General features: G+C 47.8%; 53 protein-coding genes, 5 tRNA genes, 1 rRNA gene and 1 pseudogene (1 of these 60 running past the window's edge). 21 read left to right on the forward strand and 39 right to left on the reverse strand.

Annotation, left to right across the window (positions count from 1 at the left end; translation table 11 throughout):
• A 16S ribosomal RNA gene (locus tag Q0117_RS00695) occupies positions 1-443 on the reverse strand; the annotation flags it as partial.
• 822 nt (positions 444-1,265) lie between these two features.
• Between Q0117_RS00695 and Q0117_RS00700 the strand changes: the two genes are divergently transcribed.
• Together Q0117_RS00700 and Q0117_RS00705 are read left to right on the forward strand one after the other, a co-directional pair.
• Complete coding sequence (locus Q0117_RS00700; RefSeq protein WP_297921181.1) at positions 1,266-1,790, forward strand: DUF4149 domain-containing protein; 525 nt, start codon at positions 1,266-1,268, stop codon at positions 1,788-1,790.
• Complete coding sequence (locus Q0117_RS00705; protein WP_297921184.1) at positions 1,780-2,175, forward strand: YbgC/FadM family acyl-CoA thioesterase; 396 nt, start codon at positions 1,780-1,782, stop codon at positions 2,173-2,175. Before Q0117_RS00700 ends, Q0117_RS00705 begins: the two co-directional genes overlap by 11 nt.
• Before the next feature lie 450 nt (positions 2,176-2,625).
• Here the strand turns inward: Q0117_RS00705 and Q0117_RS00710 are convergent, their stop codons facing one another.
• The 4 genes from Q0117_RS00710 to abc-f are packed head-to-tail and all read right to left on the reverse strand — an operon-like array spanning position 2,626 to position 7,246.
• Positions 2,626-3,291, reverse strand: a complete 666-nt coding sequence (locus tag Q0117_RS00710) for a uracil-DNA glycosylase family protein (protein ID WP_297921187.1) — start codon at positions 3,289-3,291, stop codon at positions 2,626-2,628.
• A 7-nt stretch (positions 3,292-3,298) separates the two neighbouring features.
• Positions 3,299-4,099 carry a peptide chain release factor N(5)-glutamine methyltransferase gene (gene prmC / locus Q0117_RS00715; protein WP_297921190.1) on the reverse strand — a complete coding sequence of 267 codons (801 nt, stop codon included), beginning with the start codon at positions 4,097-4,099 and terminating at the stop codon, positions 3,299-3,301.
• Entirely contained in the window at positions 4,086-5,294 is a 1,209-nt protein-coding gene (locus Q0117_RS00720; RefSeq protein ID WP_297921193.1) for a M48 family metallopeptidase, read from the reverse strand. The genes prmC and Q0117_RS00720 overlap by 14 nt, the downstream gene beginning before the upstream one ends.
• Positions 5,295-5,299: 5 nt before the next feature.
• A complete protein-coding gene (gene abc-f / locus Q0117_RS00725) occupies positions 5,300-7,246 on the reverse strand; it encodes a ribosomal protection-like ABC-F family protein (RefSeq protein ID WP_297921196.1) in 1,947 nt (648 codons plus the stop codon).
• A 79-nt stretch (positions 7,247-7,325) separates the two neighbouring features.
• On the opposite strand from abc-f, the gene Q0117_RS00730 reads away from it, so the two are divergent.
• Positions 7,326-8,060 (forward strand): hypothetical protein, encoded by a 735-nt coding sequence (locus Q0117_RS00730; RefSeq protein ID WP_297921199.1) that lies wholly within the window; start codon positions 7,326-7,328, stop codon positions 8,058-8,060.
• A 1,039-nt stretch (positions 8,061-9,099) separates the two neighbouring features.
• On the opposite strand, the gene Q0117_RS00735 is transcribed toward Q0117_RS00730, so the two are convergent.
• A complete protein-coding gene (locus tag Q0117_RS00735) occupies positions 9,100-10,086 on the reverse strand; it encodes an amidohydrolase family protein (protein ID WP_297921202.1) in 987 nt (328 codons plus the stop codon).
• A gap of 218 nt (positions 10,087-10,304) precedes the next feature.
• On the opposite strand from Q0117_RS00735, the gene Q0117_RS00740 reads away from it, so the two are divergent.
• The 3 genes from Q0117_RS00740 (at position 10,305) to Q0117_RS00750 (ending at position 13,664) form a co-directional block, all read left to right on the forward strand.
• Positions 10,305-10,745: a GNAT family N-acetyltransferase gene (locus tag Q0117_RS00740; RefSeq protein WP_297921205.1), complete on the forward strand. Its 441-nt coding sequence runs from the start codon at positions 10,305-10,307 to the stop codon at positions 10,743-10,745.
• 304 nt (positions 10,746-11,049) lie between these two features.
• The gene (locus Q0117_RS00745; RefSeq protein WP_297921208.1) at positions 11,050-12,372 is read left to right on the forward strand and encodes an MATE family efflux transporter; all 1,323 of its coding nucleotides are present in this window, start codon (positions 11,050-11,052) and stop codon (positions 12,370-12,372) included.
• The gene (locus Q0117_RS00750; RefSeq protein ID WP_297921211.1) at positions 12,333-13,664 is read left to right on the forward strand and encodes a M48 family metallopeptidase; all 1,332 of its coding nucleotides are present in this window, start codon (positions 12,333-12,335) and stop codon (positions 13,662-13,664) included. Before Q0117_RS00745 ends, Q0117_RS00750 begins: the two co-directional genes overlap by 40 nt.
• A 45-nt stretch (positions 13,665-13,709) precedes the next feature.
• Here the strand turns inward: Q0117_RS00750 and Q0117_RS00755 are convergent, their stop codons facing one another.
• The 4 genes from Q0117_RS00755 to dnaJ all read right to left on the reverse strand — a co-directional run bounded on the left by Q0117_RS00755 (position 13,710) and on the right by dnaJ (position 17,577).
• Positions 13,710-14,096, reverse strand: coding sequence for a hypothetical protein (locus tag Q0117_RS00755; protein WP_297921214.1), 387 nt, complete (start codon positions 14,094-14,096; stop codon positions 13,710-13,712).
• Positions 14,097-14,362: 266 nt separating this feature from the next.
• Positions 14,363-14,803, reverse strand: coding sequence for a hypothetical protein (locus Q0117_RS00760; protein WP_297921216.1), 441 nt, complete (start codon positions 14,801-14,803; stop codon positions 14,363-14,365).
• Positions 14,804-15,017: 214 nt separating this feature from the next.
• Positions 15,018-16,262, reverse strand: coding sequence for a hypothetical protein (locus Q0117_RS00765; RefSeq protein ID WP_297921219.1), 1,245 nt, complete (start codon positions 16,260-16,262; stop codon positions 15,018-15,020).
• 223 nt (positions 16,263-16,485) lie between these two features.
• Entirely contained in the window at positions 16,486-17,577 is a 1,092-nt protein-coding gene (gene dnaJ / locus Q0117_RS00770) for a molecular chaperone DnaJ (protein WP_297921222.1), read from the reverse strand.
• Positions 17,578-17,706: 129 nt separating this feature from the next.
• Between dnaJ and Q0117_RS00775 the strand changes: the two genes are divergently transcribed.
• The 11 genes from Q0117_RS00775 to Q0117_RS00820 all read left to right on the forward strand — a co-directional run bounded on the left by Q0117_RS00775 (position 17,707) and on the right by Q0117_RS00820 (position 27,874).
• Positions 17,707-18,378: a response regulator transcription factor gene (locus Q0117_RS00775; protein ID WP_005870149.1), complete on the forward strand. Its 672-nt coding sequence runs from the start codon at positions 17,707-17,709 to the stop codon at positions 18,376-18,378.
• A complete protein-coding gene (locus tag Q0117_RS00780; RefSeq protein WP_297921225.1) occupies positions 18,375-19,616 on the forward strand; it encodes an ArsS family sensor histidine kinase in 1,242 nt (413 codons plus the stop codon). Before Q0117_RS00775 ends, Q0117_RS00780 begins: the two co-directional genes overlap by 4 nt.
• Positions 19,613-20,182, forward strand: coding sequence for a recombination mediator RecR (gene recR, locus Q0117_RS00785; protein ID WP_297921228.1), 570 nt, complete (start codon positions 19,613-19,615; stop codon positions 20,180-20,182). Before Q0117_RS00780 ends, recR begins: the two co-directional genes overlap by 4 nt.
• Positions 20,183-20,676: 494 nt before the next feature.
• Positions 20,677-21,984, forward strand: a complete 1,308-nt coding sequence (gene murC, locus Q0117_RS00790; RefSeq protein ID WP_297921232.1) for a UDP-N-acetylmuramate--L-alanine ligase — start codon at positions 20,677-20,679, stop codon at positions 21,982-21,984.
• Between the two features lie 61 nt (positions 21,985-22,045).
• Positions 22,046-22,837, forward strand: coding sequence for a hypothetical protein (locus Q0117_RS00795; protein ID WP_297921235.1), 792 nt, complete (start codon positions 22,046-22,048; stop codon positions 22,835-22,837).
• Positions 22,827-25,034: an endonuclease MutS2 gene (locus Q0117_RS00800; RefSeq protein WP_297921238.1), complete on the forward strand. Its 2,208-nt coding sequence runs from the start codon at positions 22,827-22,829 to the stop codon at positions 25,032-25,034. The genes Q0117_RS00795 and Q0117_RS00800 overlap by 11 nt, the downstream gene beginning before the upstream one ends.
• Before the next feature lie 719 nt (positions 25,035-25,753).
• A complete protein-coding gene (locus Q0117_RS00805; RefSeq protein WP_297921241.1) occupies positions 25,754-26,476 on the forward strand; it encodes a CorA family divalent cation transporter in 723 nt (240 codons plus the stop codon).
• Between the two features lie 99 nt (positions 26,477-26,575).
• Entirely contained in the window at positions 26,576-26,689 is a 114-nt protein-coding gene (locus Q0117_RS10595; RefSeq protein WP_366807613.1) for a twin-arginine translocation signal domain-containing protein, read from the forward strand.
• Between the two features lie 59 nt (positions 26,690-26,748).
• On the forward strand, positions 26,749-26,907 hold the full coding sequence (locus Q0117_RS10600) for a hypothetical protein (RefSeq protein WP_366807615.1): 159 nt from the start codon (positions 26,749-26,751) through the stop codon (positions 26,905-26,907).
• A 45-nt stretch (positions 26,908-26,952) separates the two neighbouring features.
• Positions 26,953-27,264, forward strand: a complete 312-nt coding sequence (locus tag Q0117_RS00815; protein WP_297921246.1) for a hypothetical protein — start codon at positions 26,953-26,955, stop codon at positions 27,262-27,264.
• Between the two features lie 322 nt (positions 27,265-27,586).
• Positions 27,587-27,874: an MGMT family protein gene (locus Q0117_RS00820; RefSeq protein WP_297921249.1), complete on the forward strand. Its 288-nt coding sequence runs from the start codon at positions 27,587-27,589 to the stop codon at positions 27,872-27,874.
• Positions 27,875-28,579: 705 nt separating this feature from the next.
• On the opposite strand, the gene Q0117_RS00825 is transcribed toward Q0117_RS00820, so the two are convergent.
• Positions 28,580-28,837, reverse strand: coding sequence for an MGMT family protein (locus Q0117_RS00825; protein ID WP_297921252.1), 258 nt, complete (start codon positions 28,835-28,837; stop codon positions 28,580-28,582).
• A gap of 309 nt (positions 28,838-29,146) precedes the next feature.
• Here Q0117_RS00825 and pepE point away from each other — a divergent pair, with 309 nt between their 5' ends.
• Positions 29,147-29,980, forward strand: coding sequence for a dipeptidase PepE (pepE, locus tag Q0117_RS00830; RefSeq protein WP_297921255.1), 834 nt, complete (start codon positions 29,147-29,149; stop codon positions 29,978-29,980).
• Between the two features lie 839 nt (positions 29,981-30,819).
• Positions 30,820-30,963, forward strand: coding sequence for a hypothetical protein (locus Q0117_RS00835; RefSeq protein ID WP_297921257.1), 144 nt, complete (start codon positions 30,820-30,822; stop codon positions 30,961-30,963).
• Positions 30,964-31,049: 86 nt separating this feature from the next.
• On the opposite strand, the gene Q0117_RS00840 is transcribed toward Q0117_RS00835, so the two are convergent.
• From Q0117_RS00840 to Q0117_RS10605, 3 genes and pseudogenes are all read right to left on the reverse strand, one after another.
• The gene (locus Q0117_RS00840; protein ID WP_297921260.1) at positions 31,050-31,655 is read right to left on the reverse strand and encodes a nitroreductase family protein; all 606 of its coding nucleotides are present in this window, start codon (positions 31,653-31,655) and stop codon (positions 31,050-31,052) included.
• Between the two features lie 70 nt (positions 31,656-31,725).
• Positions 31,726-31,986, reverse strand: coding sequence for a hypothetical protein (locus Q0117_RS00845; protein WP_297921263.1), 261 nt, complete (start codon positions 31,984-31,986; stop codon positions 31,726-31,728).
• Positions 31,965-32,188: pseudogene (locus Q0117_RS10605) on the reverse strand (hypothetical protein). Before Q0117_RS10605 ends, Q0117_RS00845 begins: the two are co-directional and overlap by 22 nt.
• 458 nt (positions 32,189-32,646) lie before the next feature.
• On the opposite strand from Q0117_RS10605, the gene Q0117_RS00850 reads away from it, so the two are divergent.
• Positions 32,647-33,390 carry a DUF4272 domain-containing protein gene (locus Q0117_RS00850; protein ID WP_297921266.1) on the forward strand — a complete coding sequence of 248 codons (744 nt, stop codon included), beginning with the start codon at positions 32,647-32,649 and terminating at the stop codon, positions 33,388-33,390.
• A gap of 570 nt (positions 33,391-33,960) precedes the next feature.
• Here the strand turns inward: Q0117_RS00850 and tpx are convergent.
• The 20 genes from tpx to Q0117_RS00950 form a co-directional block, all read right to left on the reverse strand.
• A complete protein-coding gene (gene tpx / locus Q0117_RS00855) occupies positions 33,961-34,491 on the reverse strand; it encodes a thiol peroxidase (RefSeq protein WP_297921269.1) in 531 nt (176 codons plus the stop codon).
• A gap of 612 nt (positions 34,492-35,103) precedes the next feature.
• Complete coding sequence (gene fusA, locus Q0117_RS00860; RefSeq protein WP_297881524.1) at positions 35,104-37,179, reverse strand: elongation factor G; 2,076 nt, start codon at positions 37,177-37,179, stop codon at positions 35,104-35,106.
• A gap of 9 nt (positions 37,180-37,188) precedes the next feature.
• A complete protein-coding gene (rpsG, locus tag Q0117_RS00865; protein ID WP_177386837.1) occupies positions 37,189-37,659 on the reverse strand; it encodes a 30S ribosomal protein S7 in 471 nt (156 codons plus the stop codon).
• A 69-nt stretch (positions 37,660-37,728) separates the two neighbouring features.
• Positions 37,729-38,103: a 30S ribosomal protein S12 gene (gene rpsL, locus Q0117_RS00870; RefSeq protein ID WP_005872613.1), complete on the reverse strand. Its 375-nt coding sequence runs from the start codon at positions 38,101-38,103 to the stop codon at positions 37,729-37,731.
• A gap of 83 nt (positions 38,104-38,186) precedes the next feature.
• Positions 38,187-38,576, reverse strand: a complete 390-nt coding sequence (locus Q0117_RS00875) for a DoxX family protein (RefSeq protein WP_297921274.1) — start codon at positions 38,574-38,576, stop codon at positions 38,187-38,189.
• A 46-nt stretch (positions 38,577-38,622) separates the two neighbouring features.
• Positions 38,623-43,137 (reverse strand): DNA-directed RNA polymerase subunit beta', encoded by a 4,515-nt coding sequence (gene rpoC, locus Q0117_RS00880; RefSeq protein ID WP_297921276.1) that lies wholly within the window; start codon positions 43,135-43,137, stop codon positions 38,623-38,625.
• Positions 43,134-47,270: a DNA-directed RNA polymerase subunit beta gene (rpoB, locus tag Q0117_RS00885; RefSeq protein ID WP_297921278.1), complete on the reverse strand. Its 4,137-nt coding sequence runs from the start codon at positions 47,268-47,270 to the stop codon at positions 43,134-43,136. Before rpoB ends, rpoC begins: the two co-directional genes overlap by 4 nt.
• Positions 47,271-47,360: 90 nt before the next feature.
• Complete coding sequence (rplL, locus tag Q0117_RS00890; RefSeq protein WP_177386842.1) at positions 47,361-47,741, reverse strand: 50S ribosomal protein L7/L12; 381 nt, start codon at positions 47,739-47,741, stop codon at positions 47,361-47,363.
• Positions 47,742-47,761: 20 nt separating this feature from the next.
• Positions 47,762-48,241 (reverse strand): 50S ribosomal protein L10, encoded by a 480-nt coding sequence (gene rplJ, locus Q0117_RS00895; protein WP_295152864.1) that lies wholly within the window; start codon positions 48,239-48,241, stop codon positions 47,762-47,764.
• A 113-nt stretch (positions 48,242-48,354) separates the two neighbouring features.
• Positions 48,355-49,056 carry a 50S ribosomal protein L1 gene (rplA, locus tag Q0117_RS00900; protein ID WP_297921281.1) on the reverse strand — a complete coding sequence of 234 codons (702 nt, stop codon included), beginning with the start codon at positions 49,054-49,056 and terminating at the stop codon, positions 48,355-48,357.
• A gap of 56 nt (positions 49,057-49,112) precedes the next feature.
• A complete protein-coding gene (gene rplK / locus Q0117_RS00905) occupies positions 49,113-49,538 on the reverse strand; it encodes a 50S ribosomal protein L11 (RefSeq protein WP_005872629.1) in 426 nt (141 codons plus the stop codon).
• A 20-nt stretch (positions 49,539-49,558) separates the two neighbouring features.
• The gene (gene nusG, locus Q0117_RS00910) at positions 49,559-50,089 is read right to left on the reverse strand and encodes a transcription termination/antitermination protein NusG (RefSeq protein WP_297921286.1); all 531 of its coding nucleotides are present in this window, start codon (positions 50,087-50,089) and stop codon (positions 49,559-49,561) included.
• A gap of 14 nt (positions 50,090-50,103) precedes the next feature.
• Positions 50,104-50,277, reverse strand: a complete 174-nt coding sequence (secE, locus tag Q0117_RS00915; RefSeq protein WP_005872632.1) for a preprotein translocase subunit SecE — start codon at positions 50,275-50,277, stop codon at positions 50,104-50,106.
• 12 nt (positions 50,278-50,289) lie between these two features.
• A tRNA-Trp gene (locus tag Q0117_RS00920) sits at positions 50,290-50,365 on the reverse strand.
• A 7-nt stretch (positions 50,366-50,372) separates the two neighbouring features.
• Positions 50,373-50,546: a 50S ribosomal protein L33 gene (rpmG, locus tag Q0117_RS00925; protein WP_005872634.1), complete on the reverse strand. Its 174-nt coding sequence runs from the start codon at positions 50,544-50,546 to the stop codon at positions 50,373-50,375.
• 55 nt (positions 50,547-50,601) lie between these two features.
• Complete coding sequence (gene tuf / locus Q0117_RS00930; protein WP_040304280.1) at positions 50,602-51,801, reverse strand: elongation factor Tu; 1,200 nt, start codon at positions 51,799-51,801, stop codon at positions 50,602-50,604.
• Positions 51,802-51,857: 56 nt separating this feature from the next.
• A tRNA-Thr gene (locus Q0117_RS00935) sits at positions 51,858-51,932 on the reverse strand.
• A gap of 113 nt (positions 51,933-52,045) precedes the next feature.
• Positions 52,046-52,122: transfer RNA gene (locus Q0117_RS00940), tRNA-Gly, on the reverse strand.
• 12 nt (positions 52,123-52,134) lie between these two features.
• Positions 52,135-52,219: transfer RNA gene (locus Q0117_RS00945), tRNA-Tyr, on the reverse strand.
• A gap of 36 nt (positions 52,220-52,255) precedes the next feature.
• Positions 52,256-52,331 (reverse strand) — tRNA-Thr (locus Q0117_RS00950).
• Positions 52,332-52,457: 126 nt separating this feature from the next.
• Here Q0117_RS00950 and Q0117_RS00955 point away from each other — a divergent pair.
• Entirely contained in the window at positions 52,458-52,670 is a 213-nt protein-coding gene (locus Q0117_RS00955; protein ID WP_297882846.1) for a hypothetical protein, read from the forward strand.
• A 615-nt stretch (positions 52,671-53,285) separates the two neighbouring features.
• Here Q0117_RS00955 and Q0117_RS00960 read toward each other — a convergent pair.
• From Q0117_RS00960 to hemB, 5 genes are all read right to left on the reverse strand, one after another.
• On the reverse strand, positions 53,286-54,590 hold the full coding sequence (locus Q0117_RS00960) for a (Fe-S)-binding protein (protein ID WP_297921290.1): 1,305 nt from the start codon (positions 54,588-54,590) through the stop codon (positions 53,286-53,288).
• A gap of 11 nt (positions 54,591-54,601) precedes the next feature.
• On the reverse strand, positions 54,602-55,966 hold the full coding sequence (gene hemN, locus Q0117_RS00965) for an oxygen-independent coproporphyrinogen III oxidase (protein ID WP_297921293.1): 1,365 nt from the start codon (positions 55,964-55,966) through the stop codon (positions 54,602-54,604).
• On the reverse strand, positions 55,959-56,441 hold the full coding sequence (locus Q0117_RS00970) for a DUF2603 domain-containing protein (protein WP_297921296.1): 483 nt from the start codon (positions 56,439-56,441) through the stop codon (positions 55,959-55,961). Before Q0117_RS00970 ends, hemN begins: the two co-directional genes overlap by 8 nt.
• A 15-nt stretch (positions 56,442-56,456) precedes the next feature.
• Positions 56,457-57,380: an ornithine carbamoyltransferase gene (argF, locus tag Q0117_RS00975; protein WP_297921298.1), complete on the reverse strand. Its 924-nt coding sequence runs from the start codon at positions 57,378-57,380 to the stop codon at positions 56,457-56,459.
• A 156-nt stretch (positions 57,381-57,536) separates the two neighbouring features.
• Positions 57,537-57,671 carry the 3' portion of a porphobilinogen synthase gene (gene hemB / locus Q0117_RS00980; protein ID WP_297921300.1) on the reverse strand. It continues 843 nt past the right edge of the window, so 135 of the gene's 978 nt are visible here — the last part of the coding sequence; its start codon lies beyond the right edge, outside the window — the gene reads right to left on this strand; its stop codon occupies positions 57,537-57,539.

A 57,671-nucleotide genomic window follows, 5' to 3' on the forward strand; every position in this document is an offset into this window, starting at 1 on the left:
CTAACAAAAGGAGTTTACGCTCCGAAAAGTGTCATCCTCCACGCGGCGTTGCTGCGTCAGGGTTTCCCCCATTGCGCAATATTCCCTACTGCTGCCTCCCGTAGGAGTTTGGACCGTGTCTCAGTTCCAATGTGACTGATCATCCTCTCAGACCAGTTACGCGTCATAGCCTCGGTAGGCCGTTACCCCACCGACTAGCTGATACGATATAGTCTCATCCCTTGCCGAAATTCTTTCCCGATTTATCTTATGGTAAAAAGGAGTATGGAGTATTAGCAGTCATTTCTAACTGTTGTCCTCCAGCAAGGGGCAGATTAGCTATATATTACTCACCCGTGCGCCACTAAATTTAAAAGAGCAAGCTCTTTTAAATTCCGTTCGACTTGCATGTATTAGGCACGCCGCCAGCGTTCACTCTGAGCCAGGATCAAACTCTCCATATTTATTTGATTTCGCAGACTAGCGAAGCTAGTCTTTGCGACCAAAGAGCTACGCCCTTTGGAAACCTCTAAAGCACACCGCTTCTATCGGAAGCGGCGTATATTATGCAAATAAAACCTATTATCCGCATAATTAAATTTTAAAACTAACGAAACTTTCGTTAGTTCAGATTCAAATAATTGAATCAAGCTTTAGAGAGTTGATATGAAGTTTTTAATCTAAAAACTTTATGTTTTTGTAACATTGTTTTTATGGATAGGTTTAGTTTAAAGCTAGATGCTAATTAGATATTCGTTACGGACGTAAAGAATTCTCTAAATTTCGATCCGGCGATCTAAATCTTAATCCATAGGCTCAATCGATCACTTGTTTAGATTTCAAAGATTGACTAAAGATATTTGTTTTTAACAGTTAAAATTTTAAAAAACACGTTCGCTAAAAGGCTAAAACTACTAGGACTTAAGAGTTAAGGAAGCAGGTTCGGCTCGGTGCGAAACAGAATTGTGATTATACAAGAGTGATGCTTAAAGGGGGCTGAATACGCAAGAGAAATTTAAAAAACGATTTGGAAAATTTTAAATTTTATAATGAAATTTTATCCTTAACGCGCCTGGCACAAATTTCATCTCTAGCCTCCGTAAAAATTTTATAAATTTCGCAAACGACCGTATCCAAAGATTTAAAAATTTAATCATACCGCGATATGCCGTAATATCACGACCCCTTGCACCCATTCGCCCAAAAACCCGCCTACAAAACGCTTAAGCGCACGATTATAAGATTTCGCTATAATCACGTCCGATTTAAAATTTAAAAGGACCTTTATGCGCGCAATTTTTTCTATCTATATCTTCATCATCGCAGCCCTTATCGGCATTGAGCTCTCGCTCGGCGCACTCGTCGCACCCGTGGTGTTTTTCCCGCAGCAGATTATCGGAGAGGGCGTGCTATCGCACTTCCAAAGCGGCAAGCTAATGAGCGAGATCTTCGTAAAATACGGCGGCATCCTCATCGCAGTCTCGATCATCTGCCTCGTTTTTGAGATGATAAATTTCAACAACAACAAATCGCAATCCTTTCGCTTGCGCCTTTCGACCCTGATGCTGACGCTTGTAAATATCATACTTGCCCTACTTTTCGTGCTTTACTTTACTGACTACGTCATAAATGCCCAAAAGATCGGCGCAGAAGCGACGATGACGCAGGGATTTGCCCAAATCCACGCGGCTAGCGAGTGGTGCATGAAACTCATCATCGTGTTTCAAACGGTGCTGTTTTTCGCAAAAATCCTCCCCGCCCTGGCCGCAAGAGATGGTGCAGCGGCGAAAGACACGCGGGATGAAGATTAGAATTTACTACGAAGATACCGATGCGCAGGGCATCGTGTATCACGCCAACTACATAAAATTTTGCGAGCGGGCGCGCAGCGAGGCGCTTATGCAGGCCGGGGTGGACTTCGCGCGCGCGGACGCACACTTCGTAGTTAGCGAGCTTTGCGCTAAATTCCTCCGCCCTGCGCGCCTCGGCGATACGCTTGAAATTCACACTAGCCTAGCCGCGCTCAAAAACGCCAGCGCCCTTTTGCGGCAAGAAATTTACAAGATCAAAGATATTAAAAACGCAGATTTCAGCGAGCTTTTATACGCGCAGGACGTAAAAATCGCCTTCGTAAAAGACGGCAAGCCGATCAAATTTAGCGCCGAAATTTTAGAATTTTTCAAATCTTTAAGATAAATTTATTTCGCGGGTTCAAATTTGCCTAGTCGTGTGCGGCACAAACATAGCGCAGACCGGCTTTCGGCGTAAAATCCAAGAATGTGCAGAGTTCTTAGGCGGTAATAAATTTTGCGGGTTAGATAAAATTTTACGACATAGAATTTCACTCGACACTGAGGTTTAAATTTAGCGCTACGTCGCGACATAAATCGCCTACGCACCTAGAGATAGCCAGATAGAAAACAAAATTAAAATATCAGAATTTTGCAATGGCGTTAAATTTTGCTCTACTCCGCCGCTTTATGAAATTTCTCGCCATTAAATTTCAACCCGCGCAGATCGAGTCTGTGTTTTGCCTCGATAAAATCCCGCTAGTCCGTGAAATTTAAGCAGGTTAAATTCGCCCCGTCTGCTTGCCCGCCGCAATGAAAATCGCGACGCCCGCGCAAAACGAGCGCCAAATGCGCCTCACAGCAGCTCTTTTATCTTTTGCAGATCCTCTTTGAAAAGCTCCGCTTTGCTCGGATTTTGCGCGATGAATGTGGGATCGAAGCTTGGTACGAAGCTGATGCCGCCCTCGTTAAAGACCGAGCCGTGCAGAACGTCCATGCCCGCTAGATCGCCGTTTCGCAGCACGATTTTACAGCAGAGCTCCCCTAGGCAAAGCACGACTTTGGGCTTTAAAATTTTGATCTCGTCGGCAAGATAGGGCGCGCATTTTAAAATTACTTCCGAGCTTATGCGCCTATTTTGCGGCACTGCGCACCTTATCAGAAAGCTAAAATAGATTTGCTCGGGCGCGCAAATTTGATCTAGCGCCGCTGATACTTCAGCCTCCAAACCGCCGCCAAAACCTTCGTTAGCGCCCGGTGCGAGAGCTACGATCATAAGTTTTACGTTCGCAGGGGTTTTAGAATTTTTAAAATTTTTGATAGTTTTGAAATTTTTAAAATTTTGCTCGCCGCTTCCCGCGCGCGTTTTGGCAAGTTCACAGAGATTGCACTCGGCGGTAGCGGATTGCAGCGCGTCCAGCGCCTTGAAAAATCGCGCGCCGCCGCTTAAAATTTCGGCGCCTACGTAGCGGTAGCCGAACGCTTTGTAATAAAGCAGCCTGCGTAGTTGCGAGCTTTGCACGGCGTGCCTACGATCTGTTTAAATTTCGCGCGACGAATCCGCGATCAAACTGCGCCAAATCTTTGTAAAATTCCGCCTTAAAGCCCTGTTCGCGCAAAAACGCCGCTAAGCTCTGCTTTTGATCGTAGCCCATCTCGCAGGCTAGAAATTTTGCGCGCCGTGCGGCGATCAGCACGATGCGTTTTAAAATTTCATCCCCCCTCTCGCCGCCAAACAGCGCCTGTTTCGGCTCTTGTAGCACGCGCGCGTCCAATGCGTAGGAGTTTGCGATGTATGGAGGATTTGAGACGATGAGATCAAACTCGCCCGCGATCTCATCCGCGTAGGCGCAGTGTACGAACTCGACGTCCGCGCCCAAATTTGTGGCATTTGCGCGCGCTACTTGCAGAGCATCCGCGCTGATGTCGCTAGCCGCGATGCGGCAAGCGGGAAGTAGCTTTTTTAAGCATATAGCGATTATACCGCTGCCCGTGCCGATCTCGCAAATGCGCGGCTCACCCAAGCTCTGCGCCAAAGTAAGCGCCTTTTTTACTAAAATTTCGGTCTCGCAGCGCGGTATCAGCACCCGCTCATCGACGTAAAATTTAAAGCCCATAAACTCGCAGCTTTGCGTGATGTATTCAAGCGGACGACCGTCTTTAAATTCAACGATCTTAGCGCGAAACTCCGCTTCGTGCGCGAGCTCTTCCGAGCATTTTAGCACGAGCTGCTCATCGCTAAGTCGCTCGCAAAGCTTTAAAATTTCGCGTGCGACGTATTTTGAGCCGCACTGCTGCAGGCCCCATCTTAGCGCCTCAGCGATCCTCATCAAGCTCTCTTATGCGCTCATACAGGCTCGGGTGCGAATGATACACCGTGGCGTAAATTTTATGAGCGAGCGGAAATGCCTTGTTTTCGCTGCCCAGCTTCTTTAGCGCGCCGATCATGCTCTCTTTATCCTGCATGCTCGCGCCATGCCGGTCTGCGCTAAATTCGTGCATGCGGCTAAGCTTGGAGATTATGGGCTCAAAAAACGCATGCAAGATCGGCGCAAACAAAATCATAAAAACCAGCGTCGCGCCGCCATCTGCGTTAAGTCCTAGCGCGCTAAATACGCCCCCGGGGAGGTTTCCAAATACCGCGAACGTCGCGCCTAAAAGCACAAAGCTAAGCGCTAAATTTTTCAAAATATCGCCGTGTTTGAAATGCCCGAGCTCGTGCCCTAAAACGGCTAAAATTTCATCCTCGCTCAGCTTTTCTATGAGCGTATCGAAAAGCACGACCTTTTTCGTCGCGCCGAAGCCGCCGAAGTAGGCGTTTAGCCGTTTATCGCGCTTGCTCGCATCGATCGTAAAAACGCCGCTACTTTTAAAGCCGCAGCGCTGCAAAAGCCCCTCTATGCGCTCTTTCAGCTCGCCATGCTCTAGCGGCTGCATCTTATTAAACAGCGGCGCGATAACGGTCGGATAGATTAAATTTATCAGTAAAACTATGCCGAAGCTTAGCAGAAAGCCCCAAACCCACCAGTGCGCGCCCAGGCTATTTACGCAAAAAACGAGCGCAGAGGCTACCGCAAAGCCGAAAACCAGCGTGAGTATGAGCGATTTTAGCGCGTCTTTTACGAAAACGGCGGGCGTTATCGTGGAAAAGCCTAGGCGGCGATCTTTGACGAAGGTTTTATAAATTTCAAGCGGAAGCGATATCGCGCCGCCGATGATTAAAAACGCCGTTACGAAGCAGCTTCCCGCCAAAATCCCGTCGCCAGCTAGATCATATATCGCGCGCTGTAACGCGCCCGCGCCCGCAAGTATCCAAATAAGCGCCACCGCAAAAGAAAAGCAGTGCGAAAATATATTAAATTTTAAATTTACCGCGCCGACCTCGCCCGCCTTGCGATAATCCTCCTCGCTAAGCACCACTGCAGGCTCTTTTAGCTTGGCGCGGATGAAGCTTAGCTCAAGCAGATCGAGCGAAATTTTATAAATCGTGTAAAGCGCGTATAAAAAGATCAAAAACCAAACCATCGCGCCTACTTTAGGCTCTCGGCGAGCGAGAGTACTTCGTAATATTCATTTTCCATACTGTTTAACGTTCCTCTTTTTTCTTCAAGTTCTTCAAAAAGCCCCTGCATACCGAGCTTTTGATAAATTTCAGGCGTCGAAAGCGCGTGATTTAGCTCCTTTATGCGCGCCTCGATAGCCTCGATTTTAGCGGGATATTCCTCTAAAATTTTATTCTGCTTATAGCTAAGCTTCGCGGCGCTCGTTTTTTCCTTTTTGTTTTCGCGGCCGCCTTCGTCTGTGCTCGCGCCCGCATCGGTCTCGATCTGGTCAATCTCCGCCATCTCGTCTTCAAACTCCAGATACTGCGAATAGGGCATTTGAATTTGATCGATGACGCCGTTTTTTTCGAAAACCCAAAGCTTATTCGTAATCTTATCGATGAAATAGCGATCGTGGCTTACGATGATTACCGCACCTTCGAAGCTTAGCAGGTAGTCTTCCAAAATATTGATCGTCGCGATATCAAGATCGTTCGTCGGCTCGTCCAAAATCAAGCAATCGTACTGCTCGGTAAAGAGCTTGGCAAGCGCCAGGCGGTTCTTTTCGCCGCCGCTAAGCACGCCCACGGGCTTATCCAAAAACTCCTTCGGAAACAAGAAATTTTTCAAATACCCGTATACGTGCATGTAGCTGCCGCGGACGTTGATGTGATCGCCGCCGTTTGGACAGAAAATTTCGACTATGCTTTTATCGTCCGTGATGCCGCTGCGGGTCTGATCGAAGTAGCCGATCTTGATCTCGCCGCGTTTGATCTCACCCGCATCGATCTTGCTGCGACCGAGTAGAATTTTAAGCAAAGTGCTTTTGCCCGCGCCGTTAGCGCCTACGATGCCGATGCGCTCGCCCTGCAAAACCCGCGCCGAAAAGCCCTTGAAAAGCACTTTGCCGTTTAAAATTTTACCGATATTCGTGCATTCAAAAAGCATCTTTTTGCGATTGTCGCCGCCCGTGCCGTTAAAGCTCCTACTCGCGCGCTCCAGCTCGAGTCGCACGCGACGGATCGCGCCCGGGTTTTTCTTCGCATCCTGCCTCATCTGCATGATACGTGCCTTGCGCCCTTCGTTGCGCTTTAGGCGCGCCTTTACGCCGCGGTGCAGCCACTCCTCCTCGGCGCGCAGCTGTTTAAGCAGCGTCTCGTGAGACTTCTCGAGCGAAGCAAGCATCTCCTGCTTGCGCCTCAGATAATTCTCGTATCCGCCGTCGAAATTTGAAATTTTGCCCTCTTCGATCTCGATACTGCGCGTCGCCAAGCGGTCGATGAAATAGCGATCGTGGCTGATAAAAACAATCGTCTGCTTCGAGCTAAGCAGCATCTCCTCTAGAAATTTCACCATATAGACGTCGAGGTGATTCGTGGGCTCGTCCAGCAGCAGCACGTCGGGCTTTTTAAGCACCAGCGCGCCCAGCGCCACGCGACGAATTTCGCCGCCGCTAAGCGTGCAGACCGAGCGGTTTTCGTAAATTTTAAGCCCGAAATTTTGCAGCACCTGCTCGATCTTATTGTCGATCTGCCAGCCGTCCTTGGCCTCGATAAATTTAATCAGCTCGTCCTGGCGCGCCAAAAGCTCCTTGTTTTCGGGCTGTGCGGCGATTTTGCTCGAGATCGCGTCGTATTCGCTAAGGGCGGCGTAAATTTCGGCTAGCTCCCGTCGCAGCGCGTCTTTGACCGAGAGATTTTCGTCAAATTTAGGCGTTTGAGCGAGCATCTGGATGTTTAGCCCGTTTTGAGTGATCACGCGTCCCTCGTCAATCTCGCACAGACCTGCAATTATCTTCATCAGCGTGGACTTGCCGCCGCCGTTTTTGCCGATCACGGCGACGCGCTCGTTAGCGTCCAGTGCGAAATTTACGCCGTCTAAAACGACGTGAGAGCCGAATTTTTTCGTAACATCGATAAGCTCGATCAAAGCCAATTTTAAGTTCCTCTAGTGTTAAATTCGGTGATTTTACACAAAATTCTATTAAATTTTAATAACTTTTAAAGGTTCAGCGATGCAAAGTTTGGAATTTAACGACCTGCGCGTAGAAATTTTCGCCCCGCACGCGCCGTCTTTTGCGGCTGCGCCCTCCTTTACAAAAGAAGCCGCGTCCGCACCGATCATCTACCTGCACGCCTTGGAGTTTAGCGCGGCCAGTGTGGGCGAAATTTACGAACTCGTCTCGCGACGAAGCGGCGCAGATTTCGTGCTTGCGGCGATCTATCTAAACGAGGCGCAGTGGGGCGATAAGCTTAGCCCGTGGGCGGCAAAATCGCCGTTTAAAGGGGTGCACGATTTCTCAGGCGGCGGCGCGGCGCATTTGAAAAAATTTACGGACGAGCTGATCCTGCGTATCGAACGGCACGTATTCGGCGCGGGCGAACCTGCGTGGCGAGCGTGCGCAGGATACTCGCTGGCAGGGCTTTTTAGCGCGTATGCGGCGTTTGCTAGCGATAAATTTCAAAAGATCGCCTGCGTCTCGGCGTCGTTTTGGTTTAGCGGCTTTGACGCCTTCGTCACCGCACACTCGCCGCAACAGGGGTTGGCGCACGTCTACGCGTCCTTGGGCGAGGCCGAGATGGACCCGAAAAATCCGCGCGGAGCACTCTGTGGCGAGACGGCGCGAAATTTCATCGCAAAATGCCGCGGCGCGGGCGCAAAAGCGGAGTTTGAGCAAAATCCGGGCGGGCACATGCAAGATGAGATCGCAAGAATTTCAAAGGCGCTTTTAAAGCTGGTAAACTTCTAAAATTCGGGTAAATTTTAAAATTTAGCGGGGCGGGCAATTAAACGGCAGGCGCGACAAATAGGCGCTGCGAGAGATTGAAACAAACGAGCCGAGAAGCGGCACGAAGCGTAAATTTAAAGCGAGCCGCCGCTAGAATTTCTCGCCAGCGGTTTTTTTGTGCGATGAAATGAAATTTAAAACAAACCCGCGTTAAATTTTATAGCGCAAGCGGTGTGGCAAAAATAGTGCAGCGCAATTCGGCGTGAATAGGACAGCGCGTCGTCATACTATACTCGCGTAAAGCGGTAGTTCCGCCATAAGTACACTAACAACACGGAGCGTCGTTGGTATTTTAGCAGCTTTGAGCGTAAATCATGCGACGCGGCGCCGATGCGGCACAGGCGGCGTGGTGCAATGCAGATTTCAGGCGGGATGTCGCTAAATTTTTGCAGATTGCGCTAGTGGTTTAAAATTTCAAGCGAGCCGTCATTATAAAATTTAAAGCAAATTATGTCGCAGCTAGGATTTAGCGCGCCTGCAAGCTAAATTTAAACTCTATCATACGCGCCTTGTAGTCGCACTCGATAGAATTTAGCGTGCCTACAAGCTAATTTTAACAGCAGCGCGAGCCGTGTATGATCTCACCGTTTCATTTAGCGTACCTGCGAACTAAATTAAACTGCTGAAATTTCAAAATTTGCGCTGCGCCAAAGAGTGCTTTGATACTACGATACGTGCTGCTCGGTTTAAATTTTAAAATTTAGCGTCGGGCGGGCGCACTTGGCCGATACCTGCCGAATTTGCGGCGGCGTAATATGCGGAATTTCGCGAATTACCGTTTGTAAAATTCATCCTGCGAAATTTCGCGGCGCATGCTTCATTATCAGCTCTCTACTGAGCGCTTTGCCCGACGCATGTTTCGCCTTTTCTCTCGCTATACAGACAGCGCCGACCGCTCCATTACTCGCGCTCACTATGTCATTTGCTACATTTGCTCGGAACCAACTGCGAAAAGCTGCAAATGCACCGAATTCTAACCGCACGCCCTAAATTTCACCATCTATGCAAAGGGCAGAATTTTTTTGTAGTTGCTCCACAGCTCGCTATCCTCGCCGAAATACGCTAGCAGTCCGCGCGCGTTGCGATCGAAAGGGTTGGACTCTTTATGCAGCGCGATACGCTGCGACAGGCGCAGATCGTAGGTGTTGTATATCGCAGAATACGGCACCGGAAAGTCCGAAGCGTAAAGTAGGCGCGAGTGCACGTCCGTTTGGCTCGCTAGATGCGGCAGAGCCTTAGCGCGCACCGGCGTCATCAGCGCGGAAACGTCGGCGTAGAGGTTTTTGTGCGTGCGCAGAAGCGCCAGAAGCGCGAAATAATCGTGTCCGAAATTTCGCGGACGGCGCGAGAGCGCACGAAAAATATGCGAATACTCGTAGTTAATCGCCATGTGCGCGCACACCGTCGTAACGCCCAGCTCAAGCGGTGCGTAGATCATCTCCAGCGCTTCGCAGCGGCGAGTGCTGGGCACCGAGCTTTCGTTGCCGACGTGGATCACCAGCGGCAAGCCGAGCTTGGCGAGCTTTTCAAAATACGGCACGTAGCGAGGCAGCCTCGTATCCAGATCCCAATAATTTTGTAAAAATTTCGCCCCCTTAAATCCGAGCTCGAAGCAGCGATCGATCTCATCTAGCGCGTCCGCTCGCTTCGGATTGATGCTAAAAAACGGCACGATGAGACCTGGGTTTTTTTGATAAATTTCAAACACGCTGTCGTTATCCGCACAGACGGTCTTATCGCGATGGATTAGCTCGCCCGCGTCGCTAAATTTAGCATCCACGCCGAAAAGCACCGCCTTTTTAACGTATTTCGAAGCCCTAAGCCCGCCGAGCAGAGCGTCCACATAGGCTTCGTATGGCTCTTTGATCGCGCGCGATACGTCAATACCGAAGCGCCTGCCGAAAAGGCACAGCGCGAGCCTGTCATAAGGGCGGTCGAAGTGCACCTCCTTGCTTAGCAGATGGACGTGAAAATCAAGCGTTTGCATCGGGGATCCTTGGGAAAATTTTGCCGAGTTTATATCAAATTGCGGTAAATGGTTAGAATTTTAAATTCGAGCTTAAATTTACGCTCCGCGCCCTGCCTCGCCTTTAAATTTTAAAATTTAAACCTCGCCACAAGAGCCGCTAATTGATATTTAATGCCGTTTTAAAGCTACGGCGATATACTTGCGATTTGAAAAGCTATTTCAATTAAGGAGCGAAGATGGAGTTTGAAATTTTAGAAAATTCCGCCAATTTTAAGCCTAGCGATCTAGATGAGATAATGGTATCGATCGGCTGGGATACGGAGCAAAATGCAGCCTCCGTGCCGCCGCACGAGACATACAGGGTGTGGCGCACCTATGATTACGTGGCGATCGCCAAAACGCAGGGCAAGACCGTGGGGGTGCTGGAGGCATTTTGCGACCGCGACAACTTCGCTACGAGCTATCTTTACTGCGTGATAGTTCATAAGGATTACCAAAGGCGCGGTATCGGCACGGCGCTCGTAAATGCCTTTAATAAGCGCTTTGCGCACACCACCACCTTTGTCGTTACTCCTCTGCACAAAGCTGAGGGCGCCGGAGAATTCCTACAAAAGTGCGGCTTTAAGGACGCGTCGGAGCACTTCACGGTTCATATGAGGAAGCGAAATTCGATCTAGCGGAAAGCGAAATTTACTCCAACCGGCATAAATTTAATAAAATTTCACGCGACTTTTAAATTTTAAATCGCGTGGAATTCTGAGCCGTTTCCTTACTTCTTTACTACAGATCGCCGCGCGAGATATGCGGCTACGTATGCTCTTGCTCCTCCGCGTCAAATCACCGTATATTCGCGCGCAGCGCCGTAAATTCTAATTTTACGCATGCCGCGCAGCGCGTGAAAACAACTCCGCTCGCCCCCTCCTGCGCAAAAGCAAACCTAAAAGAATTTTCGGCTACAATTTCCCCCAATAAAGGCAAAATATGAAAGAAATCTCGCTACTAAGGCTCTCGCTAGCAATCTACGTCGATATGTTTTTGCGCCTAGTGACCACGTTTATCAACACCTACATGATCTCGCGCGTGGACGTCTCGCTAGTAGGCGCGCTGGGCGCGGGCAACGAGATATTTTTGCTCTTCGTCACCGTTTTCGGTTTCCTCGCCGTGGGCTGCTCGGTTCTCGTAGCGCAGGCGCTGGGGGCAAGAAACAAAGTCCTAGCCATGCGCGCGATCCACACGAGCATCGCATTTAACGCGCTCGTGGGGCTTTGTAGCGGCGTTTTCGTCTTTAGCTGCGCGCCGTTTTTGCTCCGCGCGCTGCAAGTGCCCGCCGAGCTTTTGAGCGAAAGCGCGATCTATCTTAAGGTCATCAGCATCGTATTTGCGATAGACGCCGTAGCGATCGTGCTTAGCGCCATCGTGCGCGTTTACGGATACGCAAATTTCATCATCGCGGTCTCCGTGGTGATGAATTTAGTAACGCTCTCAGGCAACTACGTCGTGCTCTTTCGGCCGTTCGGACTGCCGTATTACGGGCTTGAGGGCATCGGCGTGAGCACGATCGCGGGGCGCATGATCGGCGTATGTTTATTCTTCCTCATCATCACGAAGGTGCTAAAGATAAAATTTTACCTCACGATGTTTTTAAAGATCCAGTTCGCCACGCTGCGTAAAATTCTATCCGTAGGGCTTCCTAGCGCGGGCGAAAACATGCTGTGGATCGTGCAGTATCTGGTCGCATTCGCCTTCGTCGCGAGTATGGGCGAGGCGAGCCTTACCGTGCAGACGATCTATTTTCAAATTTCATCATTCATCTTCTTCGGCGGAAGCGCGATCAGTATGGCAAACGAAGTGATCGTAGGTCGCCTCGTAGGCGCCGCCAAGCCGCAGGAAGCATATAGGCACACATTTACCGCGCTGCGCTTTGGGCTTGGGGCTACGGCACTTTTCGTCGCGATCGTGTTTTTAGCGCGCGAGCAGATTATGGAGATATTGAGCCTAAACGAGGCGCACAAGCAGGTAATGCGGCCGCTTTTTTACCTCACGCTGGGGCTTGAGTTCGGACGGACGCTTAATATCGTGTTCGTAAATGCCCTGCGCGCAAGCGGCGACGCGAGGTTTCCCTTTGTGATGGGCGTGATCTTTATGTGGGGCGTCTCAATCCCCGTGGGCTGGCTTTTGGGCATTCATCTGGGATATGGAATTTTGGGCGTTTGGATCGGGTTTTTCTGCGACGAGTGGCTGCGCGGCAGCGCGAATACGGCGCGATGGATAAGCAAAAAATGGCAGAGCAAAAAGTTAGTCTAAATTTGCTAGGCTTGCCGATTGGCCTGCGTTTTAAGCGGATGAAATACGCGCGCATCCGCATTAGCAAGGACTGCGAAATCAGCGTAAGCGTGCCGCGCTCCTATACCACGGCGCAGGCAGAAAACTTCATCCTAAAGCACGAAAGCTGGATCCGCCAAACGCTTGCGCGGCTGCGAAGTAAGCTACTAGCGAGCGATCAGGTTAGAATTTTAGGCAAAATTTACAAGCTGAAATTTAGCCGCGAGGCTGAGCTCGGCGCAGACTGCGGCGCGAATGAAAGTTTAGGCGATAGCGGCGCACAAGGCTGCGTGAATTGGGCGAATGGCGATGCGAATAGTCACGCGGGCGGCGTAATACAAAGCGGCGCAGGCATAGGCGGTAGCGGCGTCAATGGCGGCGATGTGAGCGGTAGCGCAAACAATTCCATGGGCGGCATGAATGACGGTGCGGACGGCGGTGCGGGAAGTGAAATTTTAAAATTTCACTCGGGCGAGTGCGCCTCACAAAATGGCGCGGCAAGCGAGGATTTGAAATTTGACCTACCGGACGATGCGGCGCAGGGGCTAGCGCAACAGAGCGAAATGCGACAAAGCGGCGAATTTATAAATACGGCGTCACAAAGTGTCCGCGAGCAATCCTGCGGCGAAATTTTAAAATTTCACTCAAACGGGCGCGCTCCGCAAAGCGATGACGCAGGTAAATTTAACTCCACCGCAAGGGACGAAATTTTAAAATTTAAACCCGTTGCAAGCGGAGAAATTTCAAATTTTAGCTCTGTCGTGGGCGAAGAAATTCCGTTTATGAGCGAAAAAATTTCAAAAGCCGCGAGCGAAAACGTGCCGCAAAATGTAGCACAAAGCACGCAAGCGGCAGATATCGAGCCGGATTTTACGATCAAAAATTTTATCAAAAGCTCTAAATTTAAAGATAAGATTCTCATGTCACGAGACGTGATCTTTTGCGAGAGTGAGGGCGAGTTTGCGGCGTTTAAAAAGGCCTTTGCGCTTGAGCTTTACCTACGCTATATCGCGAAGCTTTCCCCACGGATAGGCCGCAAGATCGCGCGGGTGCGGGTGCGCAAAATGCAGACGCGCTGGGGTAGCTGTAACCACGCCAAGGGCTATCTCAACTTCTCGCTAAGCCTGATAGAGCGGGATCCGCGCTTCGTCGAATACGTCGTGCTGCATGAGCTCGCGCACCTCATCCATGCAAATCACGGAGCGGATTTTTACGCGCTCATCGCGCAGATCATGCCTGATTTTAGGGCACGTATCAAGCTAGGCAAGGGATAAAGACCGCCTCAAAGAGCTTTCGCAATAGCAATATTTTGCCTATTTTTATATCCCTGCTTTTGCACTATCGTCATAATGAACTTCTTTTAGTTTAAAAATCTCTATTATTCTTTCGATCTCATTTTTTTGTATTAACGATGTATTGATGTCAAAGATAAGTCCCTCTATCCATAATTTCTTGAAGCCAAAATTTATTATAAGCGGAGCATTTTCTTTAAAAAATAGTCCAGACGAAAATTGCAAATATATTAATTTTAGTTCATCATATTTAAATACTCTCGTAAAATAATTAGATATTACAAATCCATTTTCATAAAATATAATTTTTCGAAACGTCTGCTCTGTAAATAGCATTATGAGCATTAAAAATATAATAAATGAGATAGAAATACCAATAATATCACCCCTATACCAACCGGTATACACTAGCAATATAATACCGCATACGATAAATACGGTCTTAAGTGCCCAAAAATTTTACTTCTTTCCACTCTATAAATTTCTTTGCCTAGCCATTCTGGATTTTTCATGGGGTGCCTTTAAATTTGATCTGTTATTTTACTTCCGTAAATCTTAAAATGAAATTTTTTAGCTCAAGCGAATTTTAATTACCGTGTCATACACGCTTATCTATACCTAGATAAAATTTTTCACGCCTTAAATCGGCGAAATTTCGCAAATTTTCGCGGATCCAAACGCTAATCTAAAGCCGCAAATTCCACGTATTTCTCCATCGCAACCAGCAGGAGCCAGCGCGCAGTAGGGCTGAAAAAATAGTGGTGTTCGGGGACTTGCTCCATTATAAATTTTAAAAAATTGTAAAAATATTCGGGCGCAAATTTAACCTCGGCGCTCGTTAGACTATCGCCCAGATAGCAGATTTCGCCGCCTAAAATCCTCTTTTTTGCCGCGGGATTTGCGTCTATGAAGCTTCTGGCACCGGCAAAGCTCAGGCAGTCCGCGGTCGCATAATCTTTCAATCCCCGCAAGACGGGCTTGGAGCCGACGAAGGTGAAATTTTCCTCTATAAATTTCACTCCACCCTCGCTCACCTGCCAGCAATCGCCCAAGCTCGATAAAAACGCAAACATCTCATCATCCGCGGATTTGAAATTTGTAGGCTCGTTTTTGCGATCCATCTTTGTCCTTTTTAAATTCATAGTTGCTTTTATTTTGAAATTTTTACGATAAAGAACAGAAAATATGTTTGATTTAATCTTTTTAAAATCATTATATTAAATTAGGCTAATCAAGGTTTCCCGAGCTCTTTTTATTTCAAGCGAAATCCTTTACCGCCCTTTAAAATTCAACCAATTCAAATAATCGTTCTTTCTTTATTTTTTTGAACTTTATTTATTTGTTATCATCAGTGAACTGCTCTTTGACAAGATCTTTGATATCGCTTTTAATACTTTTAGTATCAACTATTGAATCCTCACCCAGCTTCTGAAATTTTTCTTTATCTGCCTTCGTATATTCCTGTTCATCATCATATTTTTTTGTGATCAACCGAATCATCTTGCGACGCAAAAACTTCTCATCTCTAACATTTGACCTCTCTTTGATCCACCCAATTAGTAATACCATCAACATTATAAAACCAATATAACCTAGAATTGGATACATAATCGATACTAATTTTTTAAAGCCCATAAAGGATAATATATACCCTACAACTACGGTGCCAATCATAATTGGATAAAAACGTTTTGATTGATTAGATGAGAAACGTTTTGCTAAGGCATAGAATAAACTGAAAGCAGTATTAAAGATCAAGCCGAAGATAACAAGTGCATACACAAATGCAAATGCAGGGTGAATCTGTTTGGCAATAGCCAACATAGGAATATCAACAGTCGTTGCAAGTTTTACATTTGCATATAAGATACAGGTTGTAACTGTGATGATAATACCGATTATAAATCCACCCAAAGTACCACCTTTTTCTGCTACACCAATCCTCATAATGGATCCCCCTAATACAAAAGCCATTGATACACCTGTCATAACGCAGAGCGAAAAATAATTCAGAACAGAAAACCAGATATTTGGCATTGGAGTAGAGATTGTATTTGCAATTGTTTCTAATTCTTTAAAATCAAAACGTTGACTTGCAAAGGTATATACTGCCATAATCATAATCATGATAAAAATAATAGGCGTAAATATTCCGATCACATTCGTGATTTTTTCAAAATTAAGAAAGCTAACAAGGATTATCAATACGGCACATAGGAGTGCTCCTGACCAGAATGGCATGCCAAATTGCTGATTAAGATTTGATCCAGCCCCGGCAATCATGACAAAACCTACCACAAAACAGCAAATAATTAAAGAAATATCAAGAATTTTATTAGTGATAGATCCAGCAATTTGTGAAAGAACTTCAAAGTGATCATTGGATCTAAAATAACTACCGAATGTAATAATGATTTTACCAAAGACGGCATTGAGGATACCAAGAATAACGGCTCCAAGAATACCCCATTTGCCAAAACTGACGAAATATTGCATCAGATCCTGACCGGACGATAATCCAGCACCGACAATAACCCCAACATATGCTAACGCTACATTTAAAATTTGTTTTAACATCATCCTACCTCTTAATTATAAAAATTTTAATTTGCTTTACTAATATTAATAATCTTTAAATTTAAATAATATTAAATGCTAATTAAATTTTATCCAAATAATGACACGAAATTTACACCGAAATTACATCCAAACTCTTAGCGAGATTCCAAGCGAAAATCCCGTACTTTGGTGAATAAAACCGCAAGACCGCCGCTCAAAACAGATCGAGGCAGATCAAGGCAGATTACTTGAAAAAATTCTTGATTTTATCGAGTATCCCCTCGTCGTCTCCGCCGTTGCTGCCGAAGCTTTCTTGAAGCTCGCGCAAAAGCGCCTCTTGCTTCTCGTTCAATTTTTTAGGCGTCTGGACGTTTACCTGCACGATCAGATCGCCGTTTTTCTTGGTGCGGATATTCGGCGCGCCCTCGCCGTAGATCGTGAAGCGCTGCTTGTCCTTCGTGCCTACTTTGAGCTTCAACTCCGCCTTGCCGCGCGGCGTCGGCACCTCTATGCTCTCGCCCAAGATCGCCTGCGTGAAAAACACCGGCACTTCGATATACAGGTCGTCTCCGTCGCGCAGGAAGTGGCTATCCTCCTTCACGCGCACTATCACGTACAGATCCCCGATTTCGCCGGTTTTAGAAACGTTGCCCTTGCCGCTTAGGCGCACGCGCTGCCCGTCGTCGATGCCTGCAGGAATGTCAAATTTAAGGCTCACGTCCTCCTCGGTAAAGCCCTTGCCGCCGCAATCCTTGCACCTGTCTTTTACGATTTCGCCCGTGCCGCCGCATTCGGAGCAGCTTTGGATGAAGCTCATATATCCGCGCCTTACAGCGACGCGCCCGGTACCGCCGCAAGCGGAGCAGGTGTGTCTTTTTTTATCCTTCGAGCCGGTGGCGTCGCAGGTGGAGCACGGCTTTTTGATCTTGTATTTTATCTCCTTGTGAACGCCCTCTAAAGCCTCTTTAAACTCCAGCGTTACGGCCAGCTCGGTATCTATGCCGTATGGATCGCTAGGGCGTGAACGACCGCCTCCGCCAAATGCCTGCTCAAAAAAATCGCCGAAAATCGAGCTAAAATCAAATCCTCCGCCGCTCGCGCCGCTATATGCGCCGCTGATGCCCTCTTTGCCGTAGCGATCATACATCCTGCGCTTTTGATCGTCGCTTAAAATTTGATACGCTTCGTTGATCTTTTTAAATTTCTCCTCCGATTCCTTATCGCCTTGGTTGCGGTCGGGGTGGAATTCCAAAGCGAGCTTTCGAAACGCCTTTTTTATCGTCTCGGCGTCGGCATCGCGCGCCACGCCTAAAATTTCATAATAATCTTCTTCCACGAAATTCTCCTTGAACTATACAAAAGGGGCAATTTTATCTAAATTTAATAAAACGCAAGTTAAGACTTAACTATTTTTATGTATAATGCAATATTTAAAATTTCAAATCAACGATGCAAAGGATAAAAAATGATAAATGTATTGATGATAGAAGACGACAGCGAGTTCGCACAGCTTCTAACCGAATATCTGGCTAAATTTAACATCCAAGTTACAAACTTCGAAGACCCGTATCTGGGCATTAGCGCAGGGATCAAAAACTACGATCTACTGATTTTGGATCTTACGCTTCCCGGGATGGACGGGCTTGAAGTCTGCAAAGAGATCCGCGAGAAATACGACATTCCGATCATCATCAGCTCAGCTAGAAGCGACGTGAGCGATCGCGTCGTAGGTCTTCAGATCGGAGCGGACGATTATCTACCGAAGCCTTATGATCCAAAAGAGATGCACGCGCGCATCATGAGCCTCATCCGCCGCTATAAAAAAGCCAGCGAAAAGGAAGAAACCGCCACGGATAGCGTATTTCGTATCGACGACAAGCGCCATGAAATTTACTTCGGCGAGGAGTCGCTCGTGCTAACGCCTGCGGAGTATGAAATTTTAGAATACCTAATCAAGCAGCATAGTTTTTCGGTATCTCGCGAGCAGCTCGTATACCATTGCAAGAGCCTAAAAGATAAGGACTCAAAGAGCTTAGACGTCATCATCGGGCGCCTACGCACCAAAATCGGCGATAGTTCCAAAGCGCCTAAGCATATCTTTTCGGTTCGCGGTATCGGCTACAAGCTCATCGGATGAAACACTCCTTAATCACGAAGATCACCGTATTTTTCGTAATCGCGCTTATTCTGGTATGCACGCTTTTTATCACTTTCGGGCGCATCCAGATGAGCAAAGCCCTGGGGGCGATGCAGGCAAACCAGATAAACGCGGTAAATTATCTACTCGAGCTTTACAAGCGCAATACCCCGCCTAGCGACATCGAGCAGTATTTTTCAAATTTCGGGCTCGAGCTCGTCAAAGACAAAAACGTTATCCAAAATATCGGCACTAGCGGGAAGAAATTTTTCGTTCAAGACACCTCGATCGGGGAATTTAGCTCGGTCGAGTACAACAACTCGCTCTTTTTAAATATCAAAAACAACTCCTTCATCGTCGTTTTTGAAAGTATCGGCACGAAAAATTTAAACGATCCGCTCTGGGTCGGGTTTTTCCTCACCGTCGCGGTTTTAGTTTCGCTTTATCTGTCGATCATGAAGAGCTTCACGCCGCTAAAAAAACTAAGCAAAAATATCAAAAAATTCGCCCAAGGCAATTTGGACGTAAATTTAGCCGCTACTCACAGCGAGGACGAGATCGGGCAGGTCGCGCAGGAATTTAACAACGCGATCGCCAAAATTCAAGAGCTGATCCGATCGCGCCAGCTGTTTTTGCGCACTATCATGCACGAGCTCAAAACCCCGATCGGTAAGGGCAGGCTCATTACGGAGATGCTCGAGGACGAGACGCAAAAGGTACGGCTCGTAAACGTTTTTGAGCGGCTTGAAATTTTAATCAACGAGTTTGCTAAAATCGAGCAACTCCTCTCAAAAAGCTACTCGCTCAACTATCAAGACTACCATTTCAGCCTGATTTTAGAGCAGGTAAGAGATATGTCGATGCTCGATAACTGGGACGAGCTCATCAGCGAAAACATCGAGTGTGACGCGGTGATAAACGTGGATTTCGGGCTATTCGCGCTGGCGATTAAAAATTTGATCGACAACGCCCTAAAATATTCCGCCGATAAAAAGATCGCGATCATCTGCGACGAAAATAAGATCAGCGTCGCCAACCGCGGCGCGGCGCTTGCAAAATCATTCGAGCACTACAAGCAGGCCTTTATCAGAAATAAAGACGAGAAAGCCACCGGCATGGGGCTCGGGCTTTACATCATCGATAAAATTTGCGAGCTGCATAAATTCCGCTTCGAGTACAATTACAGCGACGGTACGCACTACTTCTCGATCGTCTTTTCGCCGAAGGGCGCTATATGAGCGGCACAGGCAGGTTTGAAGAGCTCGTCGCAAGCTTTGAAAAGCTCCCTGGCGTGGGCAAAAAGTCCGCCCTGCGCTTTGCGTACTACGTAAGCGTGCAAAACTCCTTTTTGGGGCTAAATTTAGCGCACAATATCGAAGAGGCGGTGCGCGGACTGCACAGATGCCGCATCTGCGGAGCGGTATGTGAGGGCGAGATCTGCGAATACTGCGCCGATGAGGAGCGCGAGAGCGATAAAATTTGCATCGTCGAAAACCCCAAAGATATCTTTATTTTAGAGAGCAATAAAATTTACAACGGTCGCTACTTCGTGCTAGACGCCGCTGACGAAGATAAAATCGCGGCGCTACGCGAGATGGTGAGCCGAAACGGCGCGAGCGAGCTGATTTTCGCGCTGACGCCGGGCATCAACTCCGACGGCATAATGCTTTACGTCGAAGACAAGCTCGTGGATCTGGGTTTGAAATTTACTAAGCTTGCCCAAGGCGTGCCTACGGGCGTGAGCCTAGATAACGTCGATATGCTCTCGCTGATAAAGGCGATCAACGGGCGCACTGACATTTAAAATTTCGACGAAATTTTAAATTTATGCGGGTAAATTTATCAGCTAAATTTAAAGCGCAAAGCGGCGAATAGGCTTTACCGCGGAGCCCAAACGGCGAAATTTGAGGCGCTAAATTTAAATAATCGACGTGCGACGAAATTTACGCGGCTTCAGGGCGCGATACGATGCGGTAGGCACAGCGGCGCCTCGCTCGCCACAAGGCTTTAACGGCGAGTTTTAGCCGTAAAATTTAAGCGCGCCGTTTCGAAGCGAAGTTTTGAGCGAGGAATTTCAAGCGCTCAAATTTTAAAAAGCGAAATTTTAAAGGCAAATTTAGATCGCTAAATTTTAAAAGCGGATTTGGAAGTAGCGAGATGGGGTTGCACGACGCGGCGAGCTCGTAAAATTTAAAGGTGGATTTCAAGGCGCGTGGAATGGCTTAAATTTTTAAATTTCGCCCACGCGGGATTTAAAAATTTAAACGTAATTATCTATTATATTATTTAAGGACAAAGGTGAAAAAGGTTCATTTTATCGGCATCGGCGGCATAGGAATATCGGCATTAGCGAGATTTTTACACGAGAAAAATTTTATCATTTCGGGTTCAGATATCAAAGAGAGTGAGACGACCTACAAGCTAAGAGCGGACGGCATGGAGATCATCACGCCGCACGACGCTTCGGCGATCAAGGATCAGGAGATCGTCATCTATTCCGCCGCGATCAAAGAGGACAACGTCGAGCTGCAAGCCGCGCGCAAAAAGGGGATCGTCTGCCTCTCGCGCAAGGAGGCCTTGCCCTTCGTGCTAAAAGACAAGCGCGTCTTCGCAGTCGCCGGCGCACACGGCAAAAGCACCACGAGCGCGATAACCTCGGCGCTGATAAACGGCTCGGTCATCATCGGCGCGATCTCCAAGCAGTTTGGCTCGAATATGAAATACGAAAACAGCGAAAACATTATCTTTGAAGCCGATGAGAGCGATTCGAGCTTTTTAAATTCCAACCCCTACGTCGCGATCGTAACGAACGCCGAGCCCGAGCATATGGATCATTACGACAACGATTTGGATAAATTTCACGCGGCGTATCGCGGCTTTTTGGAGCGCGCCAAGATCCGCGTGATAAACGCCGAGGATGAGTTTTTAAGCTCCATTAAGCTCGGCTGTATCAAGCTCTTTCCTTCGCGCGACATAACGGATCTGAAGGTGCTGCTGCGCGATCATCAGCCGTTTATGAGCTTTAATCTTAAAGAGCTCGGGCGCTTCGAGGTTTACGGGCTAGGAAGGCACATCGCCATAGACGCGTCGCTAGCGATCCTTGCTGCCGCGTGCGAGACGGGGCTAGAACAGATCCGCAAAAATTTACTGAATTACAAAGGGATTAAAAAGCGCTTCGACATCCTATGCGCCACCCCAAACTTCGTGCTGATCGATGATTACGGCCACCACCCCACCGAGATCAGAGCCACGCTGCAAAGCGCGCGCGAATACGCTAGCTTGCTAGGTCTTAGCAAGATTACAGTGATCTTTCAGCCGCACCGCTTCAGCAGGCTTAAGGCGAATTTAAACGCCTTTAAAGAGTGCTTTGCGGGCGTAGAAGAGCTCGTGGTGCTGCCCGTTTACGCCGCGGGCGAGCCGAGCAACGGTATCGATCTGAAAGAGGAATTTAAGGGACTGGGCGCGCTATTTACCGAGCGGGTCTTTAGAAACGGCGAGAAGATAGAATTTAGCGATATTTTCGGCGTCCGCCACATCATAAACGACGGGCTCGTGATTGGCTTCGGCGCAGGCGACATCACCTATCAGCTGCGCGGAGAATTTTAGGCTTGAAAACTCTCGTCCGATTTACGAGCCAAACTCCGCTGCGGGCGGGCAAGGATAAAATTTGAGATTTTTAGTGTTTATTTTCGCATTTTTATTTATCGCGGCGATCTTTTTCGTGCGGGACGAAATTTTAAGCAAAAGGGCTAAAATCATCGCCACGGCGCTGATCGTGCTGCTGTGCGCGGGGGCGTATTTTTACGAAAGCGCGAGCGAGCGATCCGCCAAGCTTGAGGAGGAGATGGTGTTTAAATTTAACGCGGGCGCCAGATTAAGATGTGGCGGCGCGATAAATTCCGCCGCCGAAGCTCGCGGCGCGGCAAATTCCTTCTCCGAAAAACACAGCGCGGATGCGAAAAATTTGGGTTCACAAGACGACGAAGCAAATTTAAACGCACAGGGTGAGGCCGCTTCCGCCGCGCAAAGCTCCGCGGTGCAAACGAACGAGCAGGCTTCCGCTGAGCAAAACTATTCCGCGCAAACTAGCGACGCTGTTTCGAGCGGGCAAAATTCCGCACAAAGCCCTATTTCGCAAAATTCTACGCAGCAAGGCGATACGCAGAGTCTCACGCCGCAAAATTCCGCGAGCCAAGAAGGTATGCGAAGCTCCGCCTCACAAAATTCAGCGCAACGAGGCAACACGCAAATCTCCGATCCCCAAGCCTCCGCACAGAATTCTAAAAATACGCAAAATTCCGCGCCGCAGAGCTTAAATTTGCAAAGCTCCGCGCAGATCGTAACGCGAGAGAGCTTCACCCACTCCTTTTCGCTGGGCGCTTTCATCGCCAAAAAAAGCGTAGGCGCGGAATTTAAAGGCAAAACCTACAAGATCAAAGAGTGCGTTTATGATCAGTGACGAACTCTTTACGCGCCTCGATCTGGGCGAGTATCTAGAGAAATTTAAAAGCTTTTTGGCGCGCGAAAAGCCGCTGTTTTTAAGCGGCGATAGCAAGCTAAATTTTGAAAAAATTTCAGAACTTACGAAATTTGATCTCGCGCAGTGCGAGAGCGTCGCGAACCTAGACGACGCGCTGATGCGCATCTCAAAACACGGCGTGCTTCATATCAGCGAAATTTACGAGTTTAGCAAAATCGTCCGATATTTTCTGTATCTCAAAAAGCAGCCCTTCGAAGGCAAACTCGCCGCTTGGCTTGCAAAGATTGAGATCCCGCAGCCCATCGCGCAATTAAAGGATTATTTCGACGACCAGGGCGGCTTTCGCGACGCGATAGACGAGCGCTTCGGCGCGCTGAACGAGGCGTTTAAGATAAAAAAGGACGAGATCGAGCAGACGCTAAAAAGGCTGATCTATTCCAAAGCCCTTTCGCCCTATCTCGCCGACACGCAGATCCACTACATAAGCGACACCGAGGCTCTGCTGGTGCGCGGCGGCTTTAATCACGTGCTAAAAGGCAGCGTCGTAGCGCGCTCAAGCGGAGGCTATTTTTACGTGCTTCCAGACGCGATCGCGGCTCTAAAGTCCGCTCAAAGCGCGATTTTGGACAAAAAAGAGCAGATCGTTTTCGAGCACTGCAAGCAGATCAGCGCGGTTTTTAATAAGAATTTAGCCTTTCTGAAATTTATAAACGCCGCTTTCGATGCGATCGACGCGCTGATTGCGCGCGCCGCGATGGCAAGAGCGAGCGATTATGAGTTCGTCCTGCCCGAGTCCTCGCGCGATATCGTCCTAGACAGCTTCGCCCACCCCGCGCTTAAAAATCCAAAGCGCGTGAGCGTGGAATTTAGCGGCAAAATTCTGCTCATCACCGGCGTGAATGCGGGCGGAAAATCGATGCTTTTAAAAAGCATTCTAAGCGCGGCGCTGCTAGCTAAGTACCTTCTTCCGATGCCTATTCGCGCAAGCCTCAGCCGCATCGGCACCTTTAAAGAGTTCGAGCTCATAATGGAGGATCCGCAAAACTCCAAAAACGACATCTCGACCTTTGCGGGCAGGATGGTTGCCTTTAGCAAGCTGTTCGGGCGCAAAGAAATTCTAATCGGCGTCGATGAGATCGAGCTGGGTACCGATTTTGAGGAGGCTGCGAGCCTATACGGCGCGATGATCGAGCAGCTGATAAGCGGCGACGTGAAGATGATCATCACCACGCATCACAAGCGCCTGGCGATGCTGCTTGCAAAGGATCCGCGCGTAGAGCTGCTGGCGGCACTTTACGACGAGAAAAACAGCGCGCCGAAGTATGAGTTTTTAAAGGGCACGATCGGCAAATCCTACGCCTTTGAAACCGCGCTGCGCTACGGCATAGCGCAAAATTTGATCGCCGCGGCGCGCAAAAACTACGGCGAGAGCAAAGAGAACCTAAACGAAGCGATCTCAAAAGCGATAAATTTAGAGCTTGAGCTAAAACAAAAGCTGGCGCAGACGCAACAAAAAGAGGAGAAATTAGACGCGCTAAGCGAGGCGCTAAAAGATCAGCGCGAGCGCGCGCAAAGCGAGCTGAAGGCGGAACTTTCAAGGCTGCAAAACGAATACTACCGCGCCATTTCGGAGGCCAAACGCAGCGTGAGCCTAAGCGACGTGCGCGAAAAGCAGCGCGCCATAAACCGCGCAAACGAGTTCGCACGGGCCGTGCAGCAGCCTGAACTTAGCGCGCCCGAGCCGCAAAGCTTTAAAGTGGGCGATCGCGTAAAATACGGCAAGATCAAGGGCGAAATTTTATCGCTTAGCAAAACCCAAGCGCTGATGCTAAGCGACGACATCAGGCTGCGCGTGCCGCTTAGCGAGCTAAAGCGCAGCGGTGCGGTACCCGCGCCCGTAAAAAATATCAGCATCAAGGTGCAAAAGCCCACCTCCGCGTCGCTCGTGCTCGATCTGCACGGCCTACGCGCCGAGGAAGCGATCAGCAGGCTTGATAAATTCATCAGCCAAAGCCTCGTGATGGGCTTTGATGAGATCATCGTCAAGCACGGCATCGGCACGGGCAAGCTCGCGTTCACGGTCAAGGAGTTTTTAAAATCGCACCCTAGCGTCAAGGGCTTTCGCGACGGCACGCCCGCAGAAGGGGGCTTCGGCTCAAAGGTTGTCTCACTTTAGGCTTAGGCTCAAAGGCCTTTTCGCTTTAGACGCCAGCGCGAACTATGCGGAATTCGCCCCATTTCATCTATGCCTTCGCCGAGGTTTTGCAAGAGCATGGGTGTTTTTAACGTATAATTTCGCCGCAGAATTTGCAACTTGGCTTTTCGCTGAAATTTCATGCGGCGTAGCCGCAATAGAAAATACAGCGCGGACACAGTCCGCACCGCTTAAAGCGTCGTAGGGGGATGGGTGGGGTTTGTGGGCGAGCAGAGCAATGCGGTGCTGCGGGGCAGCGCCGTCTCTGCGAGAAGTGTGGCCTCGCAATTCAAGCCTCCTTCCCGCCCCAAGAAAATAGAAATCACGGCGTGAATTTCGCGAGCTGTGAATTTAGGAATGAAATTTTATTTTGTAAATTTTTACAAAATTTTATGATATAGCCTAGCGCTTGGGTACATTATGTGCGATATTCGTAAGGGGGCGGCGCTCAGAGTTGCGAGGCGCGCCCGCCCCCTTACCAACCCCCACCCGCGCGACGCTAGCGGTGCGGACTACGTCCGCGTTAAATTTAAATTGCGACTGCGTCGCATAAAATCTCACCAATGATAAAATTCTTTCGTGCTTAAAATTTTAAAATTCCAAGCGCAAAAGAATTTTAAAATTCCAAATACGATAAAATTTAAGTGGCAGCGAAATTTTGAAATTTCGTAAATTTAAAACGATTGAATAAGGAGGCCTCATTGAACCCGATTACCGAAAAGCGCAGCGTTTCGGGCTATTACTACGCCGAGGATCGCGAGTATGTGTACTTCGTGACGGACGCGCCGCGCGAGCAAAACTACCGCTTTATTTTTGATGCGGGCGCGATCTATTCGCAAGATGACGCGGACGGCGAGGTGCGGCTTAGCAGCGAGGAGGAGTTTTTCGCGGTCGTAAAAAAGATCCTCGCGCAGTATCGCGATAAAATTTTAGAGCACTCCGCAGAGCTTGAAAATTACGAAAAAATCTACACGCGCCGCGGCGATTTTTCAAAATTTATGAAAAGGCACTCTGTCCTAAAATACGAAATCCGCAAATTTCAAAACAAAATTTCGCATTTTTACGAAGCGCTGCTCATCTGCGCAAACGAGCAAGCAGCCCTTAAAAAGCGGCTGAAAAACTACGCCTACGAAGCGGGCGTTTTCAAGGGCGTAATGAGCGAATACGCCGTGAGGATCGAGGATATCTATCAGTTCATCCAGGGTCTCAAAAATGACAAAATTAGCCGCAACATCTACATTCTCACGATCATCTCGTCGCTACTTTTGCCACTAAATTTCATCACGAGCTTTTTCGGGATGAACACGACGGGACTGTTTTTAAGCGGCTCGGCGCACGGCACGCTCATCGTAACACTTGCGATGTGCGTGATTTTCGTAGCGATGCTCGGCTTTTTTATGTTTTACGTCAAAAAGCGAAACTAAAGCGGAGGGGTTAAATTTTGAACAAAAACGAGCTAAAAAATATCCTAGGCGGATACTTCGGAAGGGAGATTGCGGGCGATTTTAGAGTGCTGAAAGAGCATGAGATCGCGCGCTGCAACGACGCGGCGAAATTTCCTTTTGAGGGCGACAGCAGGCTGCTGCGCGAGTTTTGTATCTTTGCAGAGGGCGGCACCGGCGATCTTTGGCTACTAAGCTCTGGCGGCGAGATCGCGTTTTACGACCATGATTTGGAGTTTTTGTCCGAGGCAAATTTGAAAAAATTCGATCTCAATCTTGCAGGCTGGCTAAAGATCGCGGAGCTTTTTTGCAAATTTGAAGCCGTTAGCGACCCGAGTAGCGCGCAAAAGGCGGAGTTTAAGCAAAGCGTAGCTAAAATCTGCCCGCAAATTTTAGAAATTTGGGAAATTTAGGCGCTATTTGCGGCGCCTAAATTTAATCGCAAAACAGGAGCAACGATGAAATTTATCGCATATTACGACTCGCCGCTTGGTAAAATCACGCTCGCAGGCGATGGGGCGGGGCTTTGCGGACTGTGGTTCGAGGGCGAGAAATACTACGCGCACGCTCTTGCGGCGAGCGGCGCGGACGGCAAATTCTGCACGCGCGATATTGCGGCAAAAACAGATGCCGCCGCGAGAGAGGATTGCTGCGAGAAAGGTCGTGCGCTAGAGGCGAAAAGCGGGGCGGAAAAAAGCGAGGTAGCGCCGATCTGCTCGCAAAAGAGCAGCGCGCCGCGAGCGAAACACAGCGCGATTTTGCGGCGCTGAAAAAGAGCAATATTACGGCAAAAGCGGCGAACAGCGCGGACGGCAAATTCTGCGCACACACACTTATAGCAAGTGAAAAATTCTTCACGCGCGGTTTTGCAGTTAAAGACACGGGCAAAAAACCTCGCGCCACCAATCTTTCGGTGCAAGGCGCGAGCGGAAAATTCTGCACGAACGAGCAAAACGAGCAAAGCGGATACTTCGAGGAAAAAACCTAGCCGTTTTCGATCAAACTAAGCGCTGGCTCGATCTGTATTTTAGCGGACACGAGCCGGGTTTTACGCCCGCTCTAAATCCCGCGGACTCGGCGTTTAGGCGCGCCGTGTGGGAAATTTTGCTTAAAATTCCATATGGCAAAACCACGACCTACGGGCAGATCGCGCGCGAAATCGCCGCAGCACGCGGGCTAGCGAAGATGTCCGCGCAAGCCGTGGGCGGCGTCGTAGGGCACAACGAAATCTCGATCATCATCCCCTGCCACCGCGTCGTAGGCATGCACGGCAGCCTCACGGGCTATGCGGGTGGCATCGATAGGAAAATAAAGCTACTGCAGCCAGGGGGCGTCGATATGCGAGGGCTTTTCACACCCCCAAATAGCACCGCGCCGTAAAAATGCAATTTAAGCGGCTAATAGCGCGCCAAAGGCCCAAAAATAGCTAGTCGGATAGCAAAGCCGCGCAAGATGGGGCTTGCCGCCAAAAGGACGATAAGCGTTGCGAGCCGTATCGCTAAATGAGCCTAGCTACGCCGCTGAAACGGCGCCCCGTGCGAAACTCAAATCGGCGCACCGCAAAATGTCCCGCACCGATGCGCTCAAAGAGCGGATTGAGTAAATTTTAAAATTTCGCCGCTTTTTCTCCGCCTCCCGCAGAAGCCGCATCGATTTAAAATTTTAACGCACCGAGGACGAACAGATCGACCGCCAGTTCGGCTGCTGCAAAATTTACGATAGCCAAAATCTACAAGCGGCGCCGAAACGAGCGCGAAAGCCTGCAGTGAAAAAACTAATAGGCGGCGTCGCATCTGCTTCGTAAAACTACGGCGGGTTGATTGCCGAGGAGCCCGCTTAAATTAGCGTTTTAAACCGCCGCGCAAAAAAGATGAATTTTATCTTTTCACGTATGATGATTTGCGCCGCATCTACAAGCAAATAAAGCTCGCAGGCTCTTAGCGATCGGTAGCGCCGCTGCTACGCCGTTTAAACCTGCGCGGATCTAAAAATTTTATAAATTAAAATTCCATGTCGCGGACAATTTAAAATTTCGCGCTTCAAACGATCCGCAAATTCCGTGCTTCAGGCTGCGGCGATTAGATCTTAGCACTCCCAGCGGTGCTTTTTCATATTGACGCGCTCGCCTCTAAATTCCACGCCTTCGGCCTCTAGCAATTCGCGCTGAGCCGTGAAGCTCGCCGCCAAGGCGCCTGCGTGATTTACTACGCGGTGGCACGGATAGTCGCCGTAGAGCTCTGCTTGCGAGAGTACGCGCCCCACGAGCCGCGAGTGAGCGGGCAGCCCGATCAGGCGCGCGATCTGTCCGTAGCTAGCGACCCTGCCCGCGGGGATCTCCTCCACAAGGGTAAAATTTCATAGATCAAATTTTGCGTCAAAACCATGGCGCGATTATACTCTTTCGCGTTTAAGCTTAGGCGAAAATTCGCTAAATTTAACCTCGTGCCGGCGCCCTGAATTTTATTAAATTTAGCCGCGCTTTTAAATTTTACGACGCGGCACCTCGCCTAATTTCGAAATTTAGTAGTTTTAAAATTTTACCTTGCCGAGGCCTGCGCGCAAGCGAAATTTAAACCGAATATTCAGTCTCCCTTTATATGTAAAGGAATATAATTTCAAAATAGATATCAACTTTGATTTAAAGGAGAAAAGATGCAAAATCAAAGACGAGACCTACTAAAGGTAGCCGCTTTGGCGGCGGGCGCTGCGATGCTCAGCACGAGCGAACTAGCTGCGAGCGAAAAGGCATTTAAGCTCTCTAAGCGCGATCATAGCAAGCAAAGAGCGCTGCTGCTCTCAAGCTCGGGCTACAAGGACACGAAGTATCTATCGCACGCGGTGGCGTGGATCGGTAAATTTGCGCAGGAAAACAATCTCTCGGGCAAAAAGATCGTTTTCATCCCTTACGCGAGCCTACGCAGAAGCTACGACGAATATGAAAAGCGCGTCAAAGAGGCGCTTGCGAGCTTAAACTTAAACATCGTCGGCGTCCATCACGCTAAAAACGCCGCGAAGGAAGTTGCGAGCGCGGATTGCATATTCGTAGGTGGCGGCAACACCTTCAAGCTCGTGCACGATATGTACGAAAACGAGCTCATCGCCCTAATCAGCAAAATGGTCGAGGACGGCACGCCGTATATCGGCTGGAGCGCCGGCTCAAACGTCGCGGGCGCTACGATGATGACGACGAACGATATGCCGATCATCGAGCCCGAGTCGTTTAATACCTTCAACATCTTCCCGCACCAGATCAATCCGCACTTCATCTCGGGCAAGCCTGCGGGGCACAACGGCGAGAGCAGAGAGGAGCGGCTGGAGGAATTTTTGATCGCTAATCAAAAATCGACAGTTTATGCGATGCCGGAGGGTACGGCGTTTTGGCTTGAGGGCGAGAAGGCGACCGTGCTCGGGCCTGCTGCGGTGCTAAAGATGAACTACAACAAAAAGGTCGAATTAATCGAGCCGAGAAGCTCGTTTAAGTATTGATCGCACCCGCTTAAATTTAGCCGAGAGGTGCGCCAGGCGGCACCGCTCGTTTGAATGCGTAAATCGGCTAAATTTTAATTGCGGCGCTCGGTTAAATTCGGGCGCCGCTTTTAAATTTACGCGGCAAAGCGCACTTTTCTTATGTGAACGCATGGTCAAAAGATAAACATCGATTTAAAGCGGCGCGCGATCGCCGAAGCCATAAAGAGTAAAATTTAAAACGCAAATAAAATGCCCCGCGTCCGCCTTCTTATGCCGCTTTTACCCCATACATCGCGGATATCCTTGCCGGCTGCGGCGGGACGGTATATTTGCAAAAAAGAGCGCCTATGGCGCCGCCAAAACAGGTTCGAATCACCTCCGAAACTTAACCGACCTGAGGCAAAGCTTAAAATTTTTATCTCGCTGGAATCACCGCAAGAGTCCGAATTGCCTGCAAAGATATTTCACGACGATATGTATCGAAGCATCATAGAAGGCACGGGCGAGCAGAGACGCAAGAAGCTATAGAGATGATCGCGCTGCGACTCGTCGCAAAAAATCTGAGCGCGGCTACTTGGGGAAATTTTCTCCGGAAATAAATTCAAAAACGACGAAGCGATCGGTCGCGGGCTTAGCTGCGGCGCTTCTTTTTACAAAGATTATTTTTACGCGAAGCGCTGCGCGGACGGTAAAATTTTAAAATTTGATCCAAACGACGACAAACTGCCGAATATTACGACGCTGTAAACGAGCGGCATCGCTAGCGCGAGCAAAGGCGGCGCTTACGCAAAAAAAGCGCTGCTTGAATCACGCGCGCTTTTAGAATTTAATTGTTTTCCCGTTTAAACGGCTTGATTATGCAAGAAAAGGCGGCATCGCTCGCGCAAGGCCTTCATGCAAGCAAAAGGTCGCTCCGCCACATCGTAAGCCGCACGATCTCAAAGCTGCTTTCGCCACCGCTAGTTTGCGCCGCTTCGCAGACGGCTCGCAAAGGGCTATAAATTTAAAACGCCTGCAAATTTAAGCGTTTAGCCACTATGAACGTATCCACTCAGACGCCACATTAGGCTTCGTTGCAGGCGCAAATTTAAACGGCAGGGCACAAGCAAATTAAAATATAGCTAACCTTATAATGATCGCAGCTAGGCTTACGCTCCTCGCATTTAGCGTCGCTTTTACCGATCGCAAGCGAGCAAAGCGGCGAGTATCCCTCGGGGATGCCCGCACGAGCTGCGAGAATAGGCTCGTCAAAAAGCGTAACGACGACTGTATTTATCGGGCACGAGGCAAGCTCAAGCGAGGTTGCGCGAAGCTGCATATTTTGCATCACAGAACCCATCGCCCAGTAAATCCCGCGGTGTAGGTTTTCAAGCTTGGCGCCTTCGCATTCCTTCGGCAGTTCCGTCGCGAGTTTACCCGAAAGCAAGATAAGAACGGGCGCGCCGTAAAGCGTAGTTTTGGTTTTCATCCCCATATTTTCAAGCATTTTGCCGAATTTCTTAACGGCCGCCGCATCAAGCTCGCGCAAAAGATCTTTGTCCGTAATAACGCTTATGTGAGCGTCCTTCGTGGTAAAAAGAGCGGGCGCCAGATACGCTGCCACCAAAATCGCCTGGATCTCCTCTTTTGACGGGACTTCGGCGTTAAATTCGCGCACGCTTCGACGCTTTTTCATAGCTTCGAGTAGTTGCATTTTCTCTCCTTAAATTTGATTTTATATTTCAGGCTCGCCGCGCTTTACTCAAGCGTCCGCAAGCAGCCGTTTAGCCTAGTATCTTTTTCACGCACGCTTTTATCTGTTCAAAGCTAGCCGTCGGCTCAAATCTCGCTACGACTTCGCCGTTTCTATCCACTACAAATTTCGTAAAATTCCATTTCACGCCGTCGCCTTCTAGAATTTCGGGGAAGTTACTTTTTGGCGATTCTTCAAGTTTTGCGCTTAACGGATGGGCGGCATCAAAGCCTTTAAATCCCTGTTTTGAAGTTAGAAATTTAAACAGCTCTATCGCACTCTCGCCGCGCACGTCGCCTTTTTTTTAAATAGCTCAAACGTTACGCCAAAATTTAGCTTGCAATTTTGCTCTATCGTCTCGTCGTCATCGGGCTCCTGATGAGCGAAATTATCACTAGGAAAGCCCAACAACAAAGCCCCTTGTCTTTAAACTCCTGATTTAGCGCCTCAAGCTCCTCGTATTGGTTCGTAAAGCCGCATTTACTGGCCCGTATCTGCGATTAGCAACACCTTGCCGCGGTACTTCGCCCATAGACTTTTGCTCGCCTCTGCCTGTAGTTACGTTATGTCGTAGATTCGTATTTTTTCTCCTTTGTGGCACTTTTCGCCTTAAAATTTTGGATGGATTTTAGCGAGCGAATGTGTTCTTAGTGTGTTCTTTTGCGATTTTAAAAATTTATCTGCCGTCCCATTCGCCACTCCTACATAAATTTGCCGAATTTTACCATAATTCGTCCGCCTACTTGCGGCGCGAACGATCCTTTTTAATTCGCTCATTACGGATACGGGCGAGCTTGCACGGCGCCGTATAAATTAGCAAGATGAGGCGCGGAATTTCCGTCCGATTTCCAAAGTTCGGGTTTGAGCTTAAATTTAAAAATCCGCATCGTCGCCGTAAGCTGAAATTTTGCGCGATTGTTTTAAAATACGTTTAAAATTTTAAGGAGAGCTCATGGCGTTTTCAGATTTTTTCAAAAAAGGCGGCAAAAATAGCGCAAACGCCGCAAAGATCGGCAAGACCGCGCAGGAGCGCAAGGATATAAGCATCGAAATTTTAAAATCGCAGGGCGTGCCGCACATTGACCATCTGCCGCTGCGATACGAGACGGACGAGGTTTCCCCGCGCGAAAAGGACGAGGTCATCGCCCGCGCGATCTGTTCTTACGCCGCGATAATGTGCGCCTGCTCGATCAGAGACGAGGGCAAGCTCGCGGATGAGGGTAAGCGGGGCGCGCAGGGCTTTCTAGATAACCGCTACGGCTGCATATACAAGCTCACGCGCATGGAGCGCCGCGTCGTGCAGGGCGAGGCGAGCCGCGACGAGGCCGTAAATATGGGCTGGAAATACGAGTCGCTGTGGGCGCTGATGTGGGCCATGGGGCTCGTGGAGGAGCTTAGTTTTCCGAGCAAGATCTGCGACTGCGCCTTTGTGATGGACACCTTTAGCGGCGGTGATTTTTCGGCGCGCGTGAAGCTGCGCGATACGGATGAAATCCTGCAGGCGCTTGATCTCATCTATCGCTACCACTGGGCGTGCGTCAATGCCCGCGTGCACGGCTCAGACTGCGCGGGGCTCGACGAAGAGGTCGTGATGGAGAGGCGCGGCGGGTTAGAGTGGCTGTGCTGCAAGGGGGCGGAGAACGATAATCTGACGGACGAATATAACGCATGGGATTATCCTGATCTGAACACTTAGCGACCCCTCTTTTCCTACTTATACTTCTTTAAAATTTGATTTTCAAGCTCGGCAGGCTATCTTGCCTAGCCTACGCTTAAAAATCAAATTTCGCCTCGTTTAAGCGAAAAAATACTGCGCCTTATATTTGCGCGTTATCCCGTAAGCGTCTTTAAATGAGTTTGAAATTTTAAGCCTGCGATAGGCTATCTGCCTTATCTTGACTTAAAATTTCTGCACAACATTTAAATCCATCTCGCAATACTGCCGCCTGTATTTTTGCGCTAAAATTTAGCCTCGATCGCGCGCTGTTTTTTCTAAATCCAAAATATTTGCCGACGGATCAAAAAGCATACCGAATGTGAAAAATTTATGAATTGATTGGGGATAGAATTTTAAAATTCTGTTGCAAACTACACAAAGCGGATCACGAACGCAGATCCGCCGAAATTTCAGACGCGGTCTGCTAAATTTCAGGATGCCGTGGAATTTTAGAATTTAAAGTTGCGGGCGAGCGAGGCGCCCGTCCGCGTGTTTTAAGCCCGCCAAATTTAAGCGGGCAACGTCTGCACCGCAGACCTAGAAATTGCATCAGCCATGCGTCGCAGCGCTTCCGCTCGCAAACGCCGCCGCATTGAGCGCCGCGTCGTAATCTGGCTCATCTACGATGTCGTCCGTGATCTGCTTATAGGTGATCTTGCCCGCGGTATCCACGACGAAAACCGCGCGGCACATTAGCCCCGCAAGCGCGCCGTCCGCGATCAGCACGCCGTATACGCGCGCAAACTCCTTATCGCGAAAGTCGCTTAGGGCGCGCAAATTTTTGATCCCCTCGGTCGAACAAAATCTGCCCGCAGCAAATGGCAGATCCATCGAGATCACGAAAACCTCGGTATTTTTTATGCTCGCCGCGCGCTCGTTAAATTTGCGCGTCTCGGTCGCGCACACGTCCGTATCCAGGGACGGCACGGCGATGATGACCTGTGCCTTGCCCGTGCCGCCGCCGACTTTGACCTCGCTAAGATCGGCCGCGACTAGGCTGAGCTCGGGCGCCTTATCTCCAAGCTTAAGCTTGCTGCTCAAAAGACCGACGCTTACGCCTTGTAATTTAGTTTGTTGCATGATTTTCCTTTGTTTTGAAATATTTAAAACGGGCGCATTATAAGCCCGCGAAAACAAACGCCTGCTAAATCCGAAAATAGGCAAGTTCGTGCGTCGGCTCGGCCTATATGAGCGGCGCGTAGATCGGTCTGCAAAGATGAAATTTTACGGCGCGAAGTAATGCAGTAAAAACACTCTACTACTAAAATATCGTGACTTAACATAGCGCTCTTTGGATTACAATCCGAGCATAAGGCTGCACCGAAGGTAAAATTTCGCCCCGTTTGCGCGATCTCGCCTACGGCGATTTTGTCCGTGAATTAAAAATCAAAGCGCTATAACGACATGAGTGCTTTCTCTGCGAAAGAAAGAAATCTCTAGTAAAACGATAGGCGCGACGTCTTGGACATACTTTAAGTTACGGCTTTAGATTTTTAAATTTAATTAAAATTTTTTGATCTAAATTTACAATCTACAGAAATGAAAATTTATGGATTGAAATTTTATTTGAAGCTAGAGTATGAGCTAAAATTTTGGCTCATGAAGTAGGTTAAATTTAAACGCCATTTTAAAATTTAAAGAAGCGCCGGGGTTGGCAATAAAGTTATCGCCGCGCCCTAGCGCTCGTTAAGCTTAGCCGTTGCGCTTTTTGATGATCTCTTCGCCTACGTTTTTAGGAACCTCGTCGTAGTGATCAAATTCCATCGAATAGGTCGCACGACCCTGCGTCTGAGAGCGCAGATCGGTCGAGTAACCGAACATCTCCGAAAGCGGGCAAAATGCGTCGATGATCTTATTGCCGCCGCGTTCGCTCATATTATTGACCTGTCCGCGGCGCTTGTTTAGATCGCCGATGACGTCGCCCATATACTCCTCAGGGGTTTCTACCTCGACCTTCATCATAGGCTCCAAGATCACGGCACCCGCTTTTCTAGCGCCCTCTTTAAAGCCCATAGAAGCGGCAAGTTTGAATGCCATTTCGGAGCTATCGACTTCGTGGTAGCTTCCGTCATAGACCGTTACGCGCACATCCTCGACCGGATATCCCGCCAAAACGCCGTTTTGCATCGCCTCTTGGCAGCCCTTATCGACTGCGGGGATGTATTCTTTCGGAATCGCGCCGCCTTTGATATCGTTTACGAACTCATATCCGGTGCCAGGCTCCAAAGGCTCTAGGCGCAAAAATACGTGACCGTATTGACCGCGACCGCCCGACTGCTTGGCATATTTGTATTCCTGCTCGACCTTTTTGCGGATAGTCTCGCGATATGCGACCTGCGGCTGTCCGACCTCGGCCTCGACTTTAAATTCTCTAAGCATTCTATCTACGATGATCTCGAGGTGCAATTCGCCCATTCCCGAAATGATAGTTTGTCCGCTCTCCTCGTCGGTCGCAACCCTAAAGCTTGGATCTTCTTGCGCCAATTTTTGAAGCGCGATACCCATTTTCTCTTGATCGGCTTTGGTTTTAGGCTCTACAGCTACACTTATAACGGGATCAGGAAATTCCATACGTTCTAAAATTACTTTATCTTTTTCGCTAGCTAGAGTATCGCCGGTAAGGGTATCTTTAAGACCCACGACAGCACCGATCTCGCCCGCATAAAGCTCCTTGATCTCTTCGCGTTTATTTGAGTGCATCCTTAGCAAGCGTCCGATGCGCTCTTTTTTGCCTTTGCCAGTATTTACGACGTAGCTGCCACTTTCCAAAACACCGCGATAAACGCGTACAAAGGTAAGCTGACCTACAAAAGGATCGGTCATAATCTTAAATCCAAGGCCCGCGAACTCGCCCTCGTCGGTAGAGCTTACATGAACCTCGCTGCCATCCTCATACTGCCCCTTAATCGCAGGCACTTCATCAGGCGCAGGTAGATAATCTACGACCGCATCTAGCAAAGGCTGCACGCCCTTATTTTTAAATGCGGTACCGCATAGCATAGGAAAGAAGCTTAGGCTTAAGCAGCCTTTCTTGATGCCCTTTTTAATCTCTTCTACGCTTAGCTCTTCGCCGTTAAAATACTTCTCCATCAAAGCTTCATCAGTCTCTGCTACCGCCTCAATCATCTTGTCGCGATATTCCTGTGCTTTTTCTCGTAGCTCGGCAGGAATTTCAACGATCTCCGGAGCAGAAGGACCCTTGCTGTCATCCCAAACGAGCGCTTTCATAGTGACTAAATCGATAACGCCTTTAAAATCGTCCTCAGCGCCGATCGGAATTTGAATAGGAACTGGATGAGCCTTGAGCCTATCTTTTACCTGCTGTTCGACATTATAGAAATTTGCACCGACGCGGTCCATTTTATTTACGAAAATAATGCGCGGAACATGGTATTTATTCGCTTGACGCCAAACGGTCTCGCTTTGAGGCTGAACGCCACCTACAGAGCAAAATACTGCTACCGCACCATCTAAAACGCGCATCGAGCGCTCGACTTCGATAGTAAAATCAACGTGACCCGGAGTGTCAATCAAATTTATCTGATGATTATTCCAAAAGCATGTGGTAGCGGCAGATGTAATCGTGATGCCGCGCTCGCGCTCCTGCTCCATCCAGTCCATCGTAGCGGCGCCCTCGTGAACCTCGCCAATCTTATGACTCATGCCGGTAAAAAATAGAATTCTTTCGCTCGTAGTGGTCTTTCCGGCATCGATGTGGGCGGCAATACCGATATTTCTAACCATATGCAAAGGGGTTTTTCTTGCCATGATGCCCTCCTACCAACGATAATGCGCGAAAGCTTTGTTGGCCTCCGCCATCTTGTAGGTATCTTCTTTCTTCTTAAACGAAGAACCTTTAGAATTTGCGGCGTCCATAAGCTCGTAAGCCAGGCGCTCTATCATCGTGCGCTCGCTTCTTTTTCTCGCAAAAGATATGATCCAGCGGATAGCCAAAGCCTGCTGTCGAGCCGGCCTGACCTCGATCGGAACCTGATAAGTTGCGCCGCCTACACGACGAGATTTTACCTCCATCAAAGGCTTAACGTTATCAATGGCATCGTTAAAAATTTCTATACCTTTCTTCTCTCCGCCTTTATTGTCGATGAAATTTAAGGCGCCGTACATGATCTCGGTAGCGACGCTCTTTTTGCCGTCAAACATAAGCGAATTAATAAATTTTGTGATTACTTTGCTGTCATAAATCGGATCGGGCATAACTTCCCTAACGGGAGCTTTTCTTCTTCTCATTTTATTCCTTCAAATTTTAAAATTTTACTCAAACTCGGCAAAATCTAGTGCCGGTCTGTTTAGGCCAAACTATTTTTTAGGTCGTTTAGCACCGTATTTTGATCTTGCAACGGTTCGTTTCGCAACGCCTGCAGTATCAAGCGCACCGCGGACGATGTGGTATTTAACGCCCGGTAGGTCCTTTACACGACCGCCGCGAACTAGCACGATGGAGTGCTCTTGTAGATTATGACCTTCACCGCCGATATAGCTGATGACTTCAAATCCGCTAGTAAGCCTTACTTTGGCAACTTTACGAAGCGCAGAGTTTGGCTTTTTAGGGGTCGTGGTATAGACCTTAGTACAAACTCCTCTTCGTTGAGGGCAATTCTTTAGCGCCGGAGACTTCGATTTCTCGGTAATCTTCTTGCGCTCTTTTCTGACCAATTGATTTATGGTTGGCACATCTTTCCTTTCACAAAAATTTATTCAAAAAGATTTGGATTATACTTTGTTTAAACTTACAGAAACGTAAATTTAACTAAATTTTAATCTCTAATCAGTACAAACTCTCCGCCGCCGCAGATCACTAGGCAGATCGCAGCAGAAAGATACAGATATACGATTTCCAGCTCAAATCCGCCCACGCCGGTAAGCGCACTCAACGGAGTATGTAGAACATATATTATCATGAGCGCGTTTGCGATCACAAGCAGAGCGCCTATGCGGCAAAATACGCCTATGATTATCATCGCAGGCGCCAGCACCTCGCCTACATATGCGCCGTAAGCCACCAGATCCGGAATTCCTCTGGCTACCAACATCGATTTTACGCCGTCTATGCCGTGAGTGAGCTTAAAAATTCCGTGCATTAAAAGACAAACTCCAAGCCCCAACCTGATAAACAACAGACCGAAATTTATGTTGATCATATTCATGTCTCATCCTTTAAATTTAGGTAAATTTAGGGCTTTTTGCCCTAAATTATTTTTTAAGTTTAACTTCCTTGTCTTTATACAGACCCGTTCCAACCGGGATTATGCGACCCAAAATTACGTTTTCTTTCAAGTCCTCTAATCGGTCAAATTTACCCGCGATACTAGCCTCGGTTAGAACCTTCGTAGTCTCTTGGAAGGACGCCGCCGAAATGACGCTATCGCTTCCTACGGCCGCACGAGTTACACCCAGCAGTACGGACTCTGCGATCGCAGGCTCGCCGCCCATCTTTACGATCCGCTCATTTTCCTCTTTAAATCTGCGGCGGCTGATCAGATCGCCGACGATAAGCTGAGTATCGCCGCTATCGACGATTCTGACTTGGCGGAGCATCTGAGATACGATGATCTCGATATGCTTGTCGCTAATAACGACGCCTTGAGAGCGATAAACCTGTTGAATTTCGCTGATCAGATAATAATGCAGCGCCTTTTCGCCTAAAATTCTAAGCACGTCATGCGAGCTGATAACTCCGTCGGTAAGCTTCTCGCCTGCGTGGACGAACTCGCCGTTTCGCACTTGGATCTGGCGACTCTTATCGATTAGATACTCGGCGCTCGTTCCATCCTCACCCTCGATTACGATGCGCTCTTTTGCGCGCAGTGCTTTATCGAAACGGACGGTTCCGTCGATGTCTGCGATGATCGCGGTATTTTTCGGGCGGCGAGCCTCAAATAGCTCCGATACGCGCGGCAAACCGCCGGTGATATCTTTTGATTTTGCAGCAGCTTTCGGCGTTCTAGCCAAAATATCCGCAATCGCTACCTGATCGCCCTTATTCGTAAAAATCGCAGTCTTCGGTCCTAGGTTGTATTTGATAGGCTCGCCCTTGCTAGGAGTTACGATAATAGCCGGCTTGACGCCTTGCGGAAGGTACTCGTTGATAACCAAACGGCTTTGGCCGGTAGTCTCGTCATATTGCTCCGTAGCGGTATATCCAGGCTCGATATCCTCAAAGCCGATCTTACCCTCGCACTCTGCAGCCACAGGGATAGAATACGGATCCCACTCGGCGATAATTAATCTGTCGTCTTTTTTAGGCTTGGCGATAAGATCTTCACTTTTTACGACGCTATTATCATCATAGGTAATGACAGATTCGCGCGGTATGTAGTGGCGGATCGCCTCTCTGCCGTTTTTATCGGAGATGACTACATACATGCCCTTCTCGCTTACAACGTGACCTTTTTTGATATCTCTTAGCCTCTCTAAATAATCACCTTTGAGGATGAAATACTTAAGCGTACCATTTGCTCCCGCTTTGATCTTTTGGGTTACCGGCTCGCCGTCTTTGACGCGAAGTTCGCTTGCAAACGGAATTCGAGTAGGGATATTCCAGTCTTCTTTTATAACCTCTACTAAACTATCATTTTCTCCAACGGTTTCGCCGTCTTTAAATACGATGTAGAATTTCCCCTCAACTTTACCGCTTACGCCCGCAAGCTCGGTAGGCTTGGCTAGATCGTGGCGTCGGATGGTATATTTAAATTCTTCTTTCTTGCCTTTTAGCGTAATATTCACATCATCATGAGTTATATCGATGCTTACCTTGCCGGTAATTGGAGCTTTGATCTTTGGCTCAACCAAAAGCACCGCGGCGTTTCTGCGGTTCATTACGATATTTTTGCCGCCGTTTTCGTAGGTCTTTACGTTGTAATATCTGATAAAGCCCTCCTTATCGGCGATTACTTGACGATCTTGCTGCTCGGTAGATGCAGTACCGCCGGCATGGAAGGTTCGTAGCGTAAGCTGCGTGCCCGGTTCGCCGATGGATTGCGCCGATATGATACCGACCGCTTCACCCGGTTTTACCAGCTTGCCCTCTCCCAAATTTACGCCGTAGCACTTCGCGCAAACCCCTTTTTCAGCCTTGCACGTAATAGGCGTACGGATGCTTACGGATTTGATGCCGGCATCGACTATGGTGCGTACCTCATTAACGCCTAGAAGCGTGCCTTCAGTAAATAAAATTTCATTCGATACTGGATCAATCACATCCGAGCTTAGCACCCTACCCATAATCCTATCGGCTAGGCTTTCTATTTGCGTTCCGTTCTCTACAATCTCGGTAACCTCGATACCCTCGTGCGTGCCGCAGTCGTGCATCGTAACTCTGACGTTTTGTGCGACGTCGATCAGCTTTCGCGTTAGATATCCCGCATTTGCAGTCTTGAGTGCAGTATCGGCAAGACCCTTACGCGCGCCGTGGGTCGAGATGAAGTACTCGTTTACATTCAGACCTTCTCTAAAATTTGAAGTGATCGGCGTCTCGATGATCGAACCGTCTGGCTTACTCATCAGACCTCTCATGCCCGCTAGCTGCTTGATCTGCTCCGCGCTACCGCGTGCACCGCTATCGGCCATCATATAGATCGAGTTAAAGCCGTCCTTATCCTTCTCCATCATCTTCATCATCTCATCGGCTAGCTTCTTACTAGTGCTGGTCCAGATGTCGATCGTTTTATTATAGCGCTCGCCGTCAGTTAGCAAGCCCGCGCCGTATTGGTTCTGAACCTCTCTGACCTGCTTTTTAGCCTCTTCTACAAGACCTGCTTTAGACTTCGGCACGATGATATCCGAAACGGAGATCGAAACGCCCGCTTTAGTCGCGGATTCAAAGCCTAAATTTTTAAGATTATCCAAAAATTCCGCGCTTATCTCAAGGCCGCCGTTTTTATAGACGTAATCGACAAGCTCGGCGATATCCTTTTTCTTCATAATCTTATTCCAAAGATGATCCGGAATAAAGCTAGGCAGGATCGATTTGATGATCAAGCGGCCCGCGGTCGTAAAGATAATGCGGCGATCGATCATCGTTTTGATTTTAGCGTGGATATCCAGAGCGTTTGCCTCCACGGCGAGCATTACCTCATCGACGTTTGCAAAAATTTTATTCGTTCCCTTAGCGCCCGGCTTTTCGAGGCTTAGATAATAAATTCCCAAAACCATATCCTGGCTAGGCACCGCGACGGGCTTTCCGCTCGCAGGAAGCAAGATATTCATCGAGCTTAGCATTAAAATTTTGCACTCCGCGATCGCCTCTTGGCTAAGCGGCACGTGCACCGCCATCTGATCGCCGTCGAAGTCTGCATTGAACGCGGCGCAAACTAGCGGATGCAGCCTGATAGCCTTGCCCTCGACGAGCACGGGATGAAACGCCTGAATAGACATCTTATGAAGCGTCGGCGCGCGGTTTAGCATAACCGGGTGATCCTTTACGACCTCCTCCAAGCACTCCCAAACTTCATTGATCCTATTTTCAATCATCTTTTTAGCCTGCTTGACGGTCGTAGCATAGCCCTTCTCTTGCAGGCGTGCGATTAGATGCGGCTTGAATAACTCAAGCGCCATAGTTTTAGGCAGACCGCACTGATCCATGCGTAAATTTGGACCTACGACGATGACGGAGCGACCCGAAAAATCCACACGCTTTCCGAGTAAATTTTGACGGAAGCGACCTTGTTTACCCTTAATGATCTCGCTTAGAGATTTAAGCGGTCGCTTATTGGCGCCCTTTACGGCGTTAGCGCGACGTCCATTGTCAAAAAGTGCGTCCACCGCTTCTTGAAGCATTCGTTTTTCATTACGAATGATGATCTCGGGTGCATCGAGCTCCATCAGCCTTTTGAGTCTAGAATTTCGATTGATGACGCGGCGGTATAGATCGTTTACGTCCGAAACTGCAAATTTACCGCCCTCAAGGCTAACGAGCGGGCGTAGATCGGCAGGCAGCACGGGCAGATTTGTAATCATCATCCACTCGGGCTTATTACCGGAATTTAAAAAGCTCTCGACGACTTTTAGACGCTTGACGATAGTTTTTTTCTTCGCTTCGGAGTTTGTGTTATCCATCTCCTCTTTCAAAGAATTTAAAATTTCAACTAAATCAAGCTCAGCTAGCATATCGCGGATTACCTGACCACCCATTTTGGCGACGAAGCCTGTCTGCGAAAAGCGCTCTTTTAAGCTCTGATACTGCTCCTCATTTAAAACGTCGTATTTTTCGACCTTTTTAGAATTTTCGTTGTCGTAAAATGCCTCGCCTGCACTTTCTACGATGTAAGCCTCATAATAAAGCACGCGCTCAAGATCTTTCATCTTGATATTTAGAAGCGTACCGATGCGGCTAGGCAAGGAATTTACGTACCAAATATGTGCTACCGGCGTTACCAGCTCAATATGCCCCATTCTAGTACGGCGAACCTTCGAGCTCGTGATCTCGACGCCGCACTTTTCGCACTTCCAGCCCTTATAACGCATCTTTTTATATTTACCGCAGATGCACTCATAATCTCTTACGGGGCCGAAAATTTTAGCGCAAAAAAGTCCGTCGCGCTCCGGCTTAAGCGTGCGGTAATTGATGGTTTCGGGCTTTTTGACCTCGCCGTGGCTCCAAGCCTTGATCTGCTCGGGACTAGCAAGCCTGATTGCAAACGCGTCGAAGTCGTGGACTCTGGCGTCCTCTTTTATTTCTATTCTTTCTAAATTTGAATTATCGCTCATTTATTCTCTCCATTCTCGTAAATTTCAACGTCTAGAGCAAGCGATTTAAGCTCGTTTGTTAAAACAAAAAATGTCTCAGGAATTCCTGTAGACGGAACGTTTTCGCCTTTTGTCAGCGCCTTATACGCAGCCAAGCGTCCGTCGACGTCGTCGGATTTGATCGTTAGCATTTCGCGGAGCGTATATGCCGCGCCGTATGCCTCCAGAGCCCAAACTTCCATCTCGCCGAATCTTTGACCGCCGAATAGCGCCTTGCCGCCGACCGGCTGCTGCGTAACTAGGCTGTAAGGACCGGTGCTTCTTGCGTGAACCTTTTCGTCGACTAGGTGGTGCAGCTTGAGATAATACATGCAGCCCACGTTTACGCGCTCTTTGATCTTTTCGCCGGTGCGACCATCGTAAAGCTCGGTCTTACCGTCCTGATCGATACCCGCCATTTCAAATAGCTTTTTGAAATCCTCCGGCACGATGCCTTCAAATATCGGAGCGGAAAATCTCACCCCTTTCGCCCAGTCTCTAGCGTATTTCAAAAGATCTTCGTCGCTGATCTTCTCAAGCGTTTTTTTAGCCTGCATTAGCTTGGAAACGCCCGCGATCTCAATCATTTTGGCGCGAAGGGTTTTTATCCATTCGCCCGTTTTCTCCTCTAAAATTTTAGCGATCTGCTCGCCTAAGCGCCAGCCCACAAGACCTAAGTGGCTCTCCATTATCTGGCCGATATTCATACGGCTTGGAACGCCGAGAGGATTTAGCACGATATCCACGCGCTGTCCGCTAGGCAGATACGGCATATCGACCTCAGGGACGATATTTGAGACGATACCCTTGTTTCCGTGGCGACCCGCCATCTTATCGCCCACTTTTAGCTTGCGCTTAGTTGCTATATAGACCTTTACGAGCTTAACGACGCCGCTTGGCAAGATATCGTCTTTTTCTAAAATTTCGATCTTTTCGTCATGCTCCTCTTTGAGCTTGCGCTTCTCGTTTTGGAAGTGATTTTTTAGCTCTTCGTATTCCTTCTGAACAGCTTTAGAATAAGCCTTAACGAAGGAATTTAACGTAAAGCGGTTGGAGCTTTCAAGCTCCTCTTTTTTAACCTTATCGCCCTTTTTATAATCTTTTTTATTTAGGCTTTGATCGCTTTGCAAAGCGCTTTTAGAAAGAAGCGCCACTACCTTTAGCATCTCTTCGCGATCAAGCATCAAAAGCCTATCGTGATGCTCCCTTTCGAGCTCGGTTTTTTCATCCTCATAGGCTTTGTTCGTGCGTGGATCCTTCTCGTAGCCCTTTTTGGTAAAAATTTTAACGTCGATTACCACGCCTTCCATAGAGGCGGTCGCGTAGAGAGATTTATTTACCACATGTCCCGCCTTCTCGCCAAAAATTGCGCGCAAAAGCCTCTCTTCAGGCGTCGGTTTAACCTCGCCCTTCGGAGTTACCTTGCCTACTAGGATCATGCCAGGTTTGACGTGAGTACCGATCTTTACGATACCGCTATCATCGAGGTGGGTAAGCTCCTCCTCTTTGATATTAGGGATGTCGCGCGTGATCTCCTCCACGCCGTCTTTAAGCTCTCTAGCCTCGATCTCCTTTTCATAAACATGCACGCTGGTGTATTCGTCGGCACGAATCATCTTTTCGCTCATGACTACGGCGTCTTCGTAATTGTAGCCGTGCCACGGCATGAAAGCTATAAGGGCGTTTTTGCCGATCGCAAGTTCGCCGCCATCCATGCTAGGGCCGTCGGCTATGATTTGACCCGCCTTTATCACGTCGCCTTTGCGCACGATAGGACGCTGTGAAAAGGTAGTGTTTTGGTTAGTGCGTAAATTTTTCTCCATCGAGTAGTGATCGATAAACGGCCCCTTCTCGTCCTCGCCTAAAATAAAGATATTTTTATTATCGACCTTTTCTACGACGCCGTCGCGACCGGCCTTGATCGCTTCCCACGAATCGCGTGCGATGATCGCCTCCATACCCGTTCCGACGATAGGGGCGGTAGAGTGCAGAAGTGGTACGGCTTGGCGCTGCATGTTCGAGCCCATAAGCGCGCGATTAGCGTCGTCGTGCTCTAAAAACGGGATCAACGACGCCGCTACGCCCGCGACCATACCGGAGCAAAGGTCTATCAAAGAAATATCCTCGCGCTTGGCCATAATATTTTCGCCGTCTTTTCTGACCTCTAAAAGCTCCTCTACGATATTACCCTCCTCGTCCAATTTAGCGGACGCAGGAGCGATTACGAGCCCCTCTTCCTGCGTAGCGGTAAGATAGACGATCTCGTCGGTAACCTTACCGTTTACGACCTTTTTATACGGAGCCTCGACAAAGCCAAGATCATTTACCTTCGCATAGGTCGCTAGGGTATTGATCAGACCGATGTTTTGACCCTCAGGGGTCTCGATAGGGCAAATTCTACCGTAGTGCGTAGGATGGACGTCACGCACCTCAAAGCCTGCGCGTTCTTTAACTAGTCCGCCTTCGCCCAGCGCAGATAGACGACGCTTATGCGTAACCTCGCTAAGCGGGTTGGTCTGATCCATAAACTGGCTTAGCTGGCCGCCGGTGAAAAATTCCATAAGCGTAGTGGTGATGGTTTTAGGGTTTACGAAATCATACGGCATAAGCTCGTCTAAATTTCCGCTAATGCCGGTAAATTTATCTTTGATCGCCTTTTGAACCTTGATAAATCCAAGGTGCATCTCGTTCGCCAAAAGCTCGCCGATCGAGCGGATGCGGCGATTGCCGAGATTGTCGCGATCATCGATGAAGCCGTCGCCGTTTTTAACTCTAATTAAATATTTCGCCGTCTTGATAATATCCTCGCTGGTTAGCACGGTTACGTACTCCGGCGCCTCGATGCCTAGTTTATGGTTCATCTTCATACGGCCGACTTTAGTTAGATCGTAGCGCTCCGGATTAAAAAACAGATCGTTTACGAAGCTCTTTGCCGCTTCTTTTACCACCGGCTCGCCCGGGCGCATAACCTTGTAAATTCTAATCGCGGCCAGATCATTCTCGTCGTCTACGCCCTCGCTTTGCTGCAAGAGCTTAAGCGCGTCCGCATCTTGAATAAAAGAATTTATGATAGAAGTGTCTACGCCGCTAGCTAGGTCGTTGGCGATCGTAAATTTTTTCTCGGTGTTAGCGATCTTGGCTAGCTTGCCCTCATCTAGCGCAGTTAGCGAATCAAAAAGCACCTCGCCGCTGTTTTTATCAACGATGGCGTCGGCTAGGTAGCGCTCGGCTAAAATTTCAACCGGATACTCGATGAGTTTTAGTCCGTCCTCTGCTAACTTCTCTGCTTTTTTGGATGTTAGGCGCTTGCTTGCTTGATGAAGCACTTCGCCCTTTTCGTTTATAATGTCGTAATCGAGCCTGCCCACGTATTCTTTCGGATCGAAATCGGTTAGGAATTTTCCTTTTTTAATATAGATCGTCTTAATAGGATAAAATAATTTTATGATGTCTTGTTTTTTGTAGCCGAGTGCGCGAAATAGGATCGTGATCGGAACCTTGCGCCTTTTATTTATGCGCACATATAGTACGTCTTTTACGTCGTATTCGAAATACAGCCAGCTGCCGCGATCAGGTATTATTTGAGCGGTGTAGATAAGTTTATTTAGAACCGTAGGGCTCTCTTCCTCTTTGAAGATTACACCCGGGCTTCTGTGCAGCTGATTTACGACGACACGCTCTACGCCGTTTATGATAAATGAAATTCTGTCGGTCATTAAAGGAATGTCGCGAATGAATATATCTTGTTCTTTGATCTCTTTTACGCCGATTTTTTTGCCCGTCTTTTCATCGCGCTCATGCACGAGCAGACGGAGCTTCATCTTTAAATTTACCGAATAAGTAAGCCCTCTTTCCATGCATTCTCTAATCGAATACTTTGGCTTTGAAATTTCGCTACTTACATACTCGATACTTAGTCTATTCTGTGCATCGTGGATAGGAAAAATGGCTTTGAAAACCTTCTCTATGCCGCTTTCTCCACCCGAGTTATCAAGATTTAAAAAATGATCAAAACTTTTCTTTTGTAGTTGTAATAAATTCGGAATTTCGATGTCTTTGGGAACCTTTGAAAAATCCACCCTAAGACGATTTCCTGAATATAGGCTGTTTAACATTCCACTACCTCGTAGTTGTATTTTAAAGAAAGAAGTGCCGCTGCGACGCACCGGCACACATTTGTATGCGAAATTTTAAAATTTCGCGATTTATTTGAGTTCGACTTTAGCGCCTGCTTCTTCAAGCTCTTTTTTAGCCTTCTCGGCATCTTCTTTGTTAAGTCCCTCTTTAAGAACGGACGGAGTAGCCTCAGTAGCGTCTTTGGCTTCTTTTAGGCCAAGGCCCGTTAAGGCGCGAACAACCTTAATTACATTGATTTTCTTATCGCCTGCATCAAGCAATACGACATCGAATTCTGTTTTCTCTTCAGCCGCTGCCGCACCTGCGCCGCCAGCGCCTGCGCCGCCTGCTACCATAACCGGAGCTGCGCTTACGCCGAATTTTTCTTCGAATTCTTTAACTAGTTCGCTAAGCTCTAGCACCGAAAGATTAGAGATATACTCTAAAACATCTTCTTTTGAAATTGCCATTTTATTCTCCTAAATTTTAATTAAGCGCTAGCTTCTTTTTTCTGCTTAAGCGCATTTAAGCCGATCGTAAAATTTTGAATCGGCGCATTCCATACTTGAAGTAACATCGCGATAAGCTCGTCTCTCGAAGGCATCTTCGAAAGCGCTCTAACCTTATCTACGCCGGCTACTTCCCCATCGATATGAGCGGTCTTAAGCTTAAAAATTTCGTTTTTCTCTTCAAATTTAGCCGCTACTTTACATACAGAAAGCTGCTCGCCCCATAAGAAGATATTGGTATCTTTAAAGCTAAGTCCGTTTTTTTCGGCATTTTTTAATGCGATATTAGCTAGGGTGTTTTTAATAACCCGAACCTTTACGCCCGCTTCGCGCGCGCTATTTCTAAGATCTTCAAGCTGCTTAACGCTAAGGCCTTTAAAATCGGAAATTACTATAGCTTCGCTAGCCTTAAAAGCCTCGCCAAGCTCCGCTACTATCTTTGATTTTTCGTCTCTCGTCATTAGGTCTCCTTTCCGATCGGTGATTTCAAGCCAAGCGATCGAAATTTTAAAATTTCGATCAATTAAGTTAAAAACCTTGAGCTATCTCCAATCTAAGATAAAAATTTAAAATTTTATTTTAAATCGATTATTTCTTGATTATCCAGCGTAACCGCAGGACTCATAGTAAGTGAAAGCGATGCATGAGTTACGTATCTACCCTTCGCAGTCGCTGGCTTATGCTTATTTATGGTTTTGATAAACGTCGTAATATTGTCTAAAAGCTGCTCTTTGCTAAAGCTCGCCTTGCCAAGGCCTGCGTGGATATTTCCTTGCTTATCGACGCGGAAATTTACCTGTCCACCCTTAGCATTTTTAACGGCCTGAGCGACATCCATAGTAACGGTACCGGTTTTAGGGTTCGGCATAACGCCTTTTGGACCGAGAATACGACCTACCTTACCGACTAGTCCCATTAAATTTGGAGTGGCGATAAGAACATCGAAATTTATATTTCCCTTTTGAATCTCTTCGATCAGATCATCGGCACCCACGATATCGGCACCTGCTTCGCTAGCCTCGCTAGCTTTTGCGTCTTTTGCAACCACGGCTACTCGAACGCTCTTGCCAGTACCAGCAGGCAAAACGACCGAGCCGCGCACCATCTGATCGGCATGTCTTGGATCTACGTTTAGTTTAAGAGCGATCTCCACCGTCTCGTCAAATTTAGCAGAAGCTAGAGTTTTTACTGTGCTTACCGCTTCGTCTACACTATAAATTTTATTTACGTCAACTTTTTTTAAAAGTTCGTTGAATCTTTTTGAATTTTTTGGCATATATTTCTCCGCAATTAAAGTGCTACCGCTTTTTTAAACCTTAGCGGTCAAAAGGTCTAGTCAGTGACCGTAATACCCATAGAACGAGCCGAACCCGCTATAATCCTAGCAGCCTGCTCTCTATCTTTGGTATTCAGATCGGCGATCTTTTTCTCGACGATCTCTAAAACTTGAGCCTTAGTTAAGGATGCTACCTTCTTTTTAAGAGGATTGTCCGAACCCTTATCTATCTTCGCCGCTTTTTTGATCAAATCCGTCGCAGGCGGTTGCTTAGTGATGAAAGTAAAGCTTTTATCGGCATAAACCGTGATAATGACCGGAATATTAAAGCCCGCCATATCTTTGGTTCGCTCGTTAAACGCTTTGCAAAATTCCATAATATTAACGCCCTTTTGACCTAGTGCAGGACCTACCGGCGGGCTTGGATTTGCTTTTGCGGCCGCTATTTGCAGCTTGATTTCGCCAACAACTTTCTTAGCCATAAATTTACTCCTTATAAAATTTAAATAATCTTTTCAACTTGCGAATATGAAATTTCAATCGGCGTGCTTCGTCCGAAGATCGAAACATTGAGGCGAAGCTTGCCATGTATCATATCATACTCTTCTACGATGCCGTTGAAATTAGCAAAAGGTCCGTCGACGATCCTAACCGTCTCTCCGTCTTCGAAATTTATCTTCGGCTTAGGAGCCTCGCGATTATTGATCTTTTCTAGAATTATCTCGATATCTTTTTCCGGTAGCGGAGAGGGTTTTTTCGCCTCGCCGATAAAGCGACTTACCTTAGGCAGCATCTGAATTCTATGCCATAAAGTGGTATCCAAATCTAAATTTGCAAAACAATATCCTGGATATAAGCTACGCTCTTTGATGGTTTGCTTTGTATTTTTGACCTCTATAACATCTTCGGTAGGCACTAGCACTTCGCCGATCTTAGCCTCAAGTGCTTCGTCTTGTTTTAGCGCTTCTATCGCGCGCTTTACCGCCATCTCGCTGCCGGCGTAAGTTTGTATCGCATACCATTTATTTGCCATATTACGATCCTTACTTAAGCAGTTATCAAAGCGGACATAATAAGATCCACTAGCGCTAAAAACAGTGCGATAACTACGACTACGACTACTACAGAGATATATGCTGTTTTAGTCTGATCTTTAGTCGGGAAAATTACCTTATCTAACTCTACTTTTGCTTGTTTATAATACTCTTTTACTTTTTCCATACCCAATCCTCGTGGCAGGGCAAGAGGGATTCGAACCCCCAACCATCGGATTTGGAATCCGGCGCTCTACCGTTGGAGCTATTGCCCTATAACAATTAGCCTTTTAACTTGACTTCTTTATGAAGCGTGTGCTTTTTTAATCTAGGGCAATATTTTTTAAGTTCTAGTTTTTCGGTCGTAGTTTTGCTATTTTTATAAGTAGTATAGTTAATATCGCCACTTTCGGAGCATTTTAATCCGACCTTTACTCTACTTGAATTCTTTGCCATTTGGTTTCCTTGAATAAAAAAGCAAGCGGAATTTTAAAATTCCGCTTGCAAAAAATTAAGCGATGATTTTCGAAACGACGCCTGAACCTACGGTATGACCGCCTTCGCGAATCGCGAAGCGAGTACCTTGCTCAAGAGCGATCGGAGCAATTAGCTCAACGGTGATTTTAACGTTATCGCCAGGCATTACCATCTCCGTTCCCTCAGGAAGGGTAATCGAACCGGTAACATCTGTCGTACGAACGTAAAACTGCGGTCTATAATTATTAAAGAATGGAGTATGGCGTCCGCCCTCTTCTTTAGTTAAGATATAAACCTCGCCCTCAAATTTAGTATGAGGAGTGATAGATTTTGGTTTACATAAAACCATACCGCGCTCTACTTCCTCTTTCTTAGTACCGCGCAATAAAACACCTACGTTATCGCCGGCTTCACCTTGATCCATCTCTTTTCTAAACATCTCAACGCCAGTGACGGTAGTAGTTTGAGTAGGTTTAATACCTACGATCTCGATAGTATCACCAACTTTAACGATACCTTTTTCGATTCTACCGGTTACAACGGTACCGCGACCGGAGATCGAGAAAATATCTTCGATCGGAAGAAGGAAATCTTTATCAGTATCGCGAACAGGGGTTGGGATATAGCTATCAACTGCGTCCATAAGCTCCATAATCTTTGCAGACCATTCGCCGTCTTGTCCAGCCTTAGCTTCCTCAAGAGCCTTAAGAGCAGAGCCCTTAATGATTGGGGTCTCGTCGCCAGGGAATTTATACTCTTTTAAAAGATCTCTAACTTCCTCTTCGACTAGCTCTAAAAGATCCGGATCATCGACCATATCGGTTTTGTTTAGAAAAACTACGATATAAGGAACGCCTACTTGGCGAGAAAGCAAGATGTGCTCGCGAGTTTGAGGCATAGGACCATCTGCAGCAGAGACAACTAAAATAGCGCCGTCCATCTGAGCCGCACCGGTAATCATATTTTTTACGTAGTCGGCGTGGCCAGGGCAGTCAACGTGAGCATAGTGACGTTTCTCGGTCTCATATTCGATGTGAGACGTAGCGATAGTAATACCGCGCTCTTTTTCCTCTGGAGCGTTATCGATATTGTCGTAGTCCTTTAGCTCAGCTAGACCTTTCCTGGAAAGAACAGCAGAAATAGCAGCTGTCAAAGTAGTCTTACCATGGTCAACGTGACCGATGGTACCAATGTTTACGTGTGGCTTGTTACGATTAAATTTTTCTTTAGCCATCATATCCTCCGTTATTGATTTGTGGATTACACAACAAACTAAGCGACTCTATTTTATGGAGCTCATAGCGGGACTTGAACCCGCGACCTCTTCCTTACCAAGGAAGTGCTCTACCTCTGAGCCATATGAGCCTAAACTCAGGCAAAGAGAAATCGCTACCAATACCCAACAATGCGACCAAAATTTAGATTATGTAAGCATATAAAAGCAGTTAAGTTTTACAGCTCCCAGTAAACCTAAATGGTGGAGCGGGAAACGGGGCTCGAACCCGCGACCCTCAGCTTGGAAGGCTGATGCTCTAGCCAACTGAGCTAATCCCGCATCAAAAATTCATGGTGGTGAGACGTGGATTCGAACCACGGAAGGCAAAGCCAGCAGATTTACAGTCTGCCCTCGTTGGCCACTTGAGTATCTCACCCTTTGATGAAATCTGGTCAAACACTGTTACAAAAAATGGAGCTGGTGGACGGGATCGAACCGCCGACCCACTGCTTACAAGGCAGTAGCTCTACCAGCTGAGCTACACCAGCATTTTGAAATTGAAGTGGCAATTATAACCGAAAAATCCCCAATTGTCAAGGCTAAAACAGCCTATTTTAAAATTTCATAAAATTTCTGCTATAATGCGCGCAATTTTAAATTTTAAGGAATTTTATATGAAAATCGTACCTTGGATCATAATAGTTTTTATGATTTATTTGATTTATTATTTTATCTCCCGCTCCGAAAAGCGTCTAAATACCCTTGAAAAGCGCCTAAATAAGATAGAAGAAAACTTAAGCGAGATAAAAAAGGCTACCGAAGCCAACAGGCTTTTGATCGAAGAAGCAAAGCTGGACTCTGAAGATGACGCAAAAGAGCAAGAATAAAATTAAATTTAAATCCATGATCTCGCTAGCTTAGCCTTTTTGCCAAATATCTCGTGCTGAAAATTGTGAGTATATTTTATGCATATTTTGGCATTTTTGAAAGAAATTTTGCCGCAACGTCGAAACCGCGAAGTGCAAGAAGCTCATACGTAACTAATTCTTAAATTTTACGAAATTTAAAATTCGCGCTTTAATCCTGCAACGCTAAGCAAATCCACGCGAATTAATAAATCAAAATTCCAGCCATTAGCCGCAAATTCCATAGAATTTCAAATAATACCACCTAAAATTAGAATTCCTGCTAAAATCCATCTTACAATTCAACTTCTTAAAATTTTGCGCAAATCCCTCAACAAAATTCTAAACCACAAAATTTTAGTATTTAAAATCATATTACTCAACCCCGCCGCAGCAGCAAAGCCTATGGGTTCCACCGCACGCCATTTCAGGCTGATATATCAGAAAGCTCAAAAGCGCAGACCGCAACCTCTACAAGCTAACGATAAAATTTAATCATAATTTTTAAAAACCAAAATTTCAAAAGCACGGAATTTTGTCCCAGGATTTGAATTGAGTAAAAGCAGGCGAAATGCAGGAGCTTCTAAAACGCAAAATTTATCCATTGGAATTTTCCTCGCCCATAAGCGCCTCAGCGATGAGCTCCAACGGATTTACGCACCTCGTCTGCGAGCTGCTTAAAAAAAGCGAATTATTTAGCTGCATCCTGCACGCGCTGCACTCGGCAGAGACTACGCGCACAGGCAGATCTGCCATTGCGCGCGCCTTAGCTAATCCTGTTTCACGCGCGAGCTCGTAACGCTCGGTCTGCATCGTCACACCGCCAAATCCGCAGCATTTATTAAGTTCATCCATCTCGATTATTTCGTAGTTTTGAGCGAGCAAGCCGCGCGGTTCTTTCCAAATACCCTGCATTTTGCGGGCATGGCACGGATCGTGATAGGTAATCACTAAAGCCCTTTTGCCGCGGCGCATCAAAAGATCACTTAAGTTTGTAAATTTATAAAAGTATTCGCTCGCCATAAAAATTTTACTCGCAAGCTTTTGCGCACGGGCTTTCCATTGCGGCTCATTTTCAAAAAAATGCGCGTAATCCACCCGTAGCATTGCAGAGCATGTAGCCTCGGGCACTATAATCGCATCAAGAGCAGGCAGAGCTTTTTCGAAATATGCTATATTAAATTTTGCCGCGCGTTCAACCGCTGCAAAATCTCCCGTAAAATACGCAGGAGCGCCGCAACAGGCTTGTTCCTTCATCAAATTTACGTTTAGCTTTAGCGCTCGCGCAATATGTAAAATCGCCTCGCCTACGCCCGTGTAAGCGTAGTTTGCCATGCAGCCTATAAAAATTCCGATAGTTTTTTCGCCGCCGTTGTCGATAAATTCTGCGTGCGAGTTCATAAAGCTCTTTTTCGCAGGAGCAGGCAACAAGCGCTCTTTTTTAAGTAGTGGCAAGTCAAATCTAGGCGACATAGAGCTTTGCGTATCTTTTCGCATCTTAAAGCCACAGCTAAGAAACACGTATCCAAGCGCTGCTGCTAGATCCAGCGCTTTGCGGTGCCCGAGCAGCCAAAACGCAGCTTTTTTGTACCACGCGATGCCAAATTTTTCCGCAATGCGCGCGCGAACATTCTCGATTGCCGTATCTATGGGCAAAGACTCGCCGCAAATATCTACGCAGTTGGTGCATAAAAAGCAGCTCTCAAAAATTTTCTTAGCGTTTTTATCAAGCTTTAGCTCATTCCTGCCGTAAGCGCCCAAAAGATCCACAAATCCGCGCGGGCTCGTTACTTCATCGCCGTTAATGCCATAAACCGTGCAGACTTGGATGCATTTACCACATTTTACGCAACGCTCGCTAAGTGCCGCAAAATCGAACGCTCCAAGCTTTGCCCTACTCATAGCCGCGCCGCTTAAACGGTTTTTGAAAAGCGCTTTTCGCCCAAATTTTTACCCATATACTCATCAAAACACATCGCGATATTACGGATCAAAAGCGTGCCGGTAGGCGTTACCGAAATTCTATGCGGCGAGACTTGCACGAAATCCTTTAGCGCCTCAAGCTGTTTTAGGCTAGCACCAAAATGCTCGAAAAATTTTATCTTAAATTTCTCCTCGATCGCCTCTATATCGACGCAGAAATTACTCATCAGCCCCATAATCACCTCTTTGCGCAGCAGATCCTCTTCATTTAGCAAAATGCCCCTGCAATACGGCAGCCTGCCCGTATCAATCGCGGCTTCATACGCGTCCATATCTTTGAAATTTTGCGCATAGTGTCGCACGCCTTCGCCGATGCTAGTTAGCCCGATGCCGATCAGATCGGCGCCGCCCTTGGTCGTGTAGCCCTGAAAATTACGGTGCAACGAGCCGTTTTTAAGCGCAGCGTGAAGCTCGTCCGCGGGCTTTGAGTAGTGATCCATGCCGATCATCTCATATCCGTTCGCGCTCAAAAAATCATGGGTAAATTTTAAAATTTCAAGCTTTACTTTGGGTTCTGGTAGTGTCGTCTCGTCAAATTTACGCATAGATTTTTTGATCCACGGCACATGCGCGTAGTTAAAGATCGCAAAGCGGTCCGGATCAAGCGAAAGCGCAAGCTCCAGCGTGCGCTTAAAGCTAGCTAGACTCTGATACGGAAGGCCGTAGATCAGATCCATATTTATCGATTTTATCCCCCTCGCGCGCGCCATAGCTATGACGTCCCTCGTAAGCTCGAAAGGCTGGATGCGGTGGATCTCCTTTTGCACCTGCGGATCGAAGTCCTGCACGCCGTAGCTGATGCGGTTAAAGCCGTTTGAAACGAGCACGTCAAGCTGCTCGGCGTTTAAAAATCGCGGATCGATCTCACAGCTGATCTCGGCTTCAGAGCTAAAATTTGTAAAATATTTTTTGATATTTTTTATGTGGCGCGCGAGCTGTTCGGCGCTAAAATATGTAGGCGTGCCGCCGCCGAAGTGCATCTGCACGACCTGGCGTGAGCCGTCCACGACGCCGCTTAAAATTTGCATTTCGCGCTCGATATAGTCCAAATACCGATCCATCTTGTCGCGCTTGCCCGTGTAGATTACGTTGCAGCCGCAAAAATAACAGGCGGAGCGGCAAAACGGCATGTGAAAGTAAAGCGACAGCGGCGTGGAGCTTTTCTGATTTTTCAATTCGTTCAAATACCCGTCGTAGCTGAAGTTTTCGCTAAATTCCAAAGCGGTCGGATAGCTCGTATAGCGGGGCCCAGGGCGCGAAAATTTCGCGTAAGCGTCGAAATCTATGCTATTCACGGCCGCCCGCCTTGGTTTTGATAAGCTCTTCGATGTCGATGAAAAGGTTCGGATGCAGGCTTTTTACGCGCGAGACGACGGCGTCGACGTCTAGGCTTAATCTTTTTGCATTCGGATCTGCGCCCGTTAGCCTTCTGATCTCATCCATGCACACGATCCACGCGTCGCCGAAATCTACCGGCGTATGCTGCAAGATCGAGCGCTCAAGCTTGAGGTTAAAATTTTCCTGCATCGCGTTTTTGGTCGCGGCGATAAGATTTGCAAGCGATTTTATCGAGATCATCGTGTGCACTTCGTTATTTTCGTCGATGCCGAACCACGGCTCCTCGTCGCTCCACGAGCCGCTTTTTAAAGTGAGCTTTTTCTCGTTGTCCTCGCCCTGTGAAATTTCAAAAACCGTCCTTTTCGAGCTATCCAGCCCGAAAAATTCGCTCGCTTTGTCGATCTTTTTTAGCGCCTTATCTTTTTCTTCCATGCGTTCTCCTAAAATTTATCTTTTTTGATCCAGCCAGACCATGACGCCCTTTTGCGCGTGCAGGCGATTTTCCGCCTCTGCAAAAATTTCATCCGCGTGCGCTTCAAACACGGCCTCGCTTACCTCATATCCGCGGTACGCCGGCAGGCAGTGCAAAAAGATCGCGCCGCTACCGGCTAGAGCCATTAAGCTTTCATCCACGCAAAAGCCCGCGAAATCGCGAATTCTTTGCTCCTTTTCGGCTTCTTGCCCCATCGAGACCCAAGTATCGGTCGTCACGACGTTTGCACCCGCTACCGCTTCTTTTATATCGTTCGTTATTAAAATTTTGGCACCTGAAATTTCGGCATTTTGCCGCGCCTGCGCTAGTATCTGCGGATCGGCCTCGTAGCCCACGGGCGTCGCTACTCGCAGCTCAAAGCCAAGCTTGCTGGCAAGCATGAGCCACGAGTGAGCCATGTTGTTGCCGTCGCCCACGTACGCGGCTTTTATCTTTGAAATTGAAGTGCCGTGCTCCACGATCGTCATTAAATCCGCCATTAGCTGCACGGGATGAAATTTATCGCTTAGCCCGTTTATCACCGGCACGCGGCTAAATTCCGCAAGCTCTATGAGCGTCTCATGGCGATTTACGCGCGCCATGATTAGATCGCACATTCGCGAAATCACGCGCGCAGTGTCTTTGATCGGCTCACCGCGCCCGAGCTGGATGTCGCGACTGCTCAAAAATAGCGCGTGCCCGCCGAGCTCATTCATCCCTACGTCAAAGCTAACGCGCGTCCTGGTCGAGCTTTTTTCAAATATCATCGCCAATTTTTGATCTTTCAAATATGGCTTGAAATTTCGCGCTTTAGCCTCTTTTTTAATCTCAAAGGCTAAATTTAAAATTTCGATTATCTCGTCTTTGCTAAAATCGTTTAACGTAAGAAAGTGCCTCATATCGCTCCTTTTTGGTTAAATTTTACACTGTTTTCGCTTACGTAGCGTTTTATTCGGCTTTAAAATTTTAAATTTACGCTACGTGCCGCGAAGTAAATTTCAAAAACAAGTCTCGCCGCTACCGTGAAATTTTAAAATTCCAAAATTCTTAAAATTTTACCTGCGCGAGTTTAGAATTTCCGCGATCTCTTTGGCGTGATAGGTGATGATCATATCCGCGCCGGCGCGCCTTATGCCTATCATCGTCTCCATCATCACGCGCTCATAATCGATCACGCCCGCTTTTTTGCC

It is taken from the genome of uncultured Campylobacter sp. (assembly GCF_937997535.1).
Taxonomy (GTDB): Bacteria; Campylobacterota; Campylobacteria; order Campylobacterales; family Campylobacteraceae; genus Campylobacter_B.

What these genes read in the sequence shown, in the direction of transcription:
- Q0117_RS00700 (WP_297921181.1), top strand. Translation starts at nt 1,266, where the DNA reads ATGCGCGCAATTTTTTCTATCTATATCTTCATCATCGCAGCCCTTATC.
- Q0117_RS00705 (WP_297921184.1), top strand. Translation starts at nt 1,780, where the DNA reads ATGAAGATTAGAATTTACTACGAAGATACCGATGCGCAGGGCATCGTG.
- prmC (WP_297921190.1), bottom strand. Translation starts at nt 4,099, where the DNA reads ATGAGGATCGCTGAGGCGCTAAGATGGGGCCTGCAGCAGTGCGGCTCA.
- Q0117_RS00720 (WP_297921193.1), bottom strand. Translation starts at nt 5,294, where the DNA reads ATGGTTTGGTTTTTGATCTTTTTATACGCGCTTTACACGATTTATAAA.
- Q0117_RS00730 (WP_297921199.1), top strand. Translation starts at nt 7,326, where the DNA reads ATGCAAAGTTTGGAATTTAACGACCTGCGCGTAGAAATTTTCGCCCCG.
- Q0117_RS00735 (WP_297921202.1), bottom strand. Translation starts at nt 10,086, where the DNA reads ATGCAAACGCTTGATTTTCACGTCCATCTGCTAAGCAAGGAGGTGCAC.
- Q0117_RS00740 (WP_297921205.1), top strand. Translation starts at nt 10,305, where the DNA reads ATGGAGTTTGAAATTTTAGAAAATTCCGCCAATTTTAAGCCTAGCGAT.
- Q0117_RS00745 (WP_297921208.1), top strand. Translation starts at nt 11,050, where the DNA reads ATGAAAGAAATCTCGCTACTAAGGCTCTCGCTAGCAATCTACGTCGAT.
- Q0117_RS00750 (WP_297921211.1), top strand. Translation starts at nt 12,333, where the DNA reads ATGGATAAGCAAAAAATGGCAGAGCAAAAAGTTAGTCTAAATTTGCTA.
- Q0117_RS00760 (WP_297921216.1), bottom strand. Translation starts at nt 14,803, where the DNA reads ATGGATCGCAAAAACGAGCCTACAAATTTCAAATCCGCGGATGATGAG.
- Q0117_RS00765 (WP_297921219.1), bottom strand. Translation starts at nt 16,262, where the DNA reads ATGATGTTAAAACAAATTTTAAATGTAGCGTTAGCATATGTTGGGGTT.
- Q0117_RS00775 (WP_005870149.1), top strand. Translation starts at nt 17,707, where the DNA reads ATGATAAATGTATTGATGATAGAAGACGACAGCGAGTTCGCACAGCTT.
- Q0117_RS00780 (WP_297921225.1), top strand. Translation starts at nt 18,375, where the DNA reads ATGAAACACTCCTTAATCACGAAGATCACCGTATTTTTCGTAATCGCG.
- recR (WP_297921228.1), top strand. Translation starts at nt 19,613, where the DNA reads ATGAGCGGCACAGGCAGGTTTGAAGAGCTCGTCGCAAGCTTTGAAAAG.
- Q0117_RS00800 (WP_297921238.1), top strand. Translation starts at nt 22,827, where the DNA reads ATGATCAGTGACGAACTCTTTACGCGCCTCGATCTGGGCGAGTATCTA.
- Q0117_RS10595 (WP_366807613.1), top strand. Translation starts at nt 26,576, where the DNA reads ATGAGATCGCGCGCTGCAACGACGCGGCGAAATTTCCTTTTGAGGGCG.
- Q0117_RS00815 (WP_297921246.1), top strand. Translation starts at nt 26,953, where the DNA reads ATGAAATTTATCGCATATTACGACTCGCCGCTTGGTAAAATCACGCTC.
- pepE (WP_297921255.1), top strand. Translation starts at nt 29,147, where the DNA reads ATGCAAAATCAAAGACGAGACCTACTAAAGGTAGCCGCTTTGGCGGCG.
- Q0117_RS00835 (WP_297921257.1), top strand. Translation starts at nt 30,820, where the DNA reads ATGCAAGAAAAGGCGGCATCGCTCGCGCAAGGCCTTCATGCAAGCAAA.
- Q0117_RS00840 (WP_297921260.1), bottom strand. Translation starts at nt 31,655, where the DNA reads ATGCAACTACTCGAAGCTATGAAAAAGCGTCGAAGCGTGCGCGAATTT.
- Q0117_RS00850 (WP_297921266.1), top strand. Translation starts at nt 32,647, where the DNA reads ATGGCGTTTTCAGATTTTTTCAAAAAAGGCGGCAAAAATAGCGCAAAC.
- tpx (WP_297921269.1), bottom strand. Translation starts at nt 34,491, where the DNA reads ATGCAACAAACTAAATTACAAGGCGTAAGCGTCGGTCTTTTGAGCAGC.
- fusA (WP_297881524.1), bottom strand. Translation starts at nt 37,179, where the DNA reads ATGGCAAGAAAAACCCCTTTGCATATGGTTAGAAATATCGGTATTGCC.
- rpsG (WP_177386837.1), bottom strand. Translation starts at nt 37,659, where the DNA reads ATGAGAAGAAGAAAAGCTCCCGTTAGGGAAGTTATGCCCGATCCGATT.
- Q0117_RS00875 (WP_297921274.1), bottom strand. Translation starts at nt 38,576, where the DNA reads ATGAATATGATCAACATAAATTTCGGTCTGTTGTTTATCAGGTTGGGG.
- rpoC (WP_297921276.1), bottom strand. Translation starts at nt 43,137, where the DNA reads ATGAGCGATAATTCAAATTTAGAAAGAATAGAAATAAAAGAGGACGCC.
- rpoB (WP_297921278.1), bottom strand. Translation starts at nt 47,270, where the DNA reads ATGTTAAACAGCCTATATTCAGGAAATCGTCTTAGGGTGGATTTTTCA.
- rplL (WP_177386842.1), bottom strand. Translation starts at nt 47,741, where the DNA reads ATGGCAATTTCAAAAGAAGATGTTTTAGAGTATATCTCTAATCTTTCG.
- rplJ (WP_295152864.1), bottom strand. Translation starts at nt 48,241, where the DNA reads ATGACGAGAGACGAAAAATCAAAGATAGTAGCGGAGCTTGGCGAGGCT.
- rplA (WP_297921281.1), bottom strand. Translation starts at nt 49,056, where the DNA reads ATGCCAAAAAATTCAAAAAGATTCAACGAACTTTTAAAAAAAGTTGAC.
- rplK (WP_005872629.1), bottom strand. Translation starts at nt 49,538, where the DNA reads ATGGCTAAGAAAGTTGTTGGCGAAATCAAGCTGCAAATAGCGGCCGCA.
- nusG (WP_297921286.1), bottom strand. Translation starts at nt 50,089, where the DNA reads ATGGCAAATAAATGGTATGCGATACAAACTTACGCCGGCAGCGAGATG.
- secE (WP_005872632.1), bottom strand. Translation starts at nt 50,277, where the DNA reads ATGGAAAAAGTAAAAGAGTATTATAAACAAGCAAAAGTAGAGTTAGAT.
- rpmG (WP_005872634.1), bottom strand. Translation starts at nt 50,546, where the DNA reads ATGGCAAAGAATTCAAGTAGAGTAAAGGTCGGATTAAAATGCTCCGAA.
- tuf (WP_040304280.1), bottom strand. Translation starts at nt 51,801, where the DNA reads ATGGCTAAAGAAAAATTTAATCGTAACAAGCCACACGTAAACATTGGT.
- Q0117_RS00955 (WP_297882846.1), top strand. Translation starts at nt 52,458, where the DNA reads ATGAAAATCGTACCTTGGATCATAATAGTTTTTATGATTTATTTGATT.
- Q0117_RS00960 (WP_297921290.1), bottom strand. Translation starts at nt 54,590, where the DNA reads ATGAGTAGGGCAAAGCTTGGAGCGTTCGATTTTGCGGCACTTAGCGAG.
- Q0117_RS00970 (WP_297921296.1), bottom strand. Translation starts at nt 56,441, where the DNA reads ATGGAAGAAAAAGATAAGGCGCTAAAAAAGATCGACAAAGCGAGCGAA.
- argF (WP_297921298.1), bottom strand. Translation starts at nt 57,380, where the DNA reads ATGAGGCACTTTCTTACGTTAAACGATTTTAGCAAAGACGAGATAATC.